Raw genomic sequence first — 48279 nt, 5'->3', positions numbered from 1 at the left:
GGCTCCGCGGCAGAGGCATCGACAGCCTCCCCAGCATCAGAACCCAAGATCCGGCAGACTAACAACACGAACTAGTGGCCTCATTTTCGAACGTCGCAATGGCCTCATTTTCGAGCGTCGCCGACACTCGCCTCAAGCAACGCCCCGTGACCGCGTACTCTGAGGACCCCGATTCTCGGCGATCCTTCCCGGTCCGCCCGATCCGCTAGTGGTGCAGGAAGGCGAAGAGGTCGTAGACCATGAATGCCGGCCAGAAGAGGCCCTCGACAATCGCCCAGACGTAGCCCCAGAACTGATCGACCTGCGACCAGAACCAGAACCACGCACCGATGATGCCGAGGCTGTAGATCGCGCCGCCGCCGACGATGGCGCCTGTACCCGAATTCCGCTCGCTCACTCGCGACCTCCCACCGCCGAGCCTATGCCCGGCTCCGGCCCGTCGTCACCCGGGGCGAAGCACGCACTGACCTCGCCCGAGCGGATCCTGATCCGGGCGATGAGCCCAAGAGGTAGCTCGCGTGCGCGCCCCAACGCGGTCGGTTCGGATCCGTATACGTGCATTGTTTCAAGCAGCCTGCGCCTGGTGGGCCGAGAGCGGTGTTGCTACTGCCCGCATGCGCCGTCGCGGCCGTCTAGAGCCGGCGCCAGCGAGCCCGCGGGTCAGTGGCTGTGGTCTTACACACCATCGGGGTCCCGGCGGAGGTGACCCCGGTTGCGCCGATCGGTTTGCAGAATGCACCAGAGTGAACAATCAGCGGCGCTGGCTGTGCGGGCGCTGGTGCGGGTGCCGGCGCTGGTCCCGGTGCTGGTGCTGGTGCTGGTGCTGGTGCTGGTGCTGGTGCTGGTGCTGGTGCTGTCGTCTCTACCGGCTCGGGCGCGGGCGTTGTGGTGTTGGTTGGTGTGGGGGGTAGCGCCTGCAGGGTCGACGTGTACGCGGGCTGGTCCGGGCAGGTAGTGAGGATGTTGGCGATTGCGTCATGCTCTGCCGCCGTCACCCACAGACCGTATGCGGCTTTCACCGAGACTTGCCGCGCGACGTAAGTGCACCGGTAGGCCTTCGACGGGGGCAGCCAGGTGGCGGCGTCGCCGTCACCTTTCTGCTCGTTGACGCTCCCTTGCACTGCCTCGAGGTTCAGTGGGTCGTTGGCGAGCTTCTCCCGCTGGGCGGGGGTGAGTTGCTGTGCGCCGGTCTGCCAGGCATCGCCGAGGGCGACCATGTGATCGATCTGCACCAGCGTGGAGGTCTGCTGTCCGCGCTGGAAGGTGACTGCGGTGCCGGTGTAGGGATCCCACAGGCCGCCGGTGAGCACGGTGCAGGTTCCTGACTTGGTGATGTGGGTGAGGTCGCGGGCGAGGATGTCGTTACGGGTGTCGCATCCGTTGCGGTCGATGTCGAGCCACGCGGCGCCGAAGTCGGTGGTGCGGGCGTACCCGGTCATCGGTGCCCGGCCCTTTATCGGCACGGTGGCCAGCAGCGCGACCGCGGTCGTTGACGCGGCCGTCCCGGCGTAGGAGATCGCCGGTGCGGTGGCGGTGGGTTCGGGGGTCGGGGTGGGTTGGGGGGTCGGGGTGCGTTCCGGTGTGTCGGTCGGTGTGGGCGCGCCCGCACTCGGGGTGACCAATGCCGGCGCACTGACGGAGTCGATGCCGCTGCTCGATGCCGAGGGGTATGCGGCCGCGGTGATGCTGCTGGTGATCAGGAACGCGACGGCGGATGCCGCGGTGGCTACGGTGGCGGCCTTGCGGCTGCGGAGGCGGAGCCAGGTCGGGGTGTTCTTCGATAGCGCGATGATCGCTGTGATGAGGATCACCAGCGACATGAGGGCGAAGATCGGCGCGAGCAACGTCACGATCACGACCCCGATCAAGCCGATCAGGATCCACGCCCACACGGGGAGACGGGGCTTGGCCTTGGCTAGAGGCGGCGTCGCAGGGCCGGGCGGCGGCATCACGCCGACGGCAGTCGCCGGGGTCACGTGCTCGGTCCACTGTGTGCCGTCCCAATACCGGGACTGGTTCTGGTTCGACGGGTCGGGGAACCACCCGGGCGGCGCCGCCGTCACGGGCACCTCGCCGGCACCACCTGTCGGGACGCGGTTGTCCTCGCCGGGTGTGGAATGCCTGTTCGTCATGACGCGTGGCCGCCTTTCGGACGTGAAGTGGTTGAGGTGAGCTGGGCTGCGTTGGGTGCGGGCGCTTGTTTCGCAGGGTGTGCGGGCGAGCTGGGCCTCGACGCGAGGGCGAGGGACCGCTCATCGGAGAACGAGGACGGTGCGGGCGACCGCCGAACCGCCGCCCCGGCGCCCGAGGTTCGCTCGCGGCAAGGACTTGACTCCTGAGGGAGGTCATCTGTGGACGGCTTCCGAGGGCCCGAGCGGAGGCGGCGTACCCTGGCCGGATGGAGGACATCAACGGTGCGCAGCCCCGCTGCCCATACTGCGGTGTGCTGATGCGCGACATCCCCGGAGGGTGGAAGTGCCCGGCGTGTGGTCACGTCTACGCGCCGCCCTTGATGCAGCAGCAGGAGCAGCTCCCGGATTTCGAGGGACCGACCATCCACGGCGGGTAACAGCTGGGGGAACCACCCGCCGCGCGTAGCGTCCAGTCCGGGAAGAGTTCGGTCGCGTGCCAGCTTGCCTCGGCCAAGCGACACTAGGACGCGGTATCTCTGGCCATGCCCGGGATCAGGAACAGGTCGACGATGAGCCAGATCGCCGCCACCGCGGCAAGCATCAAGCACCAACCGACTCCGGCGCTGGTCACGATCACACCGGTCCAGTAGATCAAGACGATAGCGACAGCGGATCCGTGCCGTCGCAGGTAGAGGCGGTGTGCCGCGACGCCGCCGAGGAGGAACCAGAGCAGGTACGCCGTGCCAACGCTCGTTGTCTTGACGATCGGCCCGTACACCTGAGGTGTGGCCGGCGCGATCGGACCCCATTTCGCGCCATCCCACCACTGCGTCTGGCCATAGTTGTTCGGATACCAGCCCGGCCGTGGGCTGCGCGGTTCGACGGTCATCGACTCCCCAGTCTTTCGAACCGACGATAGCGGCCAACCGAGTGACCGATCGGCGCGACGCAATGATCTGTGGAGAAGGTTGATCAGAGACGTGCCCGACCACGAGGTCATGCCTTGGTGTGCCCGAAGTGATCCCTCACGTGACGATGCCCGAATGCGGGATCGATCCGGGTGCTCGATCGCGGGTGGATCGTTACGAGGGCAGTGCACGCTTGGGGTAGATGCTGTGCGAGTCCGAGCGAACGCGATTGGGATCCCTAATACGGGAGTAGAACGCGAGCTCACGTGGCTACTGGGGTGATGGTCACGGTGTAGCCGAGGTTGCGGAGTTGTCGGATGGCGTTGTTCTTGGCCCTGTCAGGGTCGGTGCGGGCGTAGAAGTCGGCGCCGGGGTCGGCGTATTCCTCGCCATTTCGGAGCATGTGCCAGACGGCCCCGAGGAGAGTGTGCTCGATTGCGACGACCGCTTTGAGCGGTCCGCGGCGAACCGCAATGCGTCGGTATCTCGCTGCGAGATAGGTGCCTTTCGTGCGGGACACGGACAACGCGGCGACGCCGAGCGCGGCTTTCAGGTACTTGTCTCCGGGGCGGGTTGTTGTGGACTTGACGCGACCGGCGGACTCGTTCTGACCGGGGCAGACACCCGCCCAAGACGCCAACCGCCCGGGGGTGTCGAACACGGCCATGTCGCCGCCGGTCTCGGCGATGATGACATCGGCGACCGCGACCGAGACGCCCGGGATCGTGATCAGCACGTCCCGGGCAGGCCGAAAGGGCACCATCGCGCCGTCGATCCGGGCGGTGAGTCTGTCGATCATCGCGGTCTGCGTGTCGATCTGGATCAGGTACTCGCCGACCAGGAACGCGTGATGCTCGGTGAACCGGCCGTGCAACGCGTCGATCAGTTGCGGGATCTTGTTCCGCAGCTTCCCCTTCGCGAGTTCGGCAAGCACGTGCGGGTCGCGTTCCCCCGCGACCAGCGCGTCCAGCATCGCCCGTGACGACGCGCCAGTCAGCGCCGATGCGACCGAGGACAGCTTGATTCCGGTGGATTCGAGGAACTTCTCCAGCCGTTGCACCTGCCGGGTCCGGTCCGTGGTCGCGGCCGCTCGGGCGCGGGTGAGGTCCCGCAGTTGTCGGATCGGTTCCGGCGGTACGAACGACGCCCGGAGCAGTCCGTGCGCGGCCAGTTGCGCCAGCCATGCCGCGTCCGACACGTCGGTCTTCCGTCCCGGGATGTTCCGCGCCTGCCGGGCGTTGACCAGCATCACCGGCAGGGTGTCTTCCATCAGGAAGTAGAACGGCTTCCAGTAGTCGCCGGTCGCTTCCATCACCACGGTGGTGACCTGCCGGGCGTGCAGGAACTCGACCAGCTCGAGAATCTGCGGCACCGTCGCACCCCAGGTCGTCACGCTCGTCGTGAACGTCCCGGCGCGTTTCCCGGGCACCCGGATCGCGACCTTCGCGTCGCGTTTGGACAGGTCCATCCCCGCCGCCCGCTCGTGCAACACATCCATCCGCAGCCTCCTTCAGACGAGGCCGGCCACGGGAAGGGCGGGGGAGAATTCAGGAATCTAACACTCGTGCTCGACGGCAACAATCCACGGTTCCCGTGGGTGCCCTTCCGCGTCACGCTAAGCGCCGGGCTCGAAGCACCAAGGGATCTCGACGTCACCGTGGCCAGCACCGCCAGCATCCACCCAGACAACCCGAGCCGACAAGAGCCAGCCACGCACGAGACTCCCGACCACCACGGCGCGGCAGCGCCCCTGGAACGCTCAGCGACCGATGGCGACCAGGTTGCTGACGAACGTCCCGAAGCTGGACATAGACCTAGCCCGGTCTAGAGAATTGTCGCGATCGCAAGAAGAGCGATTGTCGCGACAGATCCAATCTTTCTATGCCCAGACACCCCCAGAGTGCGTTGTGACTGGGTTAGCTGACGCACACAGGGGAACGTTGGCGAACGGCATCACTGCGCGATGGGTTCCTGCGCGTTGATCTGGGCAACGCTTGCCCGCAGTTCAGTGATCAGCTCTTCGCGTGTGCCTCGGTAGTCCGCGACGGCGATTTCGAGCATCTCTGCGAATTGGATCGCTGCCTCTCGCTCGAGGTGGATTTGCGTTGACTTCTGCCGATTTGTCACGGACAGGACGAACTCGTTCGCATTCACTGGTTCATACGACACGAGCCGATCAAACCGGTGCTCGAGAGTCGTCTTCCCGACGTAAATGATGCGGGATGTCGTGATCGCCACATGGCCCTGGTCGACGATCGTCGGGGTCGGCGACGAGGATTCGATGTGGCCGTGGGTCTGGCCGATGTTGTATCTGATCGCGTGACCACCGATGTTCCCGACCGGGATCGATACACCCTGGTGCGCGGCCACATAGTTTCGTTGCACAGTGTCCCGCACGAGCGCAGCTGGCAGGTGCGCGTAGAGCCGTTCGTTGCGCTGCAACATGATCGGTGCAATGGGCGACGGCTGTGCCGTCTCGGCCAGGGTCAGGTACGCGCTCGCGAGTTGCATCGTGCGCTCCCACTCGGCGTGCGGCTTGGCGATCGCCTTCTCCCGTCTCGCCTGCTCGCGCTCGGCCGCGGCGGCAGCTTTGGTGAGTGCCGCGTCTGCTTTCCTCGCGGCCCTTGCCTCCACCGTCGCTGCCTTCTTCGCCTCCCGGTCGGTCTGATCGACTGCTGCCTTCGCATCGCGCTCGGCCTGCTGGACGGCCGCCTTCCGTTCTCGCTCTTCGGGCTGCGGGGCGATCTTGGCGTCGTCCCCGTCGCCCGCGGCCGCTGCGTTCGCCGCGCGCTGGTCCGCGGGAAATGGGTGGGCGGCCGCGTATTCGGCGGCGCTCACTCCCCAGTGCGCGCCGTCCCACCAGCGTTGCGTACCGTGCCCGTCGTCGTACCAGCCAGCTGGCGGCAGAACGCTCATCCCCGGCCACCCTTCTTCAGTGGTTGCGACAATAGCCGCGACACGCTGATCCGTCGCGGGGCCCCGGGCGACGGTGCAAAGCTTGTGGCGGGGTGGTGGAGCGTCGTCTGAGTCCGGCTGTACGCTCGCGGGCATGTATGGGGAACGCCTCACCCGCTGGGATCGTGTCATGGAGTGGCCGCTGATGGCGGCCGCCGTCGTCTTCCTGATCGCCTACGCGACACAGATACTCGCCCGTGAAAAGGGCGCGATGTCCGGTGTCGCAGAGGTCGTCGTCTGGGTCATGTGGGCGGTGTTCGCGATCGACTACATCGTGCGACTCGCGATCACAGAGAAGCGTGGGAAGTGGTTCCTTCGGCACCTGTTGGACCTCGCAATAGTGATCATGCCGATGCTCCGACCGCTCCGGTTGATGCGGTTCCTCACCATCCTCGCGATCATCCAGCGCGGTGCAGGCAGCATGCTTCGCGGGCGTGTCGTCGTCTACACCGTCGGCGCAACAGCGTTGACGATCGTCATAGCGGGCCTTGCGGTCCTCGACGCCGAACAAGGTCAGCGGGGGCCCATCCAGAATCTCGGCGACGCGATCTGGTGGGCATTCACCACCATCACCACCGTCGGCTACGGCGATTACTTCCCCGTGACGATCACCGGCCGCATCGTGGCAGTCGCGCTCATGATCGGCGGCATTGCGCTGATCGGTGTGGTTACCGCGACGCTCGCGTCATGGATCATCGAGAAGGTCTCACTCGAGGTGAAGGTGAGCACGGCGACGGAGGAACAGGTCGAGCAACTCCGTGCAGAGATCGCCGAAATGAAAGCGATGCTGCGCGCTTTGCAGCGCGCCGCACCGGTGCCCGAAACGGCCATGGCCGCTGTCGAGTCGGGCGCGCCAGAGCCCCATCGGTAGTGCAGGCTCGACTGTTGATCGTAAACGGGCCGCGCCCGAGTCGGGAGTCCATGTGGGCGGCCGATTGGCCCACACCGGGCCGCGGCCGATGGTCGGATGTTCGAAGCGGGCGACGACGGCCGGAAGGTCGCTAGAAGACGTGTGCTTCGAACGAAGCGAGGAACTGCTCGGGGCGATGCCGCAGCTCGCGGTAGACGGTGGCGCGCGAGACGCTGAACAGTTCCGCGATCTCGGCTTGGGTGTATTCGCCTCGGTCGTGCACCTCGAACAGGAGGCTCCGCTGACTCTTGGACAGTTTCGGCTGCTTCCCTTTCAGCGTGCCCTTGGGCGCGGGCGACGGCCATTCCCTCCCGTGTCCGCATGCTGATCAGGTCTCGCTCGAACTCCGCGACCATCGCGAGCACGTTAAACAGGAGCCGCCCCACGGGATCAGTCGGGTCATACCTGCTCCCACCGAGGCTGAGCGCGACTCCCTTCGTGGTCAGCTCGTCGGCGATCTCGCGAGCGTCCCGCAGCGAGCGAGCGAGCCGGTCGAGTTTCGTCACGACGAGGGTGTCGCCGGTTCGCACTGCGGCGAGCGCCTCCCGCAATCCCGGTCGGCCGCGATTCGCGCCCGTCATCCCGTGGTCGACGAAGATGTGCTCGTCAAGAACGCCCAGACGCAGCAGTCCGTCGCGTTGAGCGGCGAGGTCCTGATCTGTAGTCGAGACCCTGGCGTATCCAATCTGTATTCCATCCATCCACCCAGAGTCACCCCACGCCAGCCGATTCGGATCCTTCAACGGGCGCGACGTGTGATAGCTTCTGCGTCCCCGTCGTCGGTCAGCCCACGCCGACTGACTGGGCTCCGACCGTCCTCCCGCGAGTAGCCTCACGGAACACGAATCGGTCGGACCGGAACTGAGCGCCGGTGGTTATGAACAGCCTGCGATGACTGGTCCGGGAGCGCTGGTACTTTCGACGCCGTGACGATTGAACCAGCGCGGGCGGACAAGCGCATGCGACTGCGATATGCCGGCGCCTGCCGGCTCTGCGATGAGCCGCTGGCCGCCGGGTCGGAGGCGGTGTACGAACGCGACACGAAGACCGTGCGGTGCGTTGAATGCCCCACCCCGTCGGCAGAACCTGTCGGCGACGTGGCCGGCGGTTCCGCTCGACGAGAGTACGAACGTCGCAAGCAGGGGCGTGAGCAGCGCATCCGCGCCGACCATCCCAAGCTGGGCGGGCTCATCCTCGCGCTCTCCGAGGATCCGCAGAGCACTCGGGCGTGGGAGCGCGGCGCGGTTGGTGAAGAGCTGCTGGCCGAGCGTCTCGCCGACCTGCCCGCCACCGTTCGTATCCTCCACGACCGTCGTATCCCGGGCTCGCGCGCGAACATCGACCACATTGTTGTGTCGTCGGCCGGGGTGTGGGTGGTCGACGCGAAACGGTACCGGGGCAAGCGACCCGAACTCCGCGTCGAGGGTGGCATCCTGCGACCCCGCACGGAGTCCCTTCGGATCGGAGGACGCGACGGCAACAAGCTCGTCCAAGGGGTTCAGTCGCAAGTCTCACGCGTCACCGCCGTACTGTCCGACCCGAGCGTGACGGTGACCGGGGGTGCTGTGCTTCCTCGAGGCGGACTGGCCACTCCTCGGCGGCGGGTTCACGGTGGACGGCATCGACGTGCTCTGGCCACGGCTCCTCGTGAGGCGGATCACCGAGGCAACTCCTCAGACACAGGACGTTGACTCCGTCCACGCCCAACTCGCCGCCGCGTTCCCCCGTAGCAGCTGACCCGAGATTGGTGACCCAATGCACAGCGGCCTGCAGCTGGTCGGACACGAGTGCCGTGGATGCTGGGAACTCCAAGAACCCACGATCGAGAACAATCTCGAAGCGGTCGTCGTGCACGAGGATCCCCATGGCCGGTTCATCACGATCACGGATTTGCGTGGAGATATGGAGCGATACTCGATCGACGAACCGATGACCCGGCTTTATCTCGAGGCACGCGGTTTGGACTGGCGATAAGCGCATCGGCTCTCAGGTCGTCGGCATCGACGAACAGCCCCGGCGCACGTCGCCGGCACGGCTCGGACGCAATCCCGGGGCGACGCTCGGCGGGGTAGCGTCCAAGAGCCTGTCCAGAGCCTCGTGGATAGGAAGTCCTTGATGAATCGGAGGTCGTAAATGCACGAGGGTCCCTCGCGCTCGCTCGATGCCGCCATCGGATGGTACGGCGCGCCGCAATCACGGTCGAAAGGGATCTCGGGCAGCTGATGATCCGAGCTTGCGAGGTCTGGAATGATCGGGCCGTGAGCACTAGCCGATCCAGCCCAGCCGATCCCGCCAGACTTGAACTTCGACGACTCGAGTCGCTCGGCGTCAAAAGGAGCAGTATCGCCGCCGACCCGAAGACCGACCCGGCCGTGCTGACTATCCTGGCTCGCGACAGTGTCTCCGTGGCATGGCGGGTGGCGAAGAACCCCGGTTCGGCAGAGGCGGCTCTTGAGATTCTCGCGAACTCAACCAATCGTTCTGTGCTTTTAGCGGTCGCGTCGAACCGCCGAGCCCCGAGACACGCGCTGGAGCACCTCTCCTCGCATGAGGATCCGCAGGTGCGCTTGGCTGTAAGCCGAAACACGTCGGCGACCGCCAACATCCTTGATCAGCTTGCGCGCGACACCGATCGAGCGGTACGGGAGTCGGTCGCGTCACATGATCGCACTCGTGCGCGCACACTCGAAGGACTCGCTTCCGACAAGTCGGTTGGCGTTCGTGCGCAGGCGGCGCAACACAGAAAGCTGCCCGAGTCGATACTCGACAGACTCGCGTCCGATAGATCGGCCACCGTTCGTCGTGCCGTGCGCCTGAACCCAATCGTGCCAAGTCGCGAGCGAATCGAGGCAGCACTAGGTGACACCGCGCCCACTCGACTCCAGGAACTCGCGCGCTCTTTGGATTCGGCGACCCGCGCTCAGGTCGCGGCCAATGCAAACACGCCGGGCGAGGTCCTCAAACAACTGGCGCGTGATCCCGCGGTAGATGTCCGCATTTTGGTTGCACTGAACTCACGTGCGCCGGAGAGCGCTCTAGAACTACTTCGCGTCGATAGCGACTTCGACGTGAGGATAGCGATCGCTCTGATGGAGCCCCTTGAGGATGCGGCCGTGGGGGAAGTGAGCATGCTCGCGCGCGATACCGACGACAAATAAACTTGAAAGGGAAACTTCGCGCCCCTTGACTCGCGGTTTGTGGCGCTTGGGGGTGTCGCATGGTTTTCCAAGGAATATCGTCATCGACGGCACCGCCTGTTGCTGATCCTTGAGCGGGCGCGGGGGGCGAGCTCCCGATGCCTGTCTTCTCGTCTGGGGTCTGCTTGGACGCGGAATGGATCTTTCGGTCGAATGGCTCCTGTCGAAGAACGCGTGGAGCGCGTCGATGTGGTGGGCCCGTGCGGGCTCCAATCGCTGGACCCATCGGGTCATTTGGCCCGGTGGGCGGCAATCACGGAAATGGCTGGCTGTCTGGAGTCTGGCCGTGGGGCTCAATCACAATCGCGTGCTGACCGCTCCCGTCGGCGGCGGACGCGTAGACAGTGCCGTCTGCAGACACTTTCGACACGGAGTGAACGTGTCCTCTGAGACCCGGTAGGACCGCAGTCCCGCCATCTGGCTCGCGTGTCCAGATTCGTTGGACGCCGTCAACTTCCTTTGTACCCACAAGTCGCCCGTCGACGCCTATTGCGGACAACGTCCACCCCTCAGGCAGGAGCACGTCGGAAGATCCGAAGGCAGTATTCCGGCGGGCGACCGGGAGACCCCCGAGGTATGGGTGAAGTGTGTACGTCTCTTCGTTCGCGCCAAAGCCGATCGGGAATGCACCAAACGCGGGCGCTGAGCTGACATCGGAGATTGGATCCCATAACACCGCGGCTGGTGGTCTGCGCCCTTCGGCGGTTGTCAGCACGCACAGTGCCCGCCCTGAGGAACCGAGCGCCATTACTTCGCCTGACATTTCTTCTCGCAGGCGCATCGTAACCAACTCTCCTGCGCGCCACACCGCTGGTACACGTCGCTCCGCAAGGTGGGGAGCCGAAGTCGCGACCCAGCCTGCGACCTCGAGGTCGGAATTGATTGCTCGAGCACATCCGCCGCTGTCCGTGAGATAAGCAAGGGTGGAGATTGATCCATCAAGGTGCCAAAGCACGGGGAGTCGATCTTGGGTTTCAGTCTCCACTTGCCCGACTATCGTGTCGCCCGAGACTGCGTTGGCGCTGCCCCAGCTGCCGCCTAGCCCTGCGAGCACCCTCGGTTCGGACCGGATGTCATCCCACACGACGGGAAACCAACTGCGGTCGACGCCTTCCGCCGCCTGGCCAACCACGATTGCGTGTTGTCCGTCGGCCGCCAACGCGGACCCGCCCAAGCTCTTCAGGACGGTCAATTCGTAGTCTTGGCTTCCTTCGACGATCTCGAGCCCGCATTCGTGTGCATCTACGTCTCCAGTGCGAGCGACGAATTGAACGGCCCGGGGGGCCGGAATGCCGCCGAGCGATTGCGCAAGCATCCCGCGTCCGTCGTTGCCAAAGAAGACGGTGCGAACCTCGAGTGGCGTGGCACTTTGAGAGTCGATGTTTCCACCGCGATCCATTGTTGCGGTTCCGCAATTGGGACTCACGGATGAGTAGTCGGCAGCAACTGCGCGGTTCGTGCGGGCCATTGCGGCGCGGATCTCGGTTGCAGTGACTCCTGGTCGCGCGGCCAAATTCTCTAGGGCCCTGCGGTACGTGCGGCTGGCACTGTCGGGCACGGCGCCAGTGAAGACTGCCCGAGTTTGGTCGGTCAGCGACATCCGCGACGGACTCAGCTGCCCGATCTCCAACGGCGCCGACGGCGTTTCAAGACTTTGGAAGTTGGACAGCAACACGAGTGTTGGGGTGCCGAGCGAGAAACCTGCGATCGCAAATGTGTGTCGCATCCGGTAGCGGCGAACCCACAGCGAGCCGAGCTCGTGCAGTCGCAGAGTCATCTCATCAAAGGAGGCAGGCCTGTCACTCGTCAGCCACTCGACGATTCGATCCGAGGTCTCGCGCTCCCTCTCATCGCGGCCGACACCGGTATAGGTGATCAGGGCCGACCAAGTCGGTTCGATGATTGACACCAGTTTTGGCGAGGTGTCGGAGACAACCTCCGCTGGGCGACCACTCGTCAATCGATGGTCCGCGGACACATACACCCGGTCGGGTGTCAACAGCAAGATATTCAGTGTCATCGAAAGCCTTCGTGTGCCAAGAGTCTAGAAGGGATGCGTTCGCCAACGCCGGTGAACCTGAGTGCGCCGAGCGCGGGAACCGATGAAGCGTCGACAAAAGCAAAGGAGGGATCCGCACGCGGGTAGCACGGTGAGGCTGCGCATGCGAACGTGCCCGGCTTCGACGACTTCGATCGCCCGGTCCGCGAGGCGGTCCCTAATCGCCGGGTCCCGCGCGGGCGTTGCACTGTTCTCTCTCTGGAAAATGCATCTGTGGAGAGCACTCGTAACATGCCACGGCATGCGAGGCTTGCGCTGATGAACCGCACAGCCAAGGTCACCGCCGCGGTGTCTGCGCTGGCCATTGTCGGTTTGGTCGCCCTCGCCGCGCCCGCGGTCGCCGGAACGGTGACCGAACTGGCGTCCTGGCCGATGTTCCGCGCCCAGGCGGAGCCGAAGGCCGACCCGACTCCGACGAACGGGCACGCCGCCGGGGCTCGCGCGGCCGATGAGAAGGACGGCCTGGTCTACCTGGGTGACGGGATCAGTCGCCCGGCGGGCGGTCCCGGCAACTGCACGACCAGCGCCTTCATCAACATCACCGGGTCCGGCAACAGCCCGTCCTACGGCAAGCTGCTGGGTGAGCTGACCGACATGGGCGCGACCGAGTACGCGGGCGGGCCGGTCGGCTACACCGCCGATGGCCTGATCGAGACCTACACCGTTCAACCGAACGACTCCCTGATCAGCATTGGCGAGCGGTTCTGCGTCGACTACGTCACGGTCGGGTCCTACAACCACCGGTTCGGGTCGACCGCCATCCAGCCTGGCGATGTCCTCGTGCTGCGCCCGGATCCGTCCGTGCCGTGGTTCGACTACTCCTCACCTCGAGACGCCCCGGGCGGGTTCGTGACCGCGCCGTATCGGGAGGCGATCGGCAAGATGCGCACCGCCGCTCTCCATGGCGACCTGGTAGCTGCGCGCGACGTCTGGGACAGCTACCTCAGGGATGTGATGGGCCCGACCGCCGCAGTCGTCGGGCAGGCGATCAGCGACGGCGACCTCACACTGCTGCGGAAGATGTTCCCGTAACCCTTTTCGCCATGCCGAAAGATAGCCGGCGTCGAGGGATGCGCGTAAGGCCCGTGGAGCTCTTCGCTCGCGGCAACTCGGACCAGACGTGACCTCAGAGCTACCGACGCCGATGGCTACTTGAAGCCCGGAGCCGGTCCTCAAACGGATGCCGACCGCAGCAGCAGCTTGTGGTGATGCCGGCACTCGACGTCATCAAGTTCAGGCGTCGCCGGTCGAGGTCCGTGCATGGCTCGCGACTTGCGCGCGAGCCTGGACCGCGGTGGAGTCATTTTGGCGCGTGATTGATCGCGCTAGGAGATACCTGTGTGGGCTGCGTCTCGAGGGCGCGCTTGCGCGCGGCGACGGCCGCGTCGATATCTGCAACGCTGAACTCCGGCGGCCATTTGGTGTCGGAATCAAATACATTGACGTCGTAGAACTGCTCTTGCTTACAGTGTCTCACGCCCCGCAGGTCGGCTCCTTTGAGGTTCGCGTCCGTGAACACCGCAGCCCCGATTTCTGAGTTCCCGAAATCGACCTTGATCAAGTAGGCCTCTGTCAGGTCAGCATTGTGGAGGTTAGCGTTCCCAAGCCTCGCGCCCGAAAGGCTTGAGTACGCCAACATCCGATCGCGCAACCAGATCGCATGCTGGGAGCTCCGGTTGTTCGTCAGTCGCGCGAGTGCGCGGATGGCCGCATCCACGTCGGCAGTCGGCCGCATGGGTGGCCTTCCCTTCGCGGGGCCCTCGATCTGAGGTGCCCGATCGCGAACGAAGCCGGACACAACATCGATGATGGTCTGCCAATCGGCGTGAGACTCTTTCGCGAGGCGCTCCAGAGCGTAGATGCCCGCCAGTCGTGAGGATGCGCTCTTGTCGCCCAGCATCTTCGCGGCATCGGCATAGCGGTCCGTGCGGTTGGCATCCCGATCTAGATCAAGCTTGTCTGCCGCCGCAGCATCTCGCGCAGCAGTGAGGTAGAGCGTCAGAACGGCCAGGAGACCCCCAGCCGCGAAGAGAACCGCAGTCCTGGCCGCAGTCACCGCGGACACACGCTCGCCCGTGGTCAGGTCTGTAGGTGACGGCGCCGGATTCGCTGAGACTGACTCGGTGACGAGCCAATCAGGAAGGTACACCAGCGCAGCGATCCCGACGCCAACTACTAGCACTAGTCCCACGAGCCAAACGATTCGAGCGTGGGCGGCACGGGACATGGCCTTCCATCGCTTCACACTTGCTCCCGCACTCGTCGGCTACTTCGCGATGCTATCGCGAGGCCGGTCGACGCAGGGAATAGCGGACTGCGCGGGTCCTGCGCAATTCATTGACCAGCTGTCCGCTAGCCGGTCCTCCTACGCGCGACAGCGAGAGGCGAGTAGGGGGACTTGAACCCGTCTCTCACTAACCCGCTGGGGATCCCCCGCCGACGCTGGCCTCGGGCCCCGTGCTGTCGACCATTCCGACTCATCGCTCCCCGTCGGTGGAGTCTGCCAACAACCGTCTACAGAGATGCGACACGCGGTTGGCGTTGAACGCCAACGCGCGCGAAGACGCCTCTTCGGTGCCTGGGTGATCCGGCACACTCTCCACCTAATCTTTGGATCGACCCTCTTGCGGAAGGTCAATACCCTCAGGATCCCCATGCGCTTCGGGGGTCGACTCGGATTGCTTTCGGGCGAAATAGCTCTTCATTGCACGGCGGCGGGCAGCTGCCTCAGGCGTAGAAGTGAGTCGCTCAAACACGCGGACCGCGCTGAAGTACTCCGAAGAATCGCCGCGGTAGGACGGCATCTTGGGAGGAGGGCCGTATGCGGCGAGAAGTTCGGCAAGTTCAGGAGACACATTGTGGTCGGTGGCCGAGTCTTCGAGAGCGCATAGAATCTCAGCGACCTCGGGAGATACCTTGCGCTTCTTAGCCACAACGTTGATTCTGACATTGCGGCGGCGGACGACGTAACTCTTATGGCAGTCGGCCAACGGGAAGTAACCTCACGGTCAACCTCCCAGCGGATACTTACTTGCCCTTGCGCTTCTTCATTGAGAAGGAGCCGTCCTTGTGCTTCACCTTCTCGTAGCCCCCGAAGGCGTTGCTCTTGCCAGTCTTCTGCTTCAGGCGCTTCTTGCTAACGGGTTTCTTGGGCACGATGGATTCCCTCCCCAGTTCATTGGAGGCGAAGATACACGATGTGCTACGACAGGAATGCCCACTATGGATGGGTAACCCCAACGATCCCCATACGGGCAATGCCCGAAAGGCGCACGGTCCCGTGCGTTGCACACCCGATCGCATCTGATGCGATCTCGCCACATGGACTCCGCAAGGATGACGTTCACGATCCCCGTGATCATGGATGCGGGGATTCGGGTTCCTCGTCGGCGTGGCGGTGGACAACCTTCCATTGGCCGTCTTCACGCCGATAGACCTGTGTCACGCGCAGAACATAACTTCGCGGCTGGCCATCCACCACCGTCTGCGTGATCTCCCGATGGACCGTGTACGCCATGTCGCCGCTCACGTCGGCGGCAATGAGCTCGACCTCGCTCGACGTGGCATCTGAGAACGCATCGGCCAGTTTCCGAAACACCTCACGCACCTCCGCAGCGCCGGAAGCACTTAACCAGGCACCGAACAGCGTCACCGGCTCCTTCTCCGACCACGTCTCGAACCGTGGCCCGGCATCTCCGCCGTGCAACGCGACCTCGGCTGCCCGCCACGTGATCTCGAACCAGCCCAGAAACTCGTCACGGTCGCTCATGCGCACATTCACCCCCCGACCGACAGGGGTGGCTCGGTCGCATGCAGCTTCAGGATGGAGATCTCGGCGGTCCGCGGGGAGGGGAACCCGCCGGACGCGAGCACAGCCTCAAACTCTGGGCTCGCCCATCTCGCCCGCACCGCCTCCTCGGACTCCCAGACCGTGATGATGTACAGCGCGTCCTCGTCGACGGCGCAGTGATGGCGCAGTTCGCCGGGCGCACCGCCGTGATCCATGATGATCCGATGCGCCACGTCGTACGCCGCGGTCAGTTGCGCGACATCCCCTTCGAATCGTGCGATAAGGACGACAGCCATACTGGCCCCCCGGAGACGTTTCGGCGTACAGCAACTATCCGGCGTCCGGCCGCGTTGCGCAATGTACCCCGCGCTACTCAAATGACGGCTACAAGTGCGCCGAGTGCGGCCACCATCAGAAGGCGCACGCCGTGCGATGTACTCTCCGCTCACCTGGTTCCACCACGGATCGCAGGGCCGTCCTTCTGCGGTCGTCGCGGAGGCTAGAACATCCGTCGCTCTTCGTTGCGTGTAGATTCCGGAGGTGATGGCGACCATCCGTTGGACAAACCTCGCCCGCTTCGGGCGGGATGCCGCCGAAAGTGCGTGTTTCCCGACAACGGCTGGCAGCTGCTGATTGGTGGCTAATTTCGGATGCGGTCTCGTCGGACCTGGTACGCATCGTCCCCAACACAACGGACGTCGAGGTAGTCAACGAGATCACCGCGCAGGACGGCACGACACGGGTTGTGCGCCGGCTCATGACCGACCAGCGAGACGAGTTGCGCGAACTCGATATCCAGTACCTCGCAGACGCCGGAATTCCTGAGCTTCCAGCCGGGTTCGGCCTCTACCTGACGCTCCCTACGCACGTCAACTCAACGGACGAACTGTGCGAGGCGGCCTGGGCGGGGCTGGGCCCTGGGCGACCTGGATGTCGGGCACCCGCGTGAGATGGCCGACGCGCCGCGCAGGATGCTGCCTCCCCACTACATCCCGTGAGCTCAGTAGAACGTCCACCACCGACTACCCGCCAAGCGTTTCCCACCACGTCGCCGTGCAGGAAGTCGACGCTCTGGCTCAAGGGGTAGAGTCAGCGGCGCTGGGAGAGCGCAATCCTGCGCTCTCTTGGGAAGGGGTGCACGATGGCCGCGAGGCGTTTCGCAATCGCATGGCCGGTCAGGGCTTGCCTCGATCGTTCGGGGGGCACGCTGCTCGCGAAGCCGCTGGCCGTGCTCCGCGTGTCTGGTGTTCGTTTGCGTTGGACAACGGCTTGCGCCCGTTGGGACGTGAGGGTAGCGAGATGTCTAATAGCGGCTTCGTAGACGTAGCGACCGTGCCCGCTGTCGCTGCGTCGCGGGCGCTGAGTCTGGGCACGTTCGCTGCGCTAGCGGGGCCAACGGTGGCCACGGACGGCACGGTCTTCCTGGGGACGCACGAAGGAACCGTCATCGCTCTACACGCCGACGGCGGGGCGTATTGGCATCGCCAACTCGACGCCGGGGAAACGATTGTGACGTCGCCCGCGGTTGGCAGCGATGGCTCCGTGTACGTGGTTGGAGTGACGGAGCGGTGGGGCGAAGACACTCCACGCCCGCCGCGGGACCATCGCGCTCGTGTCATCGCAACCCTGTACCGTTTCGGGCCACCGGGGGATCTGCGCATACCAACCGCGTTTCCTCTGTACGAGGATCTGACTTTGAATCGCGAAGAAGGCCCGTGGGGCCTCCGGTCGATCGGCGCGCCGAGTATCTGGCGATCGGGAAACGACGAGGCGATCATCATCCCGGCCCTCTACTCGAACGTGGGCGGAGTTGACGTACATCTGCTGGCGTTCTCGCCCGATGGCGGGATCATGGCCGACTGGAAGATGTACTTGGATCCGGGTGAGTTGACCAACGACGCGTGGGGGGACATCTACGATTTGGTAGGGTCATTCGACCCCGGCGTACCTCCACAATTGGCGTACCCGCCGATGCCGGGTGTCGCGATCGGCGGCTTCCTCGCAGAAGGCACTCCGTCGATCGTGTACGTGGACCGCTGGAACCAGGCGACGATCGCTTTCACGTTCTGCGTGGGTGGGTCGTGCTCGCCCGCCCCTGGATTCACGAAACGAACTCGTCGAAGTCACGCCCCGCGAAATCTCGTGTCGTCCGCGACAGTCCTCCCGAATAATCACTCGATCGTCGGAACCGATGACGGAGTCGTTTTCGGAGTCCCCGGCAATAGCGACAACCCGCCGGTCACGGGCCTCAGCGTGATACACGCCACGCCGACGGTGTCGGTCGACGGGCAGACGGTCATTGTGAACGACGACGCCGAGGTCATCACACTGAGCGGCCCCACCATCACCTCTCGGCTGAAATTACCCGGGCAGACATTCGCGGGAGCCGCGGCGTCGCGCACTCACGTCTTCGTCGCAACGACAGACGGCCTGTACACCCTCGACGCCAAAGCGGCTGCCAGACAGGTCACCTTTCCCTGGGCGCACGGGGGAATCTCGTCGCCGGCCATTGGGCCAGGCGGCCACGTCTACGCCATCGCCGACGACATCCTCTTCGTCTTCCCACCGCCCGACCCGTTGAGGCCGGATGTCCATCCCTGGCGCGATCTCTGATCAGAAACGAGCGGCGCGATAGCCGACGCCGCGCACGGTCTCGATCATGTCGGCGGGCCGTTCGAGTTTGCGTCTGAGGGCGCTCACAACGGTCTCGATCACGTTGCTCGCACCGGTCCCGACGTTGCCGCGTTTACAACTTACGTCGGCACGTCGCAGATGAACGTGCTCCGTATGGACGAGAAGGAGCGCGCCCACCTCACGCTCTGTGTTGACAACCTTCGTCTCAAACGGTTCCTTCTTACTTGCCATTTTGCTGACTCGCTCAGGCGTGGGCTGTCGAGACAAACATTTGCCTGAGGTCCCACACCCGCGTCTTCACCCAGGGCTCCGGCAGCGGACCTGGGAGGCGCGGATCGGGGGGTTAAGGCGACGGGAGGCTTGTCGCGCCGCCCGGTACGGTCCCTCAGCGTTCGTGCGGGATCCCTCAACGGAACGACTGCAACCAATTTGGCGACCATTTTGCCGAAGAGTGATCCCTCAGGTTCTCGAGTCAGACGGTCCTGATCCTGAGGAACGGCAACCAGATCTGGAAGTCGCCGCTCGCCGCATCCAGATCCAGCGACCCGTTGGTCACGTTGTAATCCGTGAGCAGTGAGACCTCGATGAGGATAGATGCGTGCCCGGGCACCGAGAACCCGGTGCCTGGCACCCACTGATTGACGGCGAGGGAGATGCTGTCATCGCCGCCGAAGAATCCTCCGGTAGCACCAGCACTGCCCAGGATCACGTCGCTGACCACTCCCGAGACGGAAGGATCCCACATCGCCCACACGGTGGTGCGGACGCGGACAGTTCCGCGTGCCTCAGACCCGCCGAAAAACCAGTCGGCCACCCCTTGCCACTCGGCCTCGACCGCAACGTACGCGTTCACTATGATCCGCGGACCGACGCTCGCGACGATCGCTCTCGTGCTGGGGTTGCGCCAAAGAATGAAAAAGCTCAGTCGTCCCTGCCCGACATGTTCGACGGTCTCGCTCGACGCGTGTAGCCGATAGCGCGCCCAGCTGTGCAACGAGCTGATGTTCCAGTCGGTGAGCAGGTCCCCGGCGCCGAACGTGCGGATGAACGTGACCTGGTCGATGACCAAGTCGGTCGCGCCGGGGTCGTCCGGCATCACGGGGTGGTGCTCGCTCAGCCAGTTGCCGGCAGCCGCCGAAGCCTCGATCGCACGAAGGCGCTCCTTTTCCGTGCGTGCGTGTCGAGCATCAGCACCTTGCTTCGCCAGCTCATCGAGACCCCGGACATCCACACCGGCCTCCGAGATCAGGCCGTAGGCCGTCTTCGCGTGGTTCCGAACGGCGTCGGCCCTCGCCCGCAGCCCCTCCGGGCTGCGCAACGGGAACGGAGGTGTGCGGGCAATGTTCATCTCGATGAACGCCTCGACCTCATCCATCATGCCTGCGCTCATCGTGAGTCCTCTCGGAAGTGCGCGTCCCAGAAGCCGCCGCCGCACGAGGCCGATGCTAGACCTTCCTCGAGCGCCCAGGCGAACTGCTCTTCGACAACCGCGCGGGCCGGGGTCGCCGTGTTGATCGCGCGGGACGCGATGTCGGCGATACGGATGCCGGTTTTCAAGTGCAGCGCTTCTTGCCTCGACGCGGCTGCGACAGCCAAGTGCCCGCTCGGGACTGTCAGGCTGCGTTGTAGTGGGCGATCGCTTCTGCGAGGAGTGCGGCCCAGGCGGCATGGCCGAGCCGACCCGGGAGAAATCCATCGATTGCCAGCATGTGCGCCTCAATCCGCGGGGAATGCACGTACAGGGTGGCTGTGCACCCTTCCGCGATCTTCACGAGCGCCCTATCCAGATTGCGTGCGTGCAGCGACGAGACCAGACGCAACGGTTGCGGCAATGCCGCCAGACCGCTGAAGTCGGGAACCCGGCGAGCAGGACTCGAGACTCCGAGATCTCCAGTAGGCCCGCGGAGAGGGCCCGGATGGCCGTGGCCCAGGCTGCGCTCGAGCGCAGTTTGAGCGTGTCGTTGACGCCGAGCGCGACAACGGCGCAATCGAACGGTGATTGGGGGATCTCGGGGAGCAGATCGCGAACCGCCGGCCCGCGGTCATGCCGGTCCGCGCGACGCTCATCCAAACGATGGTGCGGCCCATCCGCTCCGCCAGCGCTACGGCGAGTTGCGCCGGCAGGGCTTCGCGCTGTTCACCAACTCCCACCCCCGCCGCGGGGGACTCTCCCATCACCAGGAGACGGAAGACCTCCCCGTGGCCCGCCACACCACTACGGGCCCCGGCGGCCTCCGGCAATTCAGGTACATCGCGCCGGACCGCGGCCGCCTGCCGCATCAGAAGCAGGCTCAACAGCCCAGCAGTCGGACGAGAAGCGGAGACGGCGACAGTTCCCATGGGGTCTCCCATGATCGGTCGCGATCATCGTGCCACATGCTCGATCCTTGTGAGGCGCATCATGCGGATGAATTCAATCGAGCATGAATGTTCCGCGCTGCACGACACGATGGGGTGTGATTGGCCGAAACGGCTCGGTCGACCAGCCGGCATTGATGAACCGGTCGGACGCACGAACGGGGCCGCCGCTTCGAGTTCATACAGCACGCATGACGGTCCTTGAGCGGACGCTTCGGATGAACCGTTGTGAGCCTGCGGTATGCGCCCCGAGGGAGCCAACTCGCGGTCATCGTCGGGATCGCCCCAGCGGCCAGTCGCCAGCGGCCAAGAGACCAACTGCAGTTGCGGCGTCGGTCCTAACCCAACCCGCAATCGCCCAGCGTGTCTGCGCACTGTCCGTTTCGCGGGCGGAGGAGTAGGAATGGTGTTGGCGGGCTACCACGCACTGGCACTCCCATCGACCGTCATCGCCTCGACGACATCGCCGAGTGCGTCGTCGAAAACGGAGGAGTCAGGGATGGTGCAACACGGCACTGAGGTGGACCAGTACGTCAAGCCAGAATTCGGCCGTGTCGCCGACGCGTTCCTCGCGACCATCACCGAACCTGAGCGCAGCGGCGCCGCGGTCGCCGTGTATGTCGAGGGCGAACTCGTTGCGGCTCTGCACGGCGGCACCAGCGACGCCCGCACGGGTCGGCCCTTCACCGCTGACACCGTCGTCCCGGTGTTCTCCGCAACCAAGGGTCTTAGCTCTGTGCTCGTCGCGATGCTGGTCGCGCGGGGAGACCTGCCGGACTATGACTCCCGGATCGGGCTGGTGTGGCCGGCGTTTCAAGCGCACGGCAAGGGTGATGTCTCGATCGGCGATGTTCTCGCCCACCGGGCCGGGGTGTCCGCGCCGGTGCGTGACCTGACCGAGGATGAGTTGCTCAACCCGCTCGCGATGGCGGATGCCATCGCGACGCAGGAACCACTGCGGACTCCCGGCACGAGTCACCAATACCATGCGGTCACCCACGGCGCGCTCACCGCGCAACTCGTGTCGATCGGCTCCGGACTTTCCGTCGGGGAGATGTTGGCGACGGCCGCGGCAGGTCCGCTTGACGCGGATGTCTGGATAGGGCTGCCCGACGCACTGTCGGATCGTGTCGCCCTTCTCATGACCGCCCCCGAAGGAGACCCTGAAGAACCATCGCCGGACGCGTATTGGATCGACCGTGCAATAACTCTGGGCGGCGTGTTCGACCTGATGCGCATGAATGAGCCACTCCTCCAGAAGGCCGAGCTCCCCGCCGTCGGCGGCATCGCCTCCGCCACGGGCCTGGCCAGGTTCTGGTCGGCCGCGGTCACCTCCACCGCGGGCATCAGGTTGCTGTCCGACCAGACGGCGGTGGAGCTCAGCAGACTGCGAAGCGCGGGACCGACGCACTTCGCGGGCGAACCGCCCTACATGCAGTGGGGGGCGGGTGTCATGGTCTCGTCGGAGTGGGACCGCTACCTGACGCCCGCATCGTTCGGCCACGATGGCGCCGGTGGCCAAATCGCTTTCGCCGACCCCGATGCCAAGGTTGGCTTCGCGTATGTCACCAACCTCCTGGGCGACTGGGATCGCGGGAAGTCCGTCGTCGCAGCACTCGAAGACTCCCTCCGATAACCTCACCGCCCTCCAACCTCACCCGATTCGGGTCACGCTAGCGGGTCGGCTTGCGCACAAGTTGGAGGGGGGCAACGTATCGCGGCTGTCGGGGATCGCTGGTACCCGCTGTCGCGCAAGCCGGACCCCAACCGCTTCGAAGGGTTCCGCCCGCGTGCGAGCGGGCGGACGTCGTGCGGCTACATCAAGAGGTCCCAGATGCTGTGCGGGCCGCCACGCGTTCGATCGTTCGCTACGAGCCGTCCAGTCCGATGTCGATTCAGTTAGCGAGGGCAGCGCAGACCGCGTCGAACGCTGCAGGATCATTGGAAGTGAAAACGTGCTGCCCAGCGCTGAAGACCAAGCCGACGTCAGTGAAGACCTGCCGGCCGACATCCTTGAGGACGGGGGCGCCCGGACCGGAGCGCATGACAACCTCGCCGGTGATCGTTTGCGTCGATGTCGCGAGGTCACCGGGAACCGCGAGGACGTCTGTCGTGTTCTGGTTCTGGGTGTATGGGGCCACGGCTCCCGTCTCGGGATTGCTCCACTCCCCGCGATAGTGGTCGTGGATTATCCGTTTAGTCAGGTTTCCGTCCGCGTTGTAGAACCTGGTGGCTCGCTGATTCAAGGTGCTGGCGTCATAAATTTGGAAGGCGTCCGCGCCTGACCCGCAGGCGGGCGCGTTAGGTTCGGGACCAGAGACTATTGTGCGAAAGCCATCGCAGATTGTTCCCCCGCCGGTCGTTTTACAAGTCAGAAAGTCCGGTGGAGGTGGCGTCAGGCCTGATGCAACGGGCGACGCGACTGAGGCAACGCTTGAAACAATGGCGACGGCTATCCCCGCCAAGATAGGAAGAAGCAGTCGGCGGATGTGCGACATCATTCGACTCCGGCCCGCGGCGGACATTGCACCGCTCTACCGCTGAGTGTGTTCCTGCTGCGACGCCGTGTCAATGCACCGTCCCGGTCGGTATCGGGCTGCGTGGTGCGCCGAATTATCATGCGCCATGCGCGCAGACGGCGTTGCGACCGCCCTTAGGAGTGGAAGCCGGTGGCGCTCCTTCTGTGGGGTGGTTTCTCAACCGCTGCATACCTGAGGAGAACTTGACCGTAAACGGCGTTAGGCCGATCCCAACTCGCACTCTTCGAGTAGCGGCGAGGGCTGCCGACTCGCCGCACGACTTCCGTCACCGCAGGTCTGGAACGGTCCCTCTGCCGACACCTATCTCGGAGCGCACTGGAATATCGGACAGCATCGGCGGAATGCTCATCGGCGTCGGCGTGGCCGTGATCATCTGGGCGTCGTTCGCAATCCTGCTCGATCGCGAACGTGGAAGTGCCGTGATCGTGGGGAGTAACTCACAGGCGTATTGACGTCCTCTCAGTTGCTCCTGATGAAGGCAACGTCCATCAATGGCCCACTGGCCGGCCGGCGCCGATGCTCCGCACGAACCGAGCTCGATGCGCACGGCTGTGGCTTCAGCCCATCCCTATTGCGTGGGCTCTGTGGGTGACCCGGTAGCCTGCGAAGCAGCTCGCACGCCATTGGAGCGCGGGCGACCGAGTCTCCAGTGCTTGTTGCTGGCCGCATGGCGACCGGCTTGCGGCTCGCGGACTGGACACCGTCGAACGTCGGCTCCACTGGGAGCCCGCGTAGGTCCGCAGGTCCCGTTTGCGTTCTGTAGTGATTGGCAGGGCGAGGAACTGCCACCGTCCACAGGCCTGCTACCGGTTTGCCAGCCGGGGTGGAGCGCGATCAGCGCAGAAGCGGCGCGGCGGTCACCTTCGTGACGAGATCCGTCAAGAGTCGGCTTGAGCCGCACGTTTTGCATCTGCACGACGGTCACGGCGATTCAGCCGATCACATCGTCCGATGGCGGCTGAAACCGCGAGCCCGGATGGGGGTCCTCGAGCGCGCAATGTCCCCCAGGCGACGCGAGCTCGTTGGCGTGACGCCATGACATATGCCTCACCGGAACGTCCGCATCGGCGTGGCTGGAAGTCCTTGGCCGACGAACGATCGGGGGGCGAGGCCATGGCGATCAAAACGCGGCTGGACAGAAGGTCGTGCTTGTCGGACCGGATCCCGACGAGCTCCTGCGCAAGCTCCAGAGTGACGTCGACGCCTCTGGCATCACTGACTGACTTCTGTGCCGCCACGAGGCAACGGACGCCTCGCTGGCGGCGAGTTCAGCGTTATCGGTCCACATCAGTCCGCAAGTGTGGATTCCGTTGCGCTGGACTCGCCGCAACCCGATTGGGCGCCACTGTCCATCCGTCCGTCTACACGAGCGCCAAGCGGGACAACACCTGCGCCCCAAACTGTCGATGGCAAGTTTGGCCTGCGCTACGCTCCGCTCATGGACGCGTCCTTGAAAACGCACACTCTTATTCCCGCACCATACGGCGACCGTTCCGTATTCTTCGCTGCACCCGACGGCGCGACAGCACTCGTCGTTTTCGTGCACGGCTTCAAGGGAAATGCAACCAAGACCTGGGGGCGCTTTGCCGAAGAACTCCAGGACAGGCCCTGGTGGAGTCACAGCGATATGTTGTTCTTTGGTTACGACTCAGTGAGACGAGCCGTACCCGGTGTCGCTCAGGAACTGCGCGCGGCCATCGAAGCGGAGTACCCCAGTTCCACGCTGCTAGGGCAATACGCCGGGGAACTCCACAGTCCCCCCCCGGACGAATACTCAGAACTCGTTCTGGTTGGCCATTCGCTTGGAGGCGTGGTTCTCCGGCGGATGCTCGTCGACGTGGCTGAGAACCTCGCGCGAGAACGCAGTAGAGGTCGAGAACCAGAGGCGCCTGCAATCCTCAGCTCTAGGCTTCGCCTATTCGCTCCGGCGAATGCGGGCTTCTCGCCGTCCGGGATTCTTGGGGTGTTGCATGGCCTGTCACCCTGGACCATGGTTGAGGCGATTTTGCGGGGATCCCCTGCATACAACGACCTCCGTTTGGCGACAACGGCTTTGACGACGCTTCGCCAGCGCACGGAGGAGTTCGCTGGGATTTCAGGCAACGAGTCACTGAGGGCAGACATACTTTGGCCAGATCCCGACGATGTTGTCAGCACAGAGCGCTACCTCACGGACGAGCGAGAGTACTTTGTGCGTGCTCAGACGCATCAGTCGATATGTAAGCCAACGGCCTCTTTTGCGCGACCGTGGCGTTTTGTGGAAGGAGAGGAAGATTGAATCTCCGTGAGAACCCGGAATTCCGACTGCATGCGTTCCAAAGGGGCTACCTGTCACCGCTCATCCAGCGGCCCGAACTGGCCGCACTGTCACGTCATCCCCTGGACGCGGTGCGGTGGGTAGACGACTGGAGCGCGATACGGCCGAGCCACTCTCTCATCGACACGGAGATCGCCTCCAGTTTGTATGGACGATTAGTCGCCGAAGCAGTGCAATGGATCGGACTCGGCCGCCAGATCGGAGCATTCCCCGCCTCGATCTCTGAAGACTTGGCATGGGCGGGCGGCCTGGCACATCTCGACGCGAGCCTGCCAGGCGGAAATCAATGGCTTGGCGACCTGCGCGGCAGCCAGAGGCCGACCGAGCTGGAGGGGGACGAATGGAACGTTTCCCGATTCAATGAGGCGATGTGGGCAGCAATCGAAGACGCCAATCCGAACCGCTTGGAGTTTGTGCGGATCGCGCTGATGGCGTCGGATGAGGAAAGGCGACTTCGACTGACCGAGTTGAAGGCGGTCGAAACGCTAGTTGCGGACCTCGCGGGCGCGCAGCTGCCTACCCCACTCATCGACGAAGTGTCATGGGCACTGAGCGGTCAGGACTCGGCGATCGCGGGCGACCTGTCCCCTTCATACTGGCGATCCAACTCTGCAATTCGGCGATCAGGTGTGGCTGACGACGTAATCCGATCAACCTTCAACTTGGCATCAGCCGTCCTTGCCGCGCACACCGGGGCCCCGCTACCGAGGAATGTGCTGGCAGACATAATGATGGACGACCTTGACGGCGCGACCCTGATCAACAGTGTGCAGAATCTCTCTGGCGCGTCCGACTTCCTGGAGCGGACGCGCGAGCATTATCCAGAGCTACGTCGGGTCCAGTCGCGAGTTGATGCGAGGCCTATCGCGCTGGCCGAGATTGATCTAGCCTTCGCGGACATCACGCAGAGGCTTGCCGGCACGGAGCCGTTCCAAAGACAACCACAACGCGCCCTCAACGATCGTCGCGCTGCTTCAAACGACCCCCGCTCAACCATGAAGGCGTTTGCATTGACGGCCGCCGACACCCTGCCGACCTACAGCGAGATCGACGCCCCCGAACCGGAACACGGGGAGGTGCGCGTTCGGGTGCTGGCGGCATCCGTCAACGGGTTCGACGTCGCGGTTGGCCTGGGCTACTTGACCCCGTACTTCGAGTATCGATACCCCGTGGTGTTGGGGCGTGAATTCTCGGGGGTGGTCGACGCGCTCGGCGATGGCGTCGAGGGGCTCGCGATCGGCGACCGCGTGCTCGGCGTCGTGTCCAAGCCCTATCTGGGTGAGGGAGCGTTCGCCGAGTACACGACCGCGGACGTGGAAACCGGAGTCGTGCTCGCCCCCGATGCGCTGACCGACTCGGCCGCGGCATCGCTCGCCCACACCGGGTCGACCGCGGTCGCCATCCTGCGCTCGCTCGGCCCCGAGCCGGCCGGCAAGACGCTCCTCGTCGTCGGCGCGACGGGCGGAGTGGGCACCCTGCTCGTGCAGCTGGCTTCGGCCGCGGGCGTCGACGTGATCGCGACCGGGCGTACGGAAGAGGGCCGCGAGCTGCTCGAGGAGCTCGGCGCCCGCTGGACCGTGGACTACAGCGAACTGGAGGACGCCGTCGCCGCGCTCGCCCCTGAGGGGGTGGATGCCGCGGCCCACCTTAGCGGAGACCCCGCCGTAGTCGCGTCGCTGGTGAAGGACGGCGGTGTGTTCGCATCGCCGCTGGTTTACGATCCGGCGCAGCTTCCCGGTTCGGAGCGGCTCACGTTCACCCCGATTGCGGCCCGGCCGAATGGCGAAGACCTGCGCTACCTCACGGCCCTCGCCGAGGCGGGCGAACTGCGGGTGATCGTCGATCGCGACCTTCGGTTCGACGACGTGGCGACCGCGTTCGCGGAGTACGGCAGCCACACCCTGGGCAACATTGTGATCTTGATCGGCTCAGAGTCGCCGGCTGCGGGGGGAGTTCGTGGGAGCAACCCGCAGTAGGGCGATGTAGATGCGGAGTGACGGATGCGCCGGGCGCGCTGTATTCCAAGCATCGCGATCCTTCCTTCGTGACCGCCCGCTAGCCGGTCCTCCAGCGGGCGGAATGGTTTGGCACTCGCACCAACTTCGGCGGGTGGGATGGGTCTGGCGAGCCCTCTAGCCGTGTACACGCCGGTGAATGAACAGGCCCGTGAGTTGGATATCGTCGCCTGCAGAAACGTTGTGGGACAGGAGCTCTTCGAAGTATCACGCACAACGATCGGCCACGAAACACAGCGACGCGGTCTCCACAACCACCGCTGACAGAATCCCCTGGCGTCTCCCGACTGCCGGGTGCTCGGGGTCGGAGCGCGACGGTGTCAGTGGGACAACTGGTCCAGAGCCACGGTGGCGGCGAGGATCAGCGCGACGTCCTGACCGGAGGCGATCTCGACACCATAGGTGTCGCGGAGGCGCAGCCATCGCTTGGACACCTCCGCGATCTTTGCGCCGTCGCGCTCGAATTCGTACTCGTGGTCGACGATGTTGCCCTGGATGCCGATCTCGCCGATGTCGTCCGCCTGAAGCGTGAAGCGCTCGCGCAGCGGATTGATGAGTGCCTTCTTTATGGTGGCGTCGGGCTGCCCGGGACGCTCGATCGACATGGTGTCCCGGACTGCGATCTTGCGTTCCTGCACTTTCGCGACTTCATTGCCCGCAACGTCGCGGATCACCAGCGTGTCGCGAATGCGAGCGACCTTTCCGTCGACTTTGAAGGCGCGTCGTCCGGCGGTGGTCTCGATCCAGAAGTCATCCCCGAACGACACCAGCTTCTCCCGCATCTGGAAGATCTCGACGTCGCCGCCGCCGTGCCGCTCCTCGCGCCGCTCTTGACGCTCCTCTCGACGACCCAGAAGTGCCATGGTTCACCTTTCCCTCGGGATGACTCGAACGAACAGACGAGGACATCCGTTGCGGATCGCCCTCCAGCTACCGCGCTGACGACGGCGCTGGGGCCATCATCGCATCGCAAGTCCCCGGCTCGCAGTCGTGCGTGGGAAACGAGTCCACGGCGATCGACAACCGCACCTGCGGACACGGTAGCGGGTGGTCATGCGATCCGATCCGGGGAGCGCCCTGTACCACTCCCCGCGTCGAGGTGGGGATGTTCGCCGTCGTCACGAGCACCCGGACGTTGACCGGCGTGCCGACAGGGTAGGGCCGGACCACGGCGCACGTGCCTTGAAGGGTGCAGCTCGTTCCATGCGTCACCGGCGTACCGCGCTGGGAGACGAAGCAGCGCCGAGGGTTCCGAGCGCCCGATAATGTCGGGCTATGACCGGTGTACTCCCATTGAGCCCCGACGAGCTGCTGACGACGACCCGCTCCGTGCGGCGACGGCTCGACCTGGAACGACCCGTCCCGGTCGAGGTCGTCCGAGAAGCGCTCGAGGTCGCGCTGCAGGCGCCGACGGGGAGCAACGCCCAGACATGGCACTGGATCGTCGTCACCGACCCGGAGAAGCGCCGGGCTATCGCCGCGCTGTACGCGCGATCGTTCGCCCGGTATCGCGCGGCGGGTGCCCGCACCTACGCCGACCCCACGCGCCAGGCGGTGCAGCAGCGAGTGTCATCGAGCGCCGACTACCTGGCCGAGCACATGGGCGACGTCCCGGTCCTCGTGATCGGCGCGATCTTCACGGGCGCCGAGGAGTTCGAGCCCGGAAGTCAGGCCGGTCTGTGGGGGTCGCTTCTCCCTGCCGCCTGGAGTCTGCAGCTCGCGCTGCGGGCACGCGGCCTCGGCAGCGCCTGGACGACCCTGCATCTCGCGTATGAGCGCGAGATCGCAGAGCTCCTCGGCATCCCGCCGACCGTGCGCCAAGGCGTGCTGCTGCCCGTCGCGTACACCCTAGGAACGGACTTCCGACCCGCGCACCGTGCCCTGCTCGACGAGGTCCTGCACATCGACGGCTGGTGAGGGGCAGAGCGTCGATCCCCAAACGCGCCGAACACACGCCGATCCTGATGCGGGCAATGCCCGTTAGAGGCTCGTCGCGGGCGGGCTTTGGGCGTGCGATTGCGATCGCGATCGGTGCATGCCCGGAAGCGGAACGGTCGTCGAGTGCAGGGTCTTTGTGATCATTGCGGGCAGCGCTACCTGCCCGCGGTGTCGACGACGTCGATCGTTTCGACGAAGGTCAGCCCGCGACACGTACCGGGCTCGGGGTAGCCGAGGCCAAAGGGATCCTGGTGCTGCCTATCTCGGGATGCGCGTCTCGCTCGGTATGGGGGTCTGGTTCGGGGTGGGAGTCTCAGACGCGCGGGATTCTGTTCGCTGCTCGTTGCGGGGCGTATCCCGCCGCAGCCACCACATCAGGACCGCGAGCGGGATGAGCAGGCCTCCGATCCCGTAGATGAGGAACGGCGCGAACCCTGTCATGTGATCGACGAGCCACGAGAAGTTCTGGCCGAAGAAGCCGGTGATGAACGTCAGCGGAAGGAACACGGTGGCCAGCACGGTGAGCCGCTCCATCGTCGCATTCTGACGCACGCCGACCCGGGTCTGCTCGACCGAGATCACCGACAGGTTGGCCTCCAGCACCGTGCCGAGAAGGTCGCGCTGAGCAGCAACCTCTTCATTGATCAGCGTGAGATGATCCTGGACGTCGCGCAGGTACGGCTGTAGCACGTCCTTTCCGGTGGCGCGTTCCGCGGTCGCGACGACGGCGAGCAGCGGATGCACCGCCCGATAGAAGTCGGTGGCTTCGCGACGCAGCGAGTAGATCCGCTCGGTCGGTGCGGCACTACCCGAGAACACCGTCGCCTCGATCTCGTCGATGTCGTGCTCGAGGCCCGCGACCACCGGCGCGTACCCGTCCACGACCTGGTCGAGGATCGCCCACAACGCGGAGGCCGTACCGGCGGCCAGGAGCTCCGGCCGCTGCTCGAGGCGGAGGCGCGCACCGTGCAGCTCGCTCGCCACACCCTGCCGGACGGTGATCACGAAGGATGGGGCGAGGAAGACGCTGATCTCGCCGAACTCCACCTCTTCGGCCGCGTCGTCGTATCGCGCGGTGCGCAAGATGACGAGCCGGACGTCATGGTCGTACGTCTCCAGTTTGGGTCGCAGATGGAATGTCTGCGCATCCTCGACGGCCAGCTCATGAAGGCCGAAGGTCTTCCGCACCTGGGTGAGCTCCTCCGCGTCGGGTTCGAAGAGCCCGAGCCACACGAACCCGTCCTCCTTGCACAGCGCAGCCGCGTCCTGCAACGGGACCGGACCTTCGCCCTGCCGGCGACCGTTCACGTAGTGCGCGCAATCGATGATCATGAATGCCCCCTCGCCAGGGTGTTTTCGACGGGCGGCCTCCTGCCCGCAGTCATTATCACCTCGTCGCATGTGAGCGGGATGTCTGCCTGGAGAGTCCGACGCCGCAAGACCGCCGATGGACGCGATCCGCTGTACCTTGGGTCGCGGCACATCGGTCATCACCCTTGCGCCTGAACGGTCGCTCTCCGCCCGAGAGCGGATCCCTCGGCGTTCGCGGGCGCAGCTTGGGATCGGGGACGAGCCGCGGTGCGGTCGACCGGAGTTGTTGAGGGCCACGGCGACCGAGCATAGGCGGATGCTGTTGCTGGAGCGGATCCGGCCCGGACCATTCGTGCTTCGACCCGCCTACGAGGATCTCCGGGGTACCGGCCCGCGCTGCTCACGTTACGTCGACACGGATTTCACTCCTGGCGGGAGGTGTCGTGAACGTCGCCGGGATCCCCGTCAAGGAACTGCTGTTGCCATAGGGCGGCGAGCCAGGCGGCGTAGCGTTCGTCGGTCCAGCCTCGTTCGACGACGAGGCGTCGCCAAAGGTGGCCGTCGAGCATGGCGTACATGATGTCACCGCATGCCTCCTCGGGAATCACGAGCTGCCCGGTTTCGGCGGCATCGTGAGCAAACCTGCTGGCCACGTCGAGGAGTCGGGCGTGCCAGGTCGCCAGCATTTCTCGGGCGCCTGGTTCGGTGGCGGCGGCGCCTTCTATCGCCCGCAGCAGGGGACTGCTGCGGCGGCTACGAGCGGCGGTGAGACGGGCGAATCCAGCGATGCGCTCGGACAACTCCGGGAGTTGAAGGACGGCTTGTGTCTCGGGGCGGTCATAGAGGGTCTCTTCCTGCCCATCTCCCCGGAACATCACGAACCAGGCGCTGCGCAGCAGTTCCGCCTTGCTCCCGAACGACTTGTAGATCATCTCGGGGGAGACCTCCGCCGCTCTCGCGACGTCAGCCACCGTGGTGTTCCCGTACCCGTGCTCCACGAACAGGTCGTGCGCGGTGCGGCTGATGAGGTCGCGGTTCTCCTGCGCCTGCCGAGTGCGTGAGTGGGAGTTGTATGGCCTCTTGACCTTCTCCGTCATTTGGGTACATCCTATCTGTATTGAAACAAGCACGAGTTTACTCGAAGGAGAGGTGACTGCGGTGGAGATCGAAACGTTTGTCGCCGACGTGGTGCCGCGGGTGATGTCCTCACAGTCCGCGCTGTACACCGGCGACCCCGCCCCGTGGAAAGGTCTCTGGTTGCCCGGGGGCCCGGTCAGCTGGCTGGGCCAGTTCGGAACCTGCGCGCTCGGACGCAGCGACGTCCTCGCCCACTTCGCAAGGGTCGCCGCGCGGCAGTGGCGGTTCGAGGGATTCGACCTGGACCTGATCGCCGCCGATGTCGCGGCCGATCATGGCTACCTGATCACGCGCGAACGCCCGCGCGTGCAACTCGAGGAGGGCGGACCCCCGGTGCCGACAGCGCGCGTGAGCCGCGTCCTGCACCGCGAGGACGGACGGTGGTACGTCGCCCACGGACACGCCGATCTGGACCCCTTGGCACTCGACCTTCCGTGGAAACCCCCGGCCAACGACAACGGAGAAGCTCATGACCACTGAAACCGAGGCGTTCCTCGCCGAGATGATCCCCGCCCAGAGCGCAGCAGACACGGAGATCCACAACGGCAATCCGCTGCCCCGCATCGCTCAGTGGAGCCATCACGAACCGGTCTCGTTGTTCGGAGCCAACCTGACCGCCACCGACTGGTCCAGTGTCGAGCCTTCATTCCATGAGGTCGCGTCCTGGTTCGGCGGCTCGATCTCCTGGGACTTCCAAATCGTTCACGCACAGGCAAGCGGCGACCTCGCCTACACCGTCGCGTTCGAGAACACCGAAGCCGTCACTCAAGGCGTGCCGCGCAAGTACCGGCTCCGGGTCACGCACCTGTATCGGCGCGAAAACGGCACCTGGAAAATCATCCACCGCCATGCGGATTTCGAGCCCGACGAGACCACACCGCTCCTCGACGACCGGGAGCAGTAGCCCGCCGACGGGACTCCGCTAGACCCGTTCCACCCGGTGTGACGGGCGGCGACCTACCGCACCGGTCCAAACAGCGCTTCCAGGTCAACCTTCAAAACGTGTCCTCGGATCGCGCGGCCCGCACGCCGGTGGTCATACGAATCGCGTACTTGGGCAGGTTGAGGTGACGGCGTGACTCGGATGCTTGTTCACCGCCGTCCCGATCGATAATGAGGCATGCCGGATCCTCGACAACCGCGACCGCTCCAAAGCTTCAACCTGTTCGGCGATGACGTCCTCCTAATGCTTAGTCGCGCATGGGCGGAACAGACCACGGAACAACTCGGGACCGCGAAGGAATGTCGCCGTCGTTACGAGGCGATCGAGGCGACCTATGAGCGCGTGGACCACGACGGCGAGATCACACAGGATGTCGTGTCGTCTGCGTTTCGGGCGCTATGGACGGCCGAAGCCCTGCTCATCACGAGCGCGTCAAACCTTGAACGCTGGATGACGAAGTTGTACCGCGCACGCAATCGACGGCCTCGCACCAACGTGGAGCACCTTCGCACGCTACGCAACGCGCTCGAGCACCTGCACGAGGCGAACATCGATGATGACAACTGGGTCGCGACAGCCAGAACCACCACGGCCGAACGGAGTGGCATCGGCGCTCTGCCCGACGCTCAGTTGTCGATTGGTCTCGACGGAGACGGACGGATCTTCGGCGTCATCACACACGATGACTTGACGACGCTCGTCCGGGCGCTGCTGGATGAGCTCGACGCCGAGCTTCGCGACTACGCGGCCGACTGGATCGAGTGGCAGTCGGAGTAACTCGCGAGCGCCACGGGATCGCCGCGCGCGGAGGCCCGTTCGAGAGGCGTTGCTATCGGCGGCTAGCGGCGGAATGGGCGCGAAGTGGAGACATCGGTGTCGCACGCCGCCCATAGGGTTAGCACCCGTGACAGACGATGCATCCGAAGCCCTGGTCTACGACACCCACAGCTACCTGGCACAGCGTGAAGGATGGCGTGCACGCACACGACTCGCGTTCTTCGCATCTCCCCACGCGCGCGCTGTGTTCGACTTGGTCCGCCACTCGGTTACGGACTTCGTATACGGGATGAGTGGTCGATCATGGGAGACGGCTCCCCATGCCGACTACTACGTCGGGTTGCAGACCGCCTACCTTCGAACACAGGGTCTCGTGCTCGATCTCGCACGCGACTGCGAGGTGATCGACGGGGCCACCCTTCTCCGACGACAGATAGAGGTCATAGCTCGTCTTCGCGAACTCGACGAGATAGAAGACCTGAGCGAGCTGCTCAAACGCACGCCGAACGTCAATGCGCTAAAGTCGCCGGTCCGCGCTCTTTATGGAAGCTACTCCGAGATTGCGCACTCAAGCGTGGACTACGTCTTTGACTTGCTCGCGTCTGGGGAGGCTGGCTTCGAGCAATGGGTCTCGGTCTACCCGAAGTTCACGCCCAACTCGCATGTTCTGTTTCAGAACGCCGCAGTCGTGCACCTGGAATTCCTGCTTTGGGTACGAGACTTGGGGGACCGAACCGGGATTGCGATCGAGCGCCACTACGTCGATGGCTCCTTCGCTGAACTCGTGGAAGCGCTCAACGCTTGGGCGACCGATCCAGAAGCCGCGACATCGTCGCGGCGGTCGTAGAACGCTCGTTGAGCGGTCGGCGGATTCTGGCGGTCATCGCAACAGGATGTCTCCGATGACTTCGATCGGGGTTTGGAACTCTAGTCGTTTGCGGGGTCGGTCGTTCAGTTCGGCGGCGACGGCGTCGAGGTGCTCCTTGCTGAACCCGGCCAGCTCGGTGCCCTTCGGAAAATACTGCCGCAGCAGGCCGTTCGTGTTTTCGTTGATGCCACGCTGCCACGGCGACTTCGGGTCGCAGAAGAAGATCTCGATCCCGGTCGCGACGCGCACCTTCTCCCAGTCCCGCATCTCCGTGCCCTGATCCCAGGTCAACGTCAGCCGCAGCTGCTCCGGCAGTCGCTGGATCTTGCGGGCGAGGCCGGCGCGACCTGCTCGGGTTTGTATCCGTCGGGCAGTGGCACGAGGACCGTGTAATTGGAGGAGCGTTCCACCAGGGTGCCGATCGCGGACCGGTTCCCCGCGCCGATGATCAGATCACCCTCCCAGCTGCCGGGCACGGCACGATCGCTCGCCTCGGCCGGCCGCTCCGAGATATTGATCATGTTCGGGATCCGGTTCTTCCGCTGACCGAGCCTCCGATACGGGTGCCGCAGTGCCCGCCCGGTCCGCAGATAACGGGTCAGCTCCTGTTTCAACGCGCCACGGGTCTGCACGTAGAGGGACAGGTAGATGGTCTCCGTGCTCACCTGCATCTCCGGCTGATCGGGGAAGTCGCGGCGCAGCCGACCGGAGATCTGCTCCGGAGATCGGCGCCTGGCCAGGTCCGCCTCCACTCTCGCACGCAGCACCAGGTTGACCGCGAGCTTCGCCGGCTTCGGCCGGGACGCCCGCCCGAACGCGGCGATCTGGGCGGCCGACGCCCGGTATCTGCCCCGCACCGCGTTCCGGCTCAGCTCCCTCGAGACGGTCGACGGCGCCCGCCCGATCCGTGCCGCGATCGCACGCACCGACTCACCCGCAGCGACACCGACCGCGATCTCCTCCCGCTCCGCGAACGACAGATACCGGCCCTGCAAGTTCCTGCCACGCCGCGGTCTGACACCGCCGGCAGCCGCGAGCAACCGACGCCCGGATCGTCGACTCGTGCCCACTGCCTCCGCTGCCTCACTGAGGAACTGGCTGGCCTGCAGCGACGCCCAGAACCGCTGCACCAGCTCGGGTCGATACGCCAACGACAACTCCGCCACAACACTCTCCACTCGCTAAGTGTTGCGACCACCGCAAGAACCCAAGGATCCCCCAGCGGGCACCTAACGACACGCGCCCCATCCCGGCGCCCTGGATCAGTCCAGTTGTATTGGCGGCCGGTCAGCCACATGATCTGTTGTGGTCCTCACGCGCACCTTGACGATGGGCGCCCATTGCGCAGGCGGTAGGTCTACGACGTCGGTCAATTCCCTCGCGACTGCCACGGTTTCCGTGCCGGTGATCGTGCGGCGGGGGCGGGCCGGATCGGCTGGCGGATGCGGGTCGGAACATCGGGATGCTGACCTGCTCCGCGGTTCAAAATCGCCGCCGTCGCCCGCCCGCCCGCCGCATGCTGTCGCCGGGATTGACTCCCCGCCTTTGCAGCCCACAGGCCTCATACTTATCGCCTCTATCGGCCAGAACCACCCGCTTCCCCAATGCGACGTCAGGGCTCAGTGGAACACACGATCGTATGACTGTGATGCAAACGCTGGTACCGTCCCTTCATGGGGTCGGGGACGCGCCGTGCTGTAGTTATTGGGATCAACTCATACGCAAACGTCGGCCGACTGGCCGGTTGCGTGCGCGACGCTACGGATGTCGCCGACGCGTTGACCGGAACAGGGTACGACTTCCAGACAGTGCTCGTGGTCGACGACGACGCCACCCGGAGGAAATGCCTGGACGAGTTATGGTCGGCGGCGGAGGCTGAAGGGGAATTTCTAGTCGTATACTTTGCCGGCCACGGGCTTGTCCATGGTGGAGCCGGGCATCTGGTTACGACCGAAGGTGTTCCACGGGATCCGGGCATCGGGTTGCTTGAGCTCGGGCACATAATGGCCTCAGCATCGCAAAACTACGCGCATGTCATCGCGGTGCTCGACAGCTGTCACTCAGGTGCTGGCATCACCTGGTCCGGCTATACGCCTTTGACGCAAGACGCAATCGAGCACGGAGTCGCTGTCGTAAACGCGAGCCGCATCCTGCTGGCGGCATGCCGCGCCGAGCAGGTGGCGTTCGAAACGGCGGAACCGGATGCGAGGGGCGCCTTCACAAAGGTGCTCGTTGAAGGTCTCCACGGTGGCGCCGTGAACCACCAAGGCGACGTGACGGTTCACAGTCTCTTTGACTTCCTCGACTCAAATATGGATACGTTGCGGCAGACTCCCGTCTTCAAAGGGGATTCTGCCGGATCGGTTGTACTAGGGACGGGCTTCAGCCCGCGGCTCGGCGCCCCGGTCCCGACCCAGGAGGCTAACCAGATCTTCGCGAAGGCCGAGAGCCTCTTGGACACGTACCAACTCCTACAAACATCGGAGCTGTCACGCCTGGACCACCGCAGACAGGTCGGACTTCGAACGTGTGCCCAAAAGCTGTCGGAAGTGGTCCGATGGTTCGATGAGACTGAGAATTTAGCGAAAGACGTCGCGCGCGATGCTCGATGGCGCGGCTTTCGCTCCTCGCTGCTCAACTACCAGGCCTCTCTTTCCAATCTGAATGACGGAGACGTCCTGCCCGTCGGGAAGGTCGAACGGCGTATCGGTGGCGGGGGATTCGGACAGGTTTGGGAGGTCGAATCCCAAGGCCACAAGCAGGCGCTAAAGGTATTTCACGGCTCCGAACTATCCGACCCTGTGAAGCCAACTCGCTTCCGGAATGGGTATTACTCGATGCGCAGCCTCACTCATCCGAGAATCGTCGCCGTGCATGAGCTTACGGAAGCTCCGCTCGGGTTCACTATGGATTTGATCCAAGGCGCGGATCTGAGAGATGCGTATATTGATCGAACCGATTCGCGGACGCTACTCGCGCTACTTATCGATATAGCCGACACCGTGCGATTTGCGCATGGTCGGAGCATCGTTCATCGCGACATAAAGCCAGAGAACGTAATTCTCGCTTGGGATGAGACGAGTGGCGAGCCAGCCGCTCATCTAACAGACTTCGATCTCGCTTACATCGAAACGAATCGTACCGTGACAGTAAATTTGGTGGGTGGGGCAGTCAATTACGCCGCCCCGGAGCAGTTTTATGCCTCGAATGGCAGTGTGGCGCGCGACTTTACAGTCGACGTGTTCGGGTTCGCGCAGCTTATGTACTTCATCTTGCACGGCTCGGATCCAGCGGCAGATAAACCAGCACAAAATACGCAGCGATTTTCGAATTCTGTGGCTGGCCTTTTCCCCGCCGAGCCAGCCGAGTTGCTAATCGGTCTCTACAAACAGTCGAGTTCCGTCGATCCCAGCGGGCGGCCTCAGACAATGGAGGAAGTGCACGCGGTTCTTTCTCGGGCGAAGGTCTTGCATGAGGCCACGATGTCGGGCGCACAGTTAACCGCGGCTGACATTCTGCGGCAGGTGGCTTTTACCTACGCCGGGCCAGGCGGGTACTCTATGGACGACGAAGTTGTCCGTATGGAGAGCCGCGCCGGCACCATGCAAATAGAGGTGCGTCAGCGAGGCGTCGAGTCGGACGGCGCTTCAGACTTCTTGATGACATTTTCAGTGAGTCAGCAGTTCGGCATACCAGGAGCAAGCTCCGGCGGACACGCGAGGGGCATCCTCAATCAACGGATCGACAAGCGTCTCCAACGCTACCCGGACGTGCGGCGGTCAGCCGGAAAGCACGGATACTTCCAAACACATCTGACAATTGAGCGTGTGCCTCTAAGTACGTCCGGGATAGCCGAACTGTCCATCCTGCTATCAGAGATCATCGCAGCGATCGAACACGTTGACTGATCGCCAAGGGCGAGCGGAATGACGACGGAGCCGGTTTGTGTGCTCCGTCGCAGACCAAATGCCCGTTGATCGCGTCCGCAAGCCGGTCCCTGCGCGCGCACTAAAGGTCGGGCCGTTATACAACTGCCAGCGTGACGCTGGGTGGATGGATGGAATACAGATTGGCTATGCCCGAGTGTCGACGACCGATCAGGATCTCACGGCCCAGCGAGAGGCGCTGCTGAGGCTCGGAGTCGCCGATGCGCAGATCTACGTCGACCACGGGATGACGGGTGCGAACCGCGCTCGACCCGGCTTGCGGGAGGCTCTCGCAGCGGTGAGAAGCGGCGACACCCTTGTCGTGACGAAGTTGGACCGCCTCGCCCGCTCGCTGCGGGATGCCCGCGACATCGCGGACGAGCTGACCGCGAAGGGCGTCGCGCTCAGTCTCGGTGGAAGCCGTTACGACCCGACGGATCCTGTCGGGCGGCTGCTGTTCAATGTGCTCGGGATGGTGGCGGAGTTCGAGCGGGACCTGATCAGCATGCGCACTCGGGAGGGAATGGCCGTCGCCCGCGCGAAGGGCAAGCTGAAGGGCAAGCAGCCGAAGCTATCCAAGACGCAGCGCGCCCTGCTGTTCGAACTCCAGGACCGCGGCGAGTACACCCAGACGGATATCGCCGAACTGCTCAGCGTCTCTCGAGCGACCATCTACCGTGAGATTCGACGTCGCCGGGCGTCGTTCCTCGCCTCCTGTGAAGCGCACATCTACTGACGCCACGGCAGCCGGCCGCACTCGGCAAGGATCCCCATCCGCGCGATGCACGGAAGCGGGGCCGACGTGGGCGCAGTCGGGCGTGGGATGGGCAGCTGTCGCGTAGACCGGAGGCTCTATCGACGGGACTCGAAGGCGGCGGTTTCGATGCTCGGATCACGCGCGGGCTTCCGGGCGCAAGTGAATTTCGACGGGAATGCAACCCCCGTCCGCCCTGTCATGGTGACCCCTAGGGACGCAGGAGGAGCGCGAGCCGGACAACCCACTGCTTCTTCTTGGGCTCGCGTCGCGGATCGGTGACGTAGATCTCGCATCGTGCAGCGAACTGCTCACCATGAGGGGTAGTCCACGAATCGATGGTGAGTCCCTGGTCGCCTGCCCAGGCGAGGAGCATCCGGTTGGCGCTCAGCGATGTTGCCCGGTAGTCGAGCTCCGCGTATCGGCCCGCGGGAAGGAATCCCCGTTTCACTCTTTCACTGTCGGCATCTGCCGTTCCCACGACGCCGACCTCAATGTCCATCAGTCCGCCCATGTCAACGACGTGCAGTCGAAGAAAGAAGGGACCGAAGTCGGTGGCGTGGTGGGCACTCAGCCACGCAATCAGCTCCGCGAGTAGCCGATCACGCTCACTGAGCATCGTGCGAAACGGCACGACCTCCCGGATGCCGAGAGTCGCCATCTCGGGTCGATCACGGACGGCGGGTCCGTTGACGAGGTCGACACGCTCAGCGGCCACGATGCCCAGTCTGTCAGGTGAGGCTACAGGTACACCAAGGCGCGGCACCGCGCGCGATTGCTCCGCCCGGCAGGATCCACCTGCGAGCACCGCGCGAGCGGAACGAGTCCGAGGGTCGCTACGGTTGCTCCGCGGACGATGAACGGAAGGAGCCAGCCGCGGGCGGTGCCCCGGCTCCTGTGCGGGACGCGACCGCGAAAGGTGGGGCAGCCGGATCATCGTTGCCCGTCCGATGGGTTGGTCCTGAGACTCGCCCTGGATGGCCCCTGGCTCGGAATGCCGCTGGGTGGTGGGCTAGTGAAGGTCTGGTCTAAATGGAAGCTCGCGCCCGAACTCGACGTAGATCGAGTCGAGCGTCTCGGAGCCGGAGGCGTCCTTGTTCGCCGCATAACCGAAGCCGCTGAACCAGCGCGCGTTCGGGTGAGCGAGTCGAACGTGAACGTAGTCGCCGAAACGGCTGTACATCAGTGGGGTGCCGTCCGGGTTAGTGAGCGGCTTCCCCGTGTCGTCCTGCTGCTGTCGCAACGATGTTAAGTCGCTTGCATCGCCAAACCACACGACGAAGTCTCCCAGAATGCCAACCGCGTGACTGCCGTAGCTTGTCGGCCCACCCCATGCAAGTGAGATCCCGACCTCGTCATCGGAGTTTGTTGTGAGAGAGGGGTACGCGAAGGCGTAATCAGCGTTCCACACCTGCGTTTGTTCGACCAGCTTGAAGTTTTGCGATGTGTCGAACTTGGCGATCTGAATGTGAGCGCGTGTGAATGAGAATCCCTTGCCATCGGTGCGACCGGTGCCCTGACCCGCTGCCCACGCGAACCACAGAATATTCCCCTGCCGTGCCGCCCCGATGATTCGGTGGTCTTCCGAAATCCAGTCCGTCCAGTCCTTTGCGGCTTCGACGATATTTCCGCCACTGATGAGCGGCCAGTTCGCAATCTTTCGATCACGCCATGAGTAGCGGTCCTCATTCGCATCAGACCGATAAATCCGCATCGTCGAATTGTCGATGTGCTGCGCCCAATGGTTCAAATCCCCGGCGATGTTCTGGGTCGGGGAACCTATGATGGGTCGGGTCGAGGTATCGATGAACGCGTAGAGGAACGATAGTCCTCGACCGGCCGCCATGTCCGCGAGAGGCAGTTCAAAGAACAGCTTCCCTTGCTTTCCTGCGAAGACGTTCGTATTGACATGCAGATGCTTCGACCCGTAGCTCAGATCGGGAAAGTCCATCCATGCGCCCGCAAGCCCGAAGGTGTCGGGCGTGAAGTCCCACTGCCTCCACCAGGCAGGCTTGCCGCCTTTATAGGTCTTGAGATCGCTCGGGCTCGCAAGCGCGATCTTCACCACGTTCTCGTTGGTTCGCGGTGACGTCTTCGTCTTGTACGACTGCACGTACAAGACGAAGCAGTCGATCGAAGGCACATAGATGATCACTTGGTCGCCAGCCCAGCCGCCGTACACCTCGTCCTCGTCGAACAAGGCAGTCCAGTCCAAAGTGGTGAAGCTCACGCCTCCATCGACGGAGAGCTTGAGCCAGAGGTTTCCGGAAGCCAGCACGACATCGCCGGCCTTCGCCCCGGAGCAGTCGGGAGGCCATGTGCCGGCAATGAGGTCCTCGGTGAACTTGCCGAACACGACCGGTCCCTGACTTCCCGGAACCGGGCCTTGACCCGACCTGAAGTTTACCGGTGCTGGCGTCTGGTGGGTCGGTTCGAGCCGGCCGAAGTGGGAGCCGTACCCGATCGGTACAAGCGACTCATCGTCTTCGTGATGGGGTCGGTCGACGGGCTTCCACGGTCGATGGCGCTCTGGGACATCAACCAGTGAGACAGTCGCCCGAGACTTCACGGACCACCCGTCCTCCGACCCATCATGCGAGAATCCGTCGCCGGCTCCCTCGTGGCAGAGGCAGTTGCACTCCTCCGACTCGTCGGCGCCGCTGTCCGCCGACCCACAACAGTCCTCCAACTTCGCGCGCAGTTGCGCGAGCCGGTCAAGTTCGAGAGCCGCGGCGGGATTGGCTGAGCGCTGCAGCTCGACGAGCTGCTCGATTGCCGCGGCGATACGGTCCACCTGAGCGCCGTGGCGACGCACCGCTCTTGAGGTTCGGCAGGTTTCCTTGGCTATTGATTCGATCAGACACAAAACGCGCGCGGGATCCAATTCTGAGCGGTTCTCAGGCATTTTCCGCTCCTACTCCGCGGTAGATCCGCTGGCCGGCAGGATGCGGCCCTGACGTCGAGCGACAGTGGCCGCCAGCGCCAGGGCGAGAAGCAGCAGCGCTGCGAGGCCGAAGCCGACGACAAGCCCGTACTCCGTTTCGCCGCTCCCCCCGTCTGGGGACAGGTGCAGAAACTCCTCAATCCATTCGCGATTCGCAAATGCGAATACCGCAGCGAGAACACAAAGCGCCCCCAAGGCAGCGATGATTCCAACTACTATTCGCGGAATTCCGGCGAGGACTCGGGCAATCGAATGCATGGTGGAAGTATGCTCCGCTGGCGTGCCCCCGCGATAGAGGGCCGATGCATCGGGATCCATAATTCTTCAAGCCCGACGATCCATCTTCCGCCAATACACTCACCGATTTTGGGGCGCATCTCTTATCGTGAATCAATTCCCGCGGGGGTCCATGAGGTCGGTGACGTAGATGGGCGATCCTGGGAAACCCAGTCTGTTTCCGGCAGGAACAGGAAATTGCCGGCCTGCGCGGACACACATCGGGAGGCTGGCCGATGCCGCACTCGGCCGGCATCCGTCCTTCAGACACAAGATCCCTCTACGTGCCAGATCGTTCAGCTCCCACCATTCGCGACGACCGACCGGATCCCTTCGACTGATTGATGGCGGCGCTGAAAACGCCCACGGTCAGCCCGATCGCAACGGCGGGAGCCCACATGGCGACGGAGGAGTCACCGCCCGGCGGAACCTCGAGCGGAGAATCAGGCAGCCGCAACGTCACCGGACGCGCGCCGAACCGACGATGCGTGGCGCGGCCCCCAACCTCGCGTCAAAGGCGACTGCTTCGCGGGACAGGGGCGCATCCGGGCGTCCTGCTCCATTCGACGACGTTCCTTGACAAGTCCCTTGGCGGCGAGGAGTCTGACCTTGGGAGCGCCTGTCTTGCCACCGGATCCAACCGATGGGCAACCGGCGCTTTCTTGATGAGGTCGAGATGACTAGCGAAGAGATCATCCAAGAGGGCTTCATCCTCGGTTACTTCCAACCGAACGAGGAACCCGGCATCCCACTGTCCGAGCCGCAGATGAGTTGGTATCGAGAAGCCATGGAGGCGGGCCGTCAAGCCAGGGCGGAATTCGGCGTGCCGGTCCGAGTGAGGACCAATCCTAGGCGGAGCAGATCATGGTCAACCCGTACGTAGGTACCGAGTGGGAAGCTTCCTGGCAGCAGGGCTACGACGCGGGTCTCAGCCATCCTGATGGCCAGGCCGGTGTGCCGCCGCTTGAAGGGAATCAGCTGACCGTCTACAACGAGGGAGTCGCCGCTGGTCAGGCGGACGCGGCGCAAGGCGGCACGCCGGTCGTCATTCCCCCACCAGCAGAACCTCGGGAGGGTGTCGAGATCCCGTTGGAAGCGACCTTGGCGTTCACTGCAGCCGAATTCGCGGTTGAGTGGAGCGTTCAGGGCACGATCGTTGGCCTCGTCGACCTCATGCTCCACCTATCCATTCCGGCTGGGCCGCCCCCGCGGGACATGAGTAACCCCGGCGAAATGGCGGCGGCGCTGACTGAAGCGTGTCGGACGATGGGCGCCACCGATCTCTTCATGGCGAGTTGCCAGAACTCAGGGCACTCGGGCGGAGGCGACGCGGTGCTTGACGCCGGCTATTGGCACGGGAACCTTTTCACTGATTACTGGAACGCATACCGGGTGGCCGTCAGTCACCTCAGTGAGGAACCGGCGTCGGACGGTGAGGTCGGAATAGTCCATGTGACGTCGGCTTCGCCTGGCGTGGAATGGATCCAGCTGCCGTAGAAGTGCGCAACTGCATATTCCAACCGACCTCAGACCGTTGTCGAAGGAGCACGCGAGCCAATGCCGCAGATATCGATGTACGTCGCCGGAGCCACCGCCGGGGTAGGAGCAATGGGGCTCGTACTCGCGTGGGACCGGTACGACCGCGGACCCCGGGCCGGAGACGATCTCGACACGGCGGGCATGGGCCTCTACACGCTAATGGGGCCGACGACGGGCGCAAACCTGGTCAGGATGAAGGCCATGAACCCTATCCCGATCCCGGAGGAGGGCTGCCCCGACGCGCCCGACGGTTTTAGCGTAGATGGGACGCAGCGGGACCTAGTTGCCCGCATCACCGCTAAGCCGGGCGGCACAGCATTGGGGTCCTTCGCCGACGTCACGTTCGAGCTGTTCGAGGCGTCCACCTCCATTTACCGTGCGACCCCGGCAGGGGAGACGCTGAAGGTTGAGCTCGCCGACAACTCGATCTTGAGTTCGGAAGCAAGTTTCGAGGACAGGCTCATTGTGCAGGCCTGGGAGGACCCACTTGAGGGCTGGGCAGCGTTGATGGGCCATCGGGCCGCAGCCAAAGACATCTGGGTCGCGTTGATGACGCCCGCCCAACCACTCGAATGGTTCTAGGGCGATGCCCGAACAGCGCTTGGAGATACCACCGCAGGCGCTGTCGGCGCTCGCGACGCTTCGCGCCGCGGTCCAGAACTCGGTACCGCCCGGCACCGAGTTCGGCATCGGTGCCAAGCAGTCCGCGGGTGAGTTCCTCGGCGAGCTCGCACTGATCGTCTACGTGCCGGAGAAGCTTCCGGAGAACGCGTTGCGACCGGAGCAGATGATTCCCCCGACAATCACCGAGCAGGGCGTGGAGTTCCTCACCGACGTCGTGCAAAGCACCCGTACGCCGATCGCACTGCTCAACGACACCAAGGTCGCCCTGCAACTGTCCGGTGGTATAGACATCGGCTTCTTCGACCCCGCGAAGGGCGCGGTGGTACATGGCACAGCGGGATGCGTTGTCCAACGCCGCAGCGACGGTGGGCGCCAGCTGCTCACCGCGGCGCACGTCGCACCGATCGGCACTGTCATGTCACAGCCCGCTCCCGGCGCGAGCCAGTCCGCTCCGGTAGGCACGATCGTCAACGCCGACACCAGTCCGACGCTGGACTGCTCGGTGATCGAATTGAACGGGCTGCGCAGCACGCTAGCCGAGATAGTGGAGATCGGATCGAATCGTGGGGCGGCCGACTTCGCATTGTTTGCCAGCGCAACCAAGCGCGGCCGCACCACCGGCCTGACAGCCGGCCTGGTTGTCGCCGTGATGCCGGACGCGAATCGAATCGTGCTGGCCACGTTCCCGTTCGGTGGGCTCTACTGCCATCAAGGTGACTCCGGCTCGGTCGTGCTCGACGGCAACGGTGAAGTGATCGGGCTCCTGGTGGAAGAGGGCGACCTGCAAACTGACGCCGGCGGGAACCCGGTCTCCAGCGTGGGTCTCGCCGTGCCGATCAGGGCGGTGCTCGACGCCTTGCAGATCGAGATCGCCGTCAGCCCGCCGATCATCACCAGTATTGACCCGAACGCCGCGGGAGGGCTGCTCGCCAGCGGCGGCGTCACCCAGATTGACGGGGCCGGCTTTGATGCGGCCAGTCAGGTCATGTTCGGCGGCGTTCCGGCGGTCACGGTGATCCCTGCTTCACCGCTGCGACTGCTCGTCACTCCGCCGACGCAGTTCGCCCCCGGCGCCGTTACGGATGTGATTGTCACCAACGCCATCGGCGAGCAGTCGCTTCCCAGTGTGATCGCGCAGTTCACTTTCTAGATTGGTGTCATTCCTATGAGCACTCCGCGACGGCTGTTCGAGGATCCTCGCAACACGTACATCGTTCGCAACGATGATCCGGACGCTTTCGACAAGCGATTCGCCGGCCGGCCCGGGGTGCACCGGGAGCAACGTTGCTGTCGCGACCGGGCGCCCAGGTGGCAGCCGTACCTGACTCACGACGGAGAGGATCCCAGCAGCGATAATCGCGAAGCCTACCGCGAGATGGTGGGCCTCCAGGTCGAGGATGCCACGGGCGAATCCGACAACGTGACGGGGCGGAATCAGATGAAGGGATACGTCTGGGTCGAAGGATCAACAAGCGGATACAAACCCGATTTCATCAGCGCTCACGAGTGGCTGCGGTGGCAGGGCGTGTACTGGATGCCGTCCCCTAAGGGGCCGACTGCGGGCACAAATCCGCCCCGCTGGGTTCGCATTCCCGGCGACCGAAAGGTGCGCTGGGAGGCGGGCAATTATGTATTCCTGTGGTGCCAGAAATGCGAAACGCCGCTCGAAGCCGCGTGGTCCGACGTGCTCGACACGCTGCCCGCGATCGCGCGTGCTGTGGCCATGGTGGCGTCTTATGTGCCTGTCTTCGGGACCGCCTTGAGCCTGATACTGAACACCGCCGTTTCGCTCGCCGAGGGGGAGGACATCACCGAATCCGTCCTCGATGGCATTGGCGGCGCACTTCCCTCACAACCCACCTCAGGGATGGCGTTCCATGCCGCCGTGGCAATCGGCAAAGGCGAGCGCATCCAAGACATCCTCGTGGAGATCGCGCCCCTCGATAGGTCGCTGAAAGACGTACTCAAGGTTGCGGACGAGGTCATCGTCGGGATTGCCAATGGGCAGGCCGTGACGGACGTTGCCTACGGCACAGTCCGTGGCCTCCTGCCACCCGACGCGCAGCAGGGAATGGACCTTGCTCGCCGGGTGGTCAACGGTGAGGACATTCCTGGCATGTTTCTCACCCAGGCCGAGCAGATAGCCCTGGATGGAGTGAAGGGGCAGGCGAAAGCAATCCTCGCCGAAGCCCAGGGCGGCAGCGCCGAAGCGCTTAGCATCGCCCAGTCGAAGGTGGACGCGATATATAACCAATACGCCGCGGAATTCGGATACCAGATGGCGCTCGACGAACTGGGTACCGAAGCCACCGGCTGGCTGCAGATGGGGCTGGCGGGAGGCGGCAGCCTCAGGGCAGCAGCATTAGCAGCCACCCCGTTCGTGGGAACGTTTGGGTCGATTGCCGAAACGAACACAATTGTGAATGACGGCTACGCGCAGAAGGGTGAAGAACTCATAGCCTCCGGGATCAAGTTCAACAACCGACCTGTAGCGGACATCCGCAGCGGGGATCGATTCGACATCGTCATCGACTTCTATGACCTGCTCAACGACACCTGGACGCCGCGCCTCACCAGCTATCGCATCACCGACGCCTGGCGTCGTGGCTTCACAATCGCGATCGGAGTCTGCGAAGGTAGCTCCATACGTGGGCCGGGGCAGCTCGACGTCTACCAAACAATGGCGGAGATCGGCGGACGGGACGGCTTCAACGCCGGTCAGGCCGTGCAACACGGCCGCACGCTCCACGGAGACTCAGGCCTGCTGAACCAGCAAACCACACAGGACGAAAGCAAACCGATCCCGAGGATCGTGCCCGAATTCGTGAATCTGTCACCACAGGGCGCACAGGCACGCGCCGCCCGAGAACGCGTCACAGTCCAATTCCTCCATTCCCAAAGCGCTGACGACATCTTCGGTGAAGATCTGCAGTCCCTGCTCTCCGGCGATGGCGACCGTCGCGCGTACGCCGACGACGAGATCATCGTCAACGTCCAACGTCCTGCGGCCGGGGAGACCATGGACTCTGGAGGAACCGTTTCGCTCGGCGTCGCACTAGCGTCCGGCGTCTCGTGATCGACCAGTCGCGGCTCACCTGCTCGCATCAAATGACCCCGGTATGCACTCGGATCACCTCTACTAATTGAGTCAGTGCCGATCGTCTCGCGGGCGGCCGCGGCTTACGCTCGGAGGCTCGCCTGCCACCGCCGATGTTCGCGCACGACGAGCACCGCGAGGATGCCCCACACACCGATGTCATCTGTGAAACCCAGCGGCCCGAGGACGAGTTCCGGGATCATGTCGATCGGGGCGAGTGCGTAGATGACGGCGGCAGTCGCGGCAACCCACGTCATCGGTGCGACACGGTGCTCGCGGCGCTTGACTGCCTTCAGAAACCTGAACCACATACATCAACTGTGAGCTACC

42 protein-coding genes and 2 pseudogenes are annotated in these 48279 nt (G+C 64.3%); 21 read left to right on the top strand and 23 right to left on the bottom strand.

What is annotated here, in order from left to right; translation table 11 throughout:
• Positions 1-205: 205 nt before the first annotated feature.
• Positions 206-397 carry a hypothetical protein gene (locus ABD212_RS18460; protein ID WP_344097562.1) on the bottom strand — a complete coding sequence of 64 codons (192 nt, stop codon included), beginning with the start codon at positions 395-397 and terminating at the stop codon, positions 206-208.
• Positions 398-632: 235 nt separating this feature from the next.
• Positions 633-2132, bottom strand: coding sequence for a GmrSD restriction endonuclease domain-containing protein (locus ABD212_RS18455; RefSeq protein ID WP_344097559.1), 1500 nt, complete (start codon positions 2130-2132; stop codon positions 633-635).
• 266 nt (positions 2133-2398) lie between these two features.
• On the opposite strand from ABD212_RS18455, the gene ABD212_RS18450 reads away from it, so the two are divergent.
• A complete protein-coding gene (locus tag ABD212_RS18450) occupies positions 2399-2569 on the top strand; it encodes a hypothetical protein (RefSeq protein ID WP_344097557.1) in 171 nt (56 codons plus the stop codon).
• Between the two features lie 83 nt (positions 2570-2652).
• Here the strand turns inward: ABD212_RS18450 and ABD212_RS18445 are convergent, their stop codons facing one another.
• The 3 genes from ABD212_RS18445 to ABD212_RS18435 all read right to left on the bottom strand — a co-directional run bounded on the left by ABD212_RS18445 (position 2653) and on the right by ABD212_RS18435 (position 5956).
• A complete protein-coding gene (locus ABD212_RS18445; protein WP_344097554.1) occupies positions 2653-3021 on the bottom strand; it encodes a TM2 domain-containing protein in 369 nt (122 codons plus the stop codon).
• 281 nt (positions 3022-3302) lie between these two features.
• Positions 3303-4538 carry an IS110 family RNA-guided transposase gene (locus tag ABD212_RS18440; RefSeq protein WP_344097552.1) on the bottom strand — a complete coding sequence of 412 codons (1236 nt, stop codon included), beginning with the start codon at positions 4536-4538 and terminating at the stop codon, positions 3303-3305.
• A 455-nt stretch (positions 4539-4993) separates the two neighbouring features.
• A complete protein-coding gene (locus ABD212_RS18435) occupies positions 4994-5956 on the bottom strand; it encodes a DUF2510 domain-containing protein (RefSeq protein WP_344097549.1) in 963 nt (320 codons plus the stop codon).
• A gap of 133 nt (positions 5957-6089) precedes the next feature.
• On the opposite strand from ABD212_RS18435, the gene ABD212_RS18430 reads away from it, so the two are divergent.
• Positions 6090-6866, top strand: a complete 777-nt coding sequence (locus ABD212_RS18430) for a potassium channel family protein (RefSeq protein ID WP_344097546.1) — start codon at positions 6090-6092, stop codon at positions 6864-6866.
• A 130-nt stretch (positions 6867-6996) separates the two neighbouring features.
• Here the strand turns inward: ABD212_RS18430 and ABD212_RS18425 are convergent.
• Positions 6997-7606: pseudogene (locus ABD212_RS18425) on the bottom strand (recombinase family protein).
• A 225-nt stretch (positions 7607-7831) separates the two neighbouring features.
• On the opposite strand from ABD212_RS18425, the gene ABD212_RS18420 reads away from it, so the two are divergent.
• Together ABD212_RS18420 and ABD212_RS18415 are read left to right on the top strand one after the other, a co-directional pair.
• Positions 7832-8596 (top strand): nuclease-related domain-containing protein, encoded by a 765-nt coding sequence (locus ABD212_RS18420; RefSeq protein ID WP_344097543.1) that lies wholly within the window; start codon positions 7832-7834, stop codon positions 8594-8596.
• Positions 8597-9310: 714 nt separating this feature from the next.
• The gene (locus ABD212_RS18415) at positions 9311-10063 is read left to right on the top strand and encodes a hypothetical protein (RefSeq protein WP_344097541.1); all 753 of its coding nucleotides are present in this window, start codon (positions 9311-9313) and stop codon (positions 10061-10063) included.
• A gap of 292 nt (positions 10064-10355) precedes the next feature.
• Here ABD212_RS18415 and ABD212_RS18410 read toward each other — a convergent pair whose 3' ends face one another.
• Positions 10356-12122: a hypothetical protein gene (locus tag ABD212_RS18410; protein WP_344097539.1), complete on the bottom strand. Its 1767-nt coding sequence runs from the start codon at positions 12120-12122 to the stop codon at positions 10356-10358.
• 297 nt (positions 12123-12419) lie between these two features.
• Here ABD212_RS18410 and ABD212_RS18405 point away from each other — a divergent pair, with 297 nt between their 5' ends.
• On the top strand, positions 12420-13193 hold the full coding sequence (locus tag ABD212_RS18405) for a LysM peptidoglycan-binding domain-containing protein (protein WP_344097536.1): 774 nt from the start codon (positions 12420-12422) through the stop codon (positions 13191-13193).
• A gap of 268 nt (positions 13194-13461) precedes the next feature.
• On the opposite strand, the gene ABD212_RS18400 is transcribed toward ABD212_RS18405, so the two are convergent.
• The 4 genes from ABD212_RS18400 to ABD212_RS18385 all read right to left on the bottom strand — a co-directional run bounded on the left by ABD212_RS18400 (position 13462) and on the right by ABD212_RS18385 (position 16247).
• Positions 13462-14310, bottom strand: coding sequence for a pentapeptide repeat-containing protein (locus ABD212_RS18400; RefSeq protein WP_344097534.1), 849 nt, complete (start codon positions 14308-14310; stop codon positions 13462-13464).
• An 878-nt stretch (positions 14311-15188) separates the two neighbouring features.
• Complete coding sequence (locus ABD212_RS18395) at positions 15189-15317, bottom strand: hypothetical protein (protein ID WP_344097532.1); 129 nt, start codon at positions 15315-15317, stop codon at positions 15189-15191.
• Positions 15318-15519: 202 nt separating this feature from the next.
• A complete protein-coding gene (locus ABD212_RS18390) occupies positions 15520-15930 on the bottom strand; it encodes a YybH family protein (RefSeq protein ID WP_344097530.1) in 411 nt (136 codons plus the stop codon).
• Between the two features lie 8 nt (positions 15931-15938).
• Positions 15939-16247: an antibiotic biosynthesis monooxygenase family protein gene (locus ABD212_RS18385; protein ID WP_344097528.1), complete on the bottom strand. Its 309-nt coding sequence runs from the start codon at positions 16245-16247 to the stop codon at positions 15939-15941.
• Positions 16248-16537: 290 nt separating this feature from the next.
• Between ABD212_RS18385 and ABD212_RS19060 the strand changes: the two genes are divergently transcribed.
• Together ABD212_RS19060 and ABD212_RS18380 are read left to right on the top strand one after the other, a co-directional pair.
• A complete protein-coding gene (locus ABD212_RS19060) occupies positions 16538-16900 on the top strand; it encodes a DUF5956 family protein (protein WP_425561300.1) in 363 nt (120 codons plus the stop codon).
• 449 nt (positions 16901-17349) lie between these two features.
• Positions 17350-18564: a hypothetical protein gene (locus ABD212_RS18380; RefSeq protein ID WP_344097526.1), complete on the top strand. Its 1215-nt coding sequence runs from the start codon at positions 17350-17352 to the stop codon at positions 18562-18564.
• Here the strand turns inward: ABD212_RS18380 and ABD212_RS18375 are convergent, their stop codons facing one another.
• The 3 genes from ABD212_RS18375 to ABD212_RS18365 form a co-directional block, all read right to left on the bottom strand.
• Positions 18565-18816 carry a winged helix-turn-helix domain-containing protein gene (locus tag ABD212_RS18375; protein WP_344097524.1) on the bottom strand — a complete coding sequence of 84 codons (252 nt, stop codon included), beginning with the start codon at positions 18814-18816 and terminating at the stop codon, positions 18565-18567.
• Between the two features lie 241 nt (positions 18817-19057).
• The gene (locus ABD212_RS18370; RefSeq protein WP_344097521.1) at positions 19058-19975 is read right to left on the bottom strand and encodes a hypothetical protein; all 918 of its coding nucleotides are present in this window, start codon (positions 19973-19975) and stop codon (positions 19058-19060) included.
• The gene (locus ABD212_RS18365; protein ID WP_344097519.1) at positions 19972-20142 is read right to left on the bottom strand and encodes a hypothetical protein; all 171 of its coding nucleotides are present in this window, start codon (positions 20140-20142) and stop codon (positions 19972-19974) included. Before ABD212_RS18365 ends, ABD212_RS18370 begins: the two co-directional genes overlap by 4 nt.
• A 1300-nt stretch (positions 20143-21442) precedes the next feature.
• Between ABD212_RS18365 and ABD212_RS18360 the strand changes: the two genes are divergently transcribed.
• Positions 21443-22579, top strand: coding sequence for a serine hydrolase domain-containing protein (locus ABD212_RS18360; RefSeq protein WP_344097516.1), 1137 nt, complete (start codon positions 21443-21445; stop codon positions 22577-22579).
• Between the two features lie 259 nt (positions 22580-22838).
• Here ABD212_RS18360 and ABD212_RS18355 read toward each other — a convergent pair whose 3' ends face one another.
• The gene (locus tag ABD212_RS18355) at positions 22839-23189 is read right to left on the bottom strand and encodes a hypothetical protein (protein WP_344097513.1); all 351 of its coding nucleotides are present in this window, start codon (positions 23187-23189) and stop codon (positions 22839-22841) included.
• 1732 nt (positions 23190-24921) lie between these two features.
• Here ABD212_RS18355 and ABD212_RS18350 point away from each other — a divergent pair.
• Both ABD212_RS18350 and ABD212_RS18345 read left to right on the top strand, forming a co-directional pair.
• Entirely contained in the window at positions 24922-25761 is an 840-nt protein-coding gene (locus tag ABD212_RS18350; RefSeq protein ID WP_344097511.1) for an esterase/lipase family protein, read from the top strand.
• Positions 25758-27776, top strand: coding sequence for an NADP-dependent oxidoreductase (locus tag ABD212_RS18345; RefSeq protein ID WP_344097508.1), 2019 nt, complete (start codon positions 25758-25760; stop codon positions 27774-27776). The genes ABD212_RS18350 and ABD212_RS18345 overlap by 4 nt, the downstream gene beginning before the upstream one ends.
• Positions 27777-28135: 359 nt before the next feature.
• Here ABD212_RS18345 and ABD212_RS18340 read toward each other — a convergent pair whose 3' ends face one another.
• Positions 28136-28678: an LURP-one-related/scramblase family protein gene (locus ABD212_RS18340; protein WP_344097506.1), complete on the bottom strand. Its 543-nt coding sequence runs from the start codon at positions 28676-28678 to the stop codon at positions 28136-28138.
• A 412-nt stretch (positions 28679-29090) separates the two neighbouring features.
• Here ABD212_RS18340 and ABD212_RS18335 point away from each other — a divergent pair, with 412 nt between their 5' ends.
• Entirely contained in the window at positions 29091-29732 is a 642-nt protein-coding gene (locus ABD212_RS18335) for a nitroreductase family protein (protein ID WP_344097504.1), read from the top strand.
• A 279-nt stretch (positions 29733-30011) separates the two neighbouring features.
• Here the strand turns inward: ABD212_RS18335 and ABD212_RS18330 are convergent, their stop codons facing one another.
• On the bottom strand, positions 30012-31085 hold the full coding sequence (locus tag ABD212_RS18330; protein ID WP_344097498.1) for a magnesium and cobalt transport protein CorA: 1074 nt from the start codon (positions 31083-31085) through the stop codon (positions 30012-30014).
• 401 nt (positions 31086-31486) lie between these two features.
• The gene (locus tag ABD212_RS18325; protein ID WP_344097496.1) at positions 31487-32161 is read right to left on the bottom strand and encodes a TetR/AcrR family transcriptional regulator; all 675 of its coding nucleotides are present in this window, start codon (positions 32159-32161) and stop codon (positions 31487-31489) included.
• A gap of 61 nt (positions 32162-32222) precedes the next feature.
• Between ABD212_RS18325 and ABD212_RS18320 the strand changes: the two genes are divergently transcribed.
• From ABD212_RS18320 to ABD212_RS18305, 4 genes are all read left to right on the top strand, one after another.
• Positions 32223-32681, top strand: coding sequence for a YybH family protein (locus ABD212_RS18320; protein WP_344097493.1), 459 nt, complete (start codon positions 32223-32225; stop codon positions 32679-32681).
• Complete coding sequence (locus tag ABD212_RS18315) at positions 32671-33105, top strand: YybH family protein (RefSeq protein ID WP_344097491.1); 435 nt, start codon at positions 32671-32673, stop codon at positions 33103-33105. Before ABD212_RS18320 ends, ABD212_RS18315 begins: the two co-directional genes overlap by 11 nt.
• Before the next feature lie 216 nt (positions 33106-33321).
• Positions 33322-33921 (top strand): hypothetical protein, encoded by a 600-nt coding sequence (locus tag ABD212_RS18310; protein WP_344097488.1) that lies wholly within the window; start codon positions 33322-33324, stop codon positions 33919-33921.
• A 127-nt stretch (positions 33922-34048) separates the two neighbouring features.
• On the top strand, positions 34049-34768 hold the full coding sequence (locus tag ABD212_RS18305; RefSeq protein ID WP_344097486.1) for a hypothetical protein: 720 nt from the start codon (positions 34049-34051) through the stop codon (positions 34766-34768).
• Positions 34769-34801: 33 nt separating this feature from the next.
• Here ABD212_RS18305 and ABD212_RS18300 read toward each other — a convergent pair.
• Positions 34802-35967: pseudogene (locus ABD212_RS18300) on the bottom strand (IS30 family transposase).
• A gap of 495 nt (positions 35968-36462) precedes the next feature.
• On the opposite strand from ABD212_RS18300, the gene ABD212_RS18295 reads away from it, so the two are divergent.
• Together ABD212_RS18295 and ABD212_RS18290 are read left to right on the top strand one after the other, a co-directional pair.
• On the top strand, positions 36463-38697 hold the full coding sequence (locus ABD212_RS18295; protein WP_344097483.1) for a protein kinase domain-containing protein: 2235 nt from the start codon (positions 36463-36465) through the stop codon (positions 38695-38697).
• A 145-nt stretch (positions 38698-38842) separates the two neighbouring features.
• Positions 38843-39451, top strand: coding sequence for a recombinase family protein (locus ABD212_RS18290; RefSeq protein WP_344097481.1), 609 nt, complete (start codon positions 38843-38845; stop codon positions 39449-39451).
• A 229-nt stretch (positions 39452-39680) separates the two neighbouring features.
• Here the strand turns inward: ABD212_RS18290 and ABD212_RS18285 are convergent, their stop codons facing one another.
• The 3 genes from ABD212_RS18285 to ABD212_RS18275 all read right to left on the bottom strand — a co-directional run bounded on the left by ABD212_RS18285 (position 39681) and on the right by ABD212_RS18275 (position 42671).
• Positions 39681-40187: a GyrI-like domain-containing protein gene (locus ABD212_RS18285; RefSeq protein WP_344097479.1), complete on the bottom strand. Its 507-nt coding sequence runs from the start codon at positions 40185-40187 to the stop codon at positions 39681-39683.
• Between the two features lie 294 nt (positions 40188-40481).
• Positions 40482-42374: a hypothetical protein gene (locus ABD212_RS18280; protein ID WP_344097476.1), complete on the bottom strand. Its 1893-nt coding sequence runs from the start codon at positions 42372-42374 to the stop codon at positions 40482-40484.
• 9 nt (positions 42375-42383) lie between these two features.
• Positions 42384-42671 carry a hypothetical protein gene (locus ABD212_RS18275; RefSeq protein ID WP_344097474.1) on the bottom strand — a complete coding sequence of 96 codons (288 nt, stop codon included), beginning with the start codon at positions 42669-42671 and terminating at the stop codon, positions 42384-42386.
• A gap of 882 nt (positions 42672-43553) precedes the next feature.
• On the opposite strand from ABD212_RS18275, the gene ABD212_RS18270 reads away from it, so the two are divergent.
• The 4 genes from ABD212_RS18270 to ABD212_RS18255 all read left to right on the top strand — a co-directional run bounded on the left by ABD212_RS18270 (position 43554) and on the right by ABD212_RS18255 (position 47928).
• Positions 43554-44186 carry a hypothetical protein gene (locus tag ABD212_RS18270; protein ID WP_344097471.1) on the top strand — a complete coding sequence of 211 codons (633 nt, stop codon included), beginning with the start codon at positions 43554-43556 and terminating at the stop codon, positions 44184-44186.
• A gap of 183 nt (positions 44187-44369) precedes the next feature.
• Positions 44370-44810: a hypothetical protein gene (locus tag ABD212_RS18265; RefSeq protein WP_344097469.1), complete on the top strand. Its 441-nt coding sequence runs from the start codon at positions 44370-44372 to the stop codon at positions 44808-44810.
• 4 nt (positions 44811-44814) lie between these two features.
• Complete coding sequence (locus ABD212_RS18260) at positions 44815-46002, top strand: chymotrypsin family serine protease (protein ID WP_344097467.1); 1188 nt, start codon at positions 44815-44817, stop codon at positions 46000-46002.
• Positions 46003-46017: 15 nt separating this feature from the next.
• The gene (locus ABD212_RS18255) at positions 46018-47928 is read left to right on the top strand and encodes a hypothetical protein (RefSeq protein ID WP_344097464.1); all 1911 of its coding nucleotides are present in this window, start codon (positions 46018-46020) and stop codon (positions 47926-47928) included.
• Positions 47929-48032: 104 nt separating this feature from the next.
• Here ABD212_RS18255 and ABD212_RS18250 read toward each other — a convergent pair whose 3' ends face one another.
• Positions 48033-48206, bottom strand: a complete 174-nt coding sequence (locus ABD212_RS18250; RefSeq protein ID WP_344097462.1) for a DUF1232 domain-containing protein — start codon at positions 48204-48206, stop codon at positions 48033-48035.
• Positions 48207-48279 lie beyond the last annotated feature (73 nt).

Source organism: Microbacterium deminutum (assembly GCF_039530205.1).
In the GTDB taxonomy this organism is placed as follows: Bacteria; Actinomycetota; Actinomycetes; order Actinomycetales; family Microbacteriaceae; genus Microbacterium; species Microbacterium deminutum.
This window is presented reverse-complemented; position numbering and strand designations above follow the sequence as displayed.

Bases quoted from the DNA above. Each gene is read 5' to 3' on its own strand.
- ABD212_RS18370 (WP_344097521.1), bottom strand. From the start codon at position 19,975: ATGAGCGCAGGCATGATGGATGAGGTCGAGGCGTTCATCGAGATGAAC.
- ABD212_RS18275 (WP_344097474.1), bottom strand. From the start codon at position 42,671: ATGCATTCGATTGCCCGAGTCCTCGCCGGAATTCCGCGAATAGTAGTT.
- ABD212_RS18250 (WP_344097462.1), bottom strand. From the start codon at position 48,206: ATGACGTGGGTTGCCGCGACTGCCGCCGTCATCTACGCACTCGCCCCG.
- ABD212_RS18270 (WP_344097471.1), top strand. From the start codon at position 43,554: ATGGTCAACCCGTACGTAGGTACCGAGTGGGAAGCTTCCTGGCAGCAG.
- ABD212_RS18260 (WP_344097467.1), top strand. From the start codon at position 44,815: ATGCCCGAACAGCGCTTGGAGATACCACCGCAGGCGCTGTCGGCGCTC.
- ABD212_RS18455 (WP_344097559.1), bottom strand. From the start codon at position 2,132: ATGACGAACAGGCATTCCACACCCGGCGAGGACAACCGCGTCCCGACA.
- ABD212_RS19060 (WP_425561300.1), top strand. From the start codon at position 16,538: ATGCCGCCGAAAGTGCGTGTTTCCCGACAACGGCTGGCAGCTGCTGAT.
- ABD212_RS18410 (WP_344097539.1), bottom strand. From the start codon at position 12,122: ATGACACTGAATATCTTGCTGTTGACACCCGACCGGGTGTATGTGTCC.
- ABD212_RS18325 (WP_344097496.1), bottom strand. From the start codon at position 32,161: ATGACGGAGAAGGTCAAGAGGCCATACAACTCCCACTCACGCACTCGG.
- ABD212_RS18330 (WP_344097498.1), bottom strand. From the start codon at position 31,085: ATGATCATCGATTGCGCGCACTACGTGAACGGTCGCCGGCAGGGCGAA.
- ABD212_RS18390 (WP_344097530.1), bottom strand. From the start codon at position 15,930: ATGAGCGACCGTGACGAGTTTCTGGGCTGGTTCGAGATCACGTGGCGG.
- ABD212_RS18340 (WP_344097506.1), bottom strand. From the start codon at position 28,678: ATGGCACTTCTGGGTCGTCGAGAGGAGCGTCAAGAGCGGCGCGAGGAG.
- ABD212_RS18435 (WP_344097549.1), bottom strand. From the start codon at position 5,956: ATGAGCGTTCTGCCGCCAGCTGGCTGGTACGACGACGGGCACGGTACG.
- ABD212_RS18295 (WP_344097483.1), top strand. From the start codon at position 36,463: ATGGGGTCGGGGACGCGCCGTGCTGTAGTTATTGGGATCAACTCATAC.
- ABD212_RS18385 (WP_344097528.1), bottom strand. From the start codon at position 16,247: ATGGCTGTCGTCCTTATCGCACGATTCGAAGGGGATGTCGCGCAACTG.
- ABD212_RS18335 (WP_344097504.1), top strand. From the start codon at position 29,091: ATGACCGGTGTACTCCCATTGAGCCCCGACGAGCTGCTGACGACGACC.
- ABD212_RS18445 (WP_344097554.1), bottom strand. From the start codon at position 3,021: ATGACCGTCGAACCGCGCAGCCCACGGCCGGGCTGGTATCCGAACAAC.
- ABD212_RS18265 (WP_344097469.1), top strand. From the start codon at position 44,370: ATGGGCCTCTACACGCTAATGGGGCCGACGACGGGCGCAAACCTGGTC.
- ABD212_RS18360 (WP_344097516.1), top strand. From the start codon at position 21,443: ATGGTGCAACACGGCACTGAGGTGGACCAGTACGTCAAGCCAGAATTC.
- ABD212_RS18350 (WP_344097511.1), top strand. From the start codon at position 24,922: ATGGACGCGTCCTTGAAAACGCACACTCTTATTCCCGCACCATACGGC.
- ABD212_RS18450 (WP_344097557.1), top strand. From the start codon at position 2,399: ATGGAGGACATCAACGGTGCGCAGCCCCGCTGCCCATACTGCGGTGTG.
- ABD212_RS18375 (WP_344097524.1), bottom strand. From the start codon at position 18,816: ATGGCAAGTAAGAAGGAACCGTTTGAGACGAAGGTTGTCAACACAGAG.
- ABD212_RS18255 (WP_344097464.1), top strand. From the start codon at position 46,018: ATGAGCACTCCGCGACGGCTGTTCGAGGATCCTCGCAACACGTACATC.
- ABD212_RS18310 (WP_344097488.1), top strand. From the start codon at position 33,322: ATGCCGGATCCTCGACAACCGCGACCGCTCCAAAGCTTCAACCTGTTC.
- ABD212_RS18440 (WP_344097552.1), bottom strand. From the start codon at position 4,538: ATGGATGTGTTGCACGAGCGGGCGGCGGGGATGGACCTGTCCAAACGC.
- ABD212_RS18430 (WP_344097546.1), top strand. From the start codon at position 6,090: ATGTATGGGGAACGCCTCACCCGCTGGGATCGTGTCATGGAGTGGCCG.
- ABD212_RS18280 (WP_344097476.1), bottom strand. From the start codon at position 42,374: ATGCCTGAGAACCGCTCAGAATTGGATCCCGCGCGCGTTTTGTGTCTG.
- ABD212_RS18405 (WP_344097536.1), top strand. From the start codon at position 12,420: ATGAACCGCACAGCCAAGGTCACCGCCGCGGTGTCTGCGCTGGCCATT.
- ABD212_RS18290 (WP_344097481.1), top strand. From the start codon at position 38,843: ATGGATGGAATACAGATTGGCTATGCCCGAGTGTCGACGACCGATCAG.
- ABD212_RS18315 (WP_344097491.1), top strand. From the start codon at position 32,671: ATGACCACTGAAACCGAGGCGTTCCTCGCCGAGATGATCCCCGCCCAG.